Origin of the sequence: Pseudomonas sp. J380, from assembly GCF_009827115.1 — a bacterium.
Taxonomy (GTDB): Bacteria; Pseudomonadota; Gammaproteobacteria; order Pseudomonadales; family Pseudomonadaceae; genus Aquipseudomonas; species Aquipseudomonas paracarnis.
Genome location: NZ_CP043060.1, coordinates 3,084,306 through 3,140,645 on the forward strand (window position 1 = coordinate 3,084,306; position 56,340 = coordinate 3,140,645).

Sequence of the window (56,340 nt, forward strand, 5' to 3'; positions counted from 1 at the left end):
CGGGCTGAAGCGAAGCGCCGTCAGCATCGCGATGACGATTGGGGTCAGAATCAGTGCGGCTCCATCATTGGCGAACAGTGCCGAAACGGCTGCACCGAGCAGGATCATCAGCGCAAACAGACGTCCGCCTTTGCCCCGACCCCAGCGAGCGACATGAAGCGCCGCCCATTTGAAGAATCCCGCTTCATCGAGCAACAAACTGATGATGATCACAGCAATGAAGGTCGCGGTAGCGTTCCAGACGATGTGCCACACAACCGGCACATCCCCTAGACTTACGGCGCCAGTCAGTAGTGCCAGAACGGCACCCGCTGCCGCGCTCCAGCCGACACCTAACCCCTTGGGTTGCCAGATAACAAAGACGAGCGTAACTACGAAAATCGATGCTGCGATGAGCATGAGTATGTTCCAGATCAGGATGTCAGCAGCAGGAGGCTTGGCGCACGGGTCTGTCTTCCATGGAAGCCAGCCGTCCTTGATGGTCGTTAACCCAGGACTGGTGTGCCTGCGTAGTGACGTTCAGAACATCCAGTGCCCACTGTTCAAGCTCGGGATGCAGCCGGTAGTAAACCCACTGACCCTGCCTCCGATCTGCGAGTAACCCGCAAGCACGCAGTTGGGCAAGATGCCTGGAGACCTTCGACTGGTTATCGTCCAGTGCCCAGATTAACTCGCACACGCACAACTCACCCTCAGCCGAAAGCATGAGCATGATCCGGGCGCGAGTTTCATCACCCAAGCACTTGAAGAATGTGTGTGGTGTAAGGCTCATAAGCAATCGCTCTGCATATGTGGATAATCGAATATGCAGATTTAACCACGTTCAGCCTGCTTGCACAAATGCCTGTGGCGGGAGTTAACGATGGGGATCAATGCTCACCGGTCGACCACAGGGTAACGACCAGGAGGGATTAACAATCGCCTCAGCACGCGGACGGAGATTTGATGTTCGAATGGATGTTCGCTGAACGCGATTTTGGATTCATTACTCTAGGCGTAATGGCAGGATAGCTGGTCAGGTCGAATGCAATTGAGTGGTCAGCGTGAATGCAAATGAATGCTCAGCGTGAATGGAAATGGGTGATCAGATACTAGGTAATTTTCCACCTCGGTCGCATCATCTTTGTATAGCCTATAAATACCTATAGACGTAGTTTTCTATTTCCTACTGCGCAGCTGGTACCAGCCTGTCACCGTTCCCCTATCATTACAGGGGGCCTCTCGGCACATGATCAGGCACGTCACCACGCTCTCGCTTCTAGCGTTAATCGCCAGTTGCACGACCCAAACGGCGCAGACACCCAAGCCCGCTTTCGACAGCAGTCGCAATCCGGACATGTTGACGCCAGACCTCTATCCTGGCGGCGCCGTTCCTGAAAAAGAACCAGTAGTGCGCTATGGCCGCTACACCCTCGTCAGCACGCTGCCAGATTCTGGCCAACGTGACCTGATGGCTCAGATTATCGACATCAGCATTCCAGCCAACATGCACCCAAATGTGCATGAGGCCATGCAGTACGTGGTGGACCGTTCAGGTTATACGCTTTGCTCGGCAGACTCTGGCCACGTCAACATCCTTTACACCCGACCACTCCCAGCAGCCCAATATAAACTTGGCCCTATGACCCTGCGTAACACCCTGCAGGTGCTCGCAGGTCCGGCCTGGCAGGTGAAGGTCGACGAGGTCAACCGTCAGGTGTGCTACGTCCTGCGCCCTGGCTACCAGCTCCCGGACTCTCCACGTCCTGCATCAACTCAGATTGCTCAACTCAACACATCGACAGCTGCACAGCCTATCGCAGCGAAGAGCAATAACAATGATGCGGGCAGCCAAGTAGTAGTCGCCGCCGTTCCCCAAACAGCGCCTTTCACAACAACGGCATCAGCCGCTACCCCTGTGGCGAACGCTGCACCAGCCAAAACCGTGGCCCCTCCTACGGTGATTACCAAGGATGGCTCTACAAAACAAACGTCTGCCTTGCCGACTCAGAGTCCGGCCTCGACTTCGTCCAGCAACCCAGATGCCAAGGCCGCTTCAACTCCGAAACTGGTCACCGCGCCGGCCGCAGTTTCTGCAGCGCCAAAGCCGGTTGCGACGGACATTGCAGCGCCGAAGCCGCTGGCCCAGACATGGACGGCTTCAACTGGCTCAACCCTTCGTCAAACCGTCGAAGGCTGGGCTGAAAAAGCGGGCTGGAAACTGATGTGGCAGGTCGATGATTTGGATTACTCAATTGACGCTCCACTTCGATTTGAGGGCAGTTTCCAAGAAGCCATTGGGTCGATTTTCCCACTCTACGACTCGGCTCCACGGTCCTTTCTGGTCGATGTGGTCGACAGTAACTCCTCACAGCGGCTGATTTTTATTACAGAGAGGAACAAATGATGACTGCTCGTCTCTGGATCAAAAGCACAGCCTTGTCACTTATCGTCGCACTGGTGAGTTCCTGTTCGCTGCAGCGTGTGAATGAATCGGCCAGCCGAGCTGAAAATGACGCTGCGACAGCCTCTCAATACAGCCGATTTCTGAGAAATCAGCAGCAAGAGTCCGCGCGCGCTACGGTGGTGTTCAGCGACAAACCATGGGTATCCAAAAAACCGCTGGTCGCCAAGCGTGGTTTACCGCTGACCATGGATTGCGACATCACCTATCGCCCCTCATATAACGTTGGGATCGCTGAGATCGCGCAGTACATCACTAGTGAATGTGGTGTACCGGTCATCGTAGCCCCTGACGCAATCGACCCAAGTGTCCTTTCCAGTTCGACGCAGGGCAACTCAGGACCTGCAGTTCCACCTGGTTTGGGCTCTGCCGACAACCTGACCAACTTCATGCCCGCCGGCGTCATCGGCAATGTTCCGAGCAACGCCCGCTCAATGAATTCGATTGGGCTGACTGCGCCCAACACATTCCCCATTAAGTACAGCGGCAAGCTGTCAGGGTTGTTGAATCAAGCGACCTCCCAGTTAGGCTTAGCGTGGAATTATTCCTCCGATGATCGAAGCGTGCATGTCACTTACTTCGACACCAAGACGTTCGACGTCTGGGCATTTGGTGATGACCAGGTCATTGAAAGCACAGTGAAGTCGGGCTTGCTGACTGCTACAGGCAGCGGGAGCAGTTCCGGTGGTGGTGGCGGCGGATCTTCGTCGACAGGTGCATCGGGTGAATCAGGCAGCAACCAGAGCACCACCGTTACCATCAAGACCTCGCTGATCGGAGACATTGAAAAAAACGTCAAGGCGATGCTGAGCCAACAGCCCCAAGGTCGGATGTTCCTCTCGCGTTCCACTGGCACCCTGACGGTAAGTGATCGACCAGAAGTACTCTCAAACGTTGCTAAATACCTGAATTCGATCAACAGCAGTATCACCCGTCAGGTGTTGTTCAACGTCAAAGTTTTCGAGGTAACTCTCACCGACACAGACCAGACCGGCCTGGACTGGACGGCTGTCTATACGTCCTTGAGCAACAAATGGGGCTTTTCGCTGAAGAATGCCACCACCGGCATAAGCACGGGCGCGGTGTCGGGCTCGTTGAGTATTTTGGACACGTCGAAGTCTCCTTGGGCTGGCTCCAACTTAATCATCAAAGCACTTTCCGAACAGGGCCGAATCTCGAACGTTCGCTCGCCGTCGGTCACCACGCTGAATCTGCAGCCGGCACCCATCCAGATCGGCAACGTAAAGAGCTATGTCGCATCAAGCTCGACAACCACCACGGCTTCCGTTGGATCGTCTACTTCGCTCACCCCCGCGACTATCACCAGCGGCTTCAACATGATGTTGCTCCCTCGAATCATCGACCAGGACAACATGTTGCTGATGATCACCCTGAGCATGAGTAGCAAACCGACCTTCACCACTTTTACGAGCAACGGCTCCAGTGTCCAGACAGCGGATTACGACACCAAGAACCTGTCGCCCAAGGTCAAATTGCGCAGCGGTCAAACCCTCGTACTGACTGGTTTTGAGGAGAACAGCGAAAACGCAACCAAGTCTGGCGTAGGTGATCCTGGATTCTTCGGTTTGGGCGGCAGCCGTATCCGCACCACAGGGCACAGCGTACTCGTAGTGCTGATTACTCCTGTTGTTGATAGCGAAACAGGCAGCCCCAGCGCGGTGATTTCACCTGCTGCCAACGAGCCTTGGGGCTCTTGCCATACCCCACTGCTGCATTGCACAGGTTCCAAGGGGTAAGCCATGGTTGCGGAAACCTCAAAAAATGCACGCTCTGCTCGAGTCCAGGTACTCCAGTATCGTGGAAAATCATTTGTCACCGGTCTGCGCTGGCATCCGCTGGGCAGTGTCACCGGGCACATGAAGGAAGCGCGCCAGTACGGTCGTGAGCACCACCTCGACATTGTCGCCATTAGAAGAACACCAGCCATTATTCAGGCAGGTTTTGTAGCGCGCAGCGAGGAGGTCACCAAAGGGATGTACTCGCTCGCGGCCACCCTGGCTGGACAGCTGGGGGACTCATGGATCGCGGCCTGGAAAACTGAGAGCGAGATTGACCAATATGCCCTCGTTGCTGTGTATCAAGGTGGCGTGATCTCTGGCTGCGACATGATCGGCACTGGTGCTGAGGTCCGCCGCCGAGTCGCGCAACAACGCAGTCGTGGGATCAACTTCGACAACGAGTACCTGCCCCCAGAGTTCGATATGGGCGGTCAACCACTGGACGTGGCAGAGCTACTTCAGCCGTCGCATCTAAAACGCGAGTACCGGCTACGGCCACTCGTCTTTGGGCTATCCAAACCAGAACTTGTGCAGCTGGCGGTTCTTGGCGCGCTGATCGCTGCCGGCATCATCGGGTGGGCTCAATGGCAGAGCCATCAGGACCAAATAGCCAAAGAGGCGGCTTTCCAGGCTGAACAGCAACGCCTGGCAGAGTTGGCCAGACTGCAAAAAGAATCCGGTATGGAACAGACGCCCCAAGCGCTTGAACACCCTTGGGCCAAACGTCCATCTGTTGCAGATTTCCTGGAGGGTTGCAGCAACGTCATTTATCAGTTGCCTCTGTCCATTCAGGGATGGCAGTTCACGAGTGCCGTCTGCGACGGCGCACAGGTTTTGTCCTCCTATAAGCGCTCGGGCAATAGCACGGCCGACAAACTGATACAGGCGACGCAGGGCCACTTTTCTGATCGGCCGGCCTTCTTTGACGAGGGCAACTCGGCCACGTTGAAATTCGACATCTCTCTACCCGCAGCCGGTGATGAGCCTCTAAAAGACGCCATCGTGATGTTGGCGAACCTGTCGTCTTGGCTGCACAGCTTCACTCAAACCCCAGTGCTGAAAGAAGTGCCGGTCGTTGTGCCCATTCAACCAGCGATACCGGGCCAACCTGCGCCACCGCCGCCCCCACCGCCTCAATGGAAGCAATTCGAGCTGAGCTATGCCACTGGCATTACGCCGCTGGACTCATTATCCGGCGCACCCAGTCAGGGCTTACGGCTGCGCGAAATCACAACCAAATATGAGACCGGCCACCTTGTCTGGTCAGTAATAGGTGACCTATATGCGAAATAAAGCGCTGTGCTTTTTGTGCTCCATCCTTGCGTTAGGGGCACCATCGAGCTGGGCAGATGAGAACACCCTATCTGGGGTGAACGTCGGCGAGCTGGCCCAGATTCAAAGCCAGACGATCTTGTTGAATGCCAAAGCCGAGAAGGCCAAGGCCGAAAGATCGATCAAGGGCGAAGACCAAAGTGCGACGACGCAGCCGTCAACTGTGTTTTTTTCTCAAGGAAACCTCACACAGCCGGCTGCAGCCTCGGCGCACAGCAGTGATACACAGTCTGACTTGCCTGTCGTGAAAGCGGTATTCGGCTCAGCAAAACGGCTGCGTGCGACTCTGCTCTACAGCAGCGGATTTGAAGTAGACGCAGATGCCTCATCTCGGGAGTTACCCGGTGGCTATCGCATGGCCATCCTCTCCGTCGAAAACGTGACCCTCGAGCGTGGCGGTAAGCGCTACCCCCTCGGCTTTTCCAGTACGCCCCCGGCCAGCTTGAGCAACGTTAACAATTCAGCCCCCAGCATTACCCCATCAGCACCTATGCCGCCTGGGCTGATCCCTGGCCAACGTTGATTGAGAAGTTCGATGACGATCCTGACTGAAAAACCAGATGTCATAGAGCCTGACAGTGATGAGTCTGCTGCAGTCCTACTGACGTCGCACCAAACACTGCTGACGGCCCCTGGTGGACCGTTTGAGCTGAAACCCGAGCTGCGTCAACTATGTGCGTTGACCAGCGATGGGATTTTGTATGTGTCAGCCCAACACCAAACGGATGCCTATGTCATGGCATTCGAGGACCAGCTGGAACACGAAAATCACCACTTTGAGGTCAAGGTCTGCTCGATGAGCACAATCAAGGCACTCTACCGCGCCAATGATGATGCAAATGGTAAAGCACTATCGGCGACTGAGACGAAGCGCCAGGCCCAGGTGGTGCAGCTTTTAGGAGAAGCCCACCGGCGCAATGCCAGCGACGTCCACTTTGTCGTAGGTCACGATATCACTCGAATCTTCTTTCGCATCCACGGGCTCTTGTGGGAGGCAGAGCAGCACCAGAGCCAGGTGGGCATGGAGCTCTGCTCGTCCCTCTACAACAGCATGTGCGATGTCGCGAAAGACCACTACCAGCCGCAGGTGAGCCAGGACGCCAGGGTAAAACGCGCCTATGTCGACCAACTCGGTTTGTTCGGTGCCCGAGTCGCCACTCGGCCGCTCGTAGATGGCCCTCTGATGGTTTTGCGTCTGCTGTATGACGACAAAACCAAAATGACGCTTAGTGATCTCGGTTTCCTGACGCAGCAAATTGATGCATTCAGCCGCATCCGCAGCTTGCCTTATGGGGTGAACCTGATCACTGGACCCACCGGTTCCGGCAAATCGAAGTCGCTGCAGGTAAACCTGAACCTCTTGCACGAAGAGTGCGGTGGAACAAAACACATTCTGACGATGGAAGATCCACCTGAATATCCACTTCTCGCCAATCAGTCACCGCTGGGCGCCGGTGAAACCTGGAATGACGGTATCACCAATTCCATGCGACTCGACCCTGACATTCTCATGTATGGGGAGATCCGGGACCTTGCATCAGCACAAGCGGCTTTCCGCGGCGGTATGACTGGTCACCTGGTGCTGACGACACTGCACACCAACAACGCTGTAGCAGCTCTTCAACGACTGATCGACATGGGTGTAGACCGACACCTGGTTACTGATCCTGCACTGATGACAAGCGTGGTCAATCAATCCCTTTTGCCCGTGCTGTGTTCCCACTGCCGCGTCCCCGCACGCGAGCATCTCGGGCAGCTCAACAGTGCGCTGGTGCAGCGCTTGCGCGATTTGGAAGCGATTGATGAGACCTACCTCAAAGGACCGGGATGCCCGCATTGCAAAGGCTTGGGCATCACCGGTCGCACGGTGGTTGCGGAAACTTTGCTCACCGACCTTGAGTTCATGCGCGTTTTCAATGGGCAGGGTGCAAGTGCGGCACGTCGCCACTGGGTCAAGGAAATGGGCGGTATTACCAAGACCGCACACACGATCATCAAACTGAAACAAGGATTAGTAGACCCCCGCCACGCCGAAATGACGGTGGGGCCGTTGGACTTTGACCGGCAAATCCTGGAGCTCGCTCATGCTGAGTGACGTCAGAGCGATGCTGAATCGTTGGGCAGAGACCTTCTATGCCAAGCAGTTTGGCAAAAACGAAAGAATCCAGTTCTACGAGAGCCTGATGGGCATCCTTGAGGATGGTGTGTCGCTTGAGGACGCACTGCACACGGTGGCCAGAGCATTCAGCGATAACGGGCAGAAGCTCCATCCAGTGTCCCTTGCCTGCAGGGATATCGCGCAATCGGTAAAAGGTGGGAAATCGCTGAGCATTTCCTGCGAAGGCTGGGTTCCCTATGACGAGAACTCTTTGATCGCTTCCGGGGAAGACACCGGCAACCTGGTGCAGGCATTTCGGGACTGCGTGAGGATCATCGAAGTACGTCAGCGGATCAGCAAACTCGTAGCGTCCGCCACCGTTTTCCCCTCCGTGGTGTGGAGCGTCATGGCGGCGTTGCTGTATGTGATTGCAGTGTGGATGGTGCCCTCCATGACACGACGCTCCAACCCCGAGGCGTGGACCGGCGTGCCGGCCTTCCTCTATGCCCTATCGAATTTCGTGACCCACTACGGGCTAGTGACGCTGATAGCTGTAATCGTCTTCATCCTCATATCGATCATCACTCTACCCGTGTTTTGCGGCCTTCAGATTACGGCCGCCAGCCCTTCGTGGAAGCTGCAGTTGAACAAGCTGCTCCAGGTCCTGCGAGTCCGAGCAGAGAGGCTCCCGCCTTGGTCAGTCTACAAGGCGCTCCACGGATCGATCTTTCTGCTCAACATGGCTGTGATGCTGCGCTCCGGCATCAACCAACTAGATGCGCTGACCTCTCTTCAACGCAATGCCTCTCCATGGTTGAAAGAGCGCCTGAGCGCCATTCATTACGGAGTGAGCGCCGGCAAAAACTTCGGTACCGCATTGAAGCTTGCGGGTCATCAATTCCCAGACCCCATGGCGATGCATTTTCTGGAAGTGCTCGCCACCCGCAAAGGCTTCGCTGAGTCGATGGAACGGTTTTCCAACCGGTGGCTGGAGCAAACGCTTCAGCGCGTCGAAGCCATCGCCAAATCTCTTATCGGCATGTCCTCCATGGCCATGGGGGTCATGATGATTCTGGTAGTGATCGGGATCTTCCAGTTGGCCGGCAATGTGACTGCAACGCTTTAAATCAAACCTAAATGAGGTACTGGAAATGCCAACAAACACTCCAAACAACCAACGCGGATTTCTCTCCCTAGACGGGATGTTCTGGTTGATGCTGATCGCGGTGGCACTTGGTTTCATCGTGTTCATGGGCTACAGAACGTTCGGCAGCTCGGACGTCACTATTGAACAGAGCAATCTCGGCACGTTGCTGAGCAATACCAAACGACTGAAAAGCACCACGGGTTACGCCACGGCAGGCACCAACTTAGCGCCTTCTTTGATCAACCTCGAGGCAACTGGCGGCATGAGCATCAACGGTAATGCCCTGTCCAACCGCTGGAACGGCGCAGTGACCGTGATGAGCAACGGCATGACCTTCACCATCACAGAATCCAACCTTCCGAAAAATGCCTGCATCACCCTTGCCTCGAACATGGCCAAGGACAAACAGACAACTACGGCGATCAACGGCGGCACTGCAATTGCCGGCGAAATCACTGCGGTGGCAGCTGCGACCAGCTGCTCCTCGGACGCCAATACCATCGCTTGGACTTCGTACTAAGGAATTCAGTGTGAGCGTGATCTCTGATGCTGAATTCGTCGACCTGTACCTCGGCGATGGATTTGCCGACGCCAAAGGTCTCCCTGGGCAGGCACGAAGGGTTGAAGCGCCCGCCGAATGGCGGGCAGACCTTGAGCGCTTACGGGCGCAGTGCGAGGAAAAGCACAAGGCAACCCAGGATCCAGAGTTCGCCCTAATTGAAGATGGCGTCGTCCTTCGTGTAACCCAGTTGCTGGATTTGAATGGCAAACCTGTGTGTGTCGTAAGCAAATCCTCAGTCCAGATCCGTCCATTGGACATGCTGGGTCTGCCCGACTATCTGCAGGACGCGCTGATGAGTGACACGGTTCGCGGCCTGATATTCATTTGTGGGGAAATGGGCACAGGGAAAACCTCCAGTGCTGCATCACTGGTGAAAGCTCGCCTTGAGGCCTGGGGAGGCATTTGTGTGGCTGTCGAGGATCCTCCAGAACCGTTTTTGAATGGTCGGCATGGCAGTGGGCGCTGCATTCAAGTTCCGGTCTCTCGCCGGATGGGGGGATACGAGGAAGCGTTGATTCTAGCGCTGCGCACAAGAGCCGATTTCCTGTTCGTGGGAGAAATTCGCGACAGCTCGACAGCAGCACAAGTAATTCAAGCCTCGATCAATGGCCATCTCATCATCAGCACAGGCCATGCAGGCAGCGTTACTCAAGGCATTGAGCGTATATCAGCCCTGGCTCAGCCGTTACTCAATAACGCCCGAGAGCTGCTCTCCAAGGGGCTAGTGGCCGTTCTTCACCAGTCCTTATCAAGCGGCAACGAAGGGAGTCGTCGATTAACCCTGCAGAGTCTGCTGTTCACGGGCGATGACGGACCGGGCATCCGAGAGAAAGTCCATGCAGGAAAGATCACGATGCTCGATCACGACATCGCTCACCAATCATCAAGGAGTCTCTGGAATGACCAGTAGGAACAAGCAGCGGGGCTTCTTGAGCTTGGACATGGCGATCGGATTGGCCGTTTTCTCCGTTGTCGTCACTTTGGCGATCGCATGGCAAATCAAGCAGATGGATTCTCAGGACTATCGAATTGCGGCTGATCAACAGAGAACCATTTCAGAGGCATTGGCCAAATATCTGAAGGATAACTACAGCGTGGTGCTGGCCAACGCGGCAGCAACCGTACCGGTGCAAATAACCGTTCCGATGCTCGTCAACACCAACTACCTTCCTGCGGGTTTCAGTCCCACTAACGCCTTTGGGCAGACCATTGTCGGCCTCGCCCGGAAACCCAACGCCAATCAACTGGAAGTGATTGTGGTTACTACAGGTGGGCAGACGATTCCTGAAATGGGTATTCGAACCATCGCTGAAAATCTCGGAGGACCTGGTGGGTTCATCTCTTCTGCCAATCCGAACATCGTCCAGGGCGTGCGGGGTGGATGGCAGGTAGCACTAAGTAACTATGCTATAGCTCCTGGCCCAGGACATACAGCTAGCGCACTTTTTCTTATGGATGGAGCGTTGGCTAATGACTATCTATATCGAAACGCTGTGCCCAATCATCCAGAATTCAACACGATGAATACTGATATCACGATGGGCAACCACAATATTAACAACGCAGGAAATATCACAGCGTCAGGCAACATAACAGCTAACGCCGACATTACAGCTCGAAACGTTATCGCCACAGCCAATGTTAATGCCGCTACTGCAACCATTAACGGTGATACCAGCACAGGTGGTTGGTTCAGAACACGTGGTGACACAGGCTGGTACAGCGAAAAATGGGGAGGCGGGATTTATCAAAATAGCCCCAACTGGGTCCAAGTTTATAACGACAAAAACTTTTCAACCGGAGGTGAACTATGGGGTGGAAAGATAACCTCGACGGGCAAGATAACGGCCTATGATCGCATTCAGACAAATGAATATTTGTCCCTGGGAGGCATAGCTACCGAGGGGCAACAGTGCAGTGACCGAACCCTTCTTGCAAAAAGCGCCGCGGGAATAACGTTGTCCTGCGAACAAGGCTTATGGAAAAGACCAGGTGGGTGGGAATTCCAGCTGATCCAGGGCACCTGCCAGGCGCCTGCCAGAGGAAGTGTGACCTGCTCCCTTGGCGACACTACATGGAAGTCGTGCTCTTTAACTGGCGCTTTTGGCATTGGGGATAGTGAGACTGGGTACATCTTCAGAAATGCAAGTGGATGGTTTCTCTCCACATCTCGACTTTCCTGGCCAGGTCTTTTCTATTGGAGCTGCTTCAAATAAAGCATCCATTTATAAATTCCAAAACGTTTTATAGTATGTCTATGGGGATTATTGCAGTGCAGACGCTTGAGAATAACGTTGAGTATAGTGCTGGAGAATTACAGACCTGGCTAAGCACCCGAAGCAGGATATGCTCAACTGTGCTATGGCGTCGCGCACTAGAAGGAAAAGAGGCATTCGAGGTCGGCGAGTTCACTTACAAGTTACAACCAACGGCCTCTGGTCGTTATTTAGTAAAAAAGATCGCCACTATGGAATTAATCAATCCACAACGCAAACCAATGAGCATCAAGCGAGCCGCAAAGTGGACTGTCATTGCGCTTGGCTTAGTAGGAATTTGCTTAACATTGATTATCCTCACGAAATAGTTTTGTTATTGACGCGTAGGTGGTAACAACCACCGTTCTGTGGATGGAGCTCATATCATGACAATGCAATGGCTCGTTTTGATGATTGTGCTCATTGCCTCCAGCATTTTCATGGAGAACCAACATCAGGACCAACGTACATCCGACTACGCTACCCTCGACTCGCTGGGTCGCGGCTTTCTGGTGTACCGATCTGCCGCTACCGAATATGCCCAGGCCAACCCGGGCTTCAGCGGGGTACCGAGCGATTCTGCGCTCAACCTACCTGGGTGGTTTGTGAAACCTGTGGGCGTAGGTTCTTACATCTCATCAGGAACGGCCTATACTTATTTTGATGGGGTTGCACCGTCAGGCTTGCCTTCTGTGCTGGTAGACCTGACAAAGACAACGACCGTTGGTTTTAAGCGTTCAGGAATGCTGATTTCACAGATAACTGGGGCGACCGGTATAGCAATTCCGTCCCCTGTTCCCGAAGGTGCGGTCGTCGCCGTCAATTAGTCTGAGTCGACCGACTTTGAAAGGCGCCGGGTTGCATAAGCTCCGGCCTATCAACATAATGATCACAACAACGTTTCCACCCCGTTGGCTACTGGCGGTCATCAGTAGCGCCCGGTGATGCGGCTTGCCTCATCACCAACCCCAAAGCACGCATAGCTCCGGGAAGGGCGTGCGGACCTGGTTCAGAGCTCTCCCTGTGTCTCCCTGTTCAAGCCAGACACGCAGCCGTCTAACTCGTGAATTGCGAGTTCAAAGGCACATAGGGCTCTGTTGAGGTTCGAAGCACCGTAGTCTAAGGGCCACACTGGTGTTGTGGCCCACACTTTTTAAAGCTCACACAATAGGTAGCCTGATCATCTTGCAAAGGATGATCAGGCTACCTATTGGTAGCTGCTTTTCCTTGCCGGTGGCCCGCCGGCGAAACGCAGGGCTCCCTTTGTGCGCGGATGCGTGCCTTATGCTAGCTGGCCTCAGCCACGATAATCGGCCAGGTGTTGGAAGTAAGACGTTCAGATCACAGCCCAGGGATCAACAACGCCTTCATCCCGCACAGGTGGTATTTTTTTCTGAAAGACGCTACTTACTACATCCGAGAGTGACTGTTGACCCAGCTACTCTCGGTAGCTTCTCCTGTCGACCTGAACCTTCTTTGCCCTCCGCGAAATATCCCTCTCCGCTTGACACATCACCATCCCCCCTTCGATGATATGGACGTGCTTTGCTGACGTCGTCAGCATCATGCCCAGGCAGTCAGGATCTTGAAGACTGCGACACGATGTTCGTGTCAGATCCGCCCAAGACCGCTGAGCTTCTGGTAGCGCGGTCGGTCGACAATCGTCGATGGAAGCACCTTATGCAACTCACCTCGCGGGGAATCACTTCCCCAACGGGGTCAGTGGGTTCTCCGCATTCAACCTGCAGGAGAATCACCATGTCCAAACTTGCTTATGGCTTCGGTTTCGCGCTTGGCACCATCACGCGACAGTTTCTGCGTGCGGTAAAGAAAACCAGCGCTGCGCCCACAGCTATCCATACCAAAGCAGCTCCGTTGCTTCCACCGCCCTGCGTACCTGAGCGTCTCGTACGTGAGATGGATCATGTACCGGCAATAACTCGTAAAGGTGTCGACCTGAACCTTTGGTACGCGGCTAACACTCGAGTGGTCGAAAAGCCCGCTCGGAAACCGCGTAAGAAGCCAGCTGCACGCTCGTTGGTGCCAGCAACTTGCTAAGTCTGCGTCCTTCGCCTCTGTAGGGAGCCTTCCCAAAGGGAAGGTTTCCTCAGAGATTTCACGGTAGGGGCTTGACAAGCGACAATCGTATTTCCATGATCTGCACATGTATCGCTGACGTCGTCAGCAACATGCCCAAGTAGTCTGGATCCGCAAGACTACGATGCGGTTTTCCGCATTGATCCACTCCCAAGATCGCCATAGCTTCCGGTAGCGCGATCAGTCGACTTAGTCGATGGAAGCACCTTTCCCACCCATGACGGGCCTACCCCGTCAGGGCAGGCCTCTCACTTTTGGAGGTCTGATGAAAACTGAACTGGCTCTCTACCAGGCGTTGATTTCGATTAACGTCCCGGAACAGAAGGCAAATGCTGTTATTGAAGCTTTGGAGACCGACATGCTTTCACGTTTGGCTACCAAGGCAGATTTAACTGCTCTTGCTGCAGAGTTCAAATCTGAGATTTCACAGCTTGAAGTCAAGCTCACCATTCGCATGGGCGTCATGTTGTCTGCAGCTGTCGGTGTAATGATTGCTGCAATGAAGCTGATGCATTAAACAACCTTAAGCTCCACCCACCCTCGCGGGGAATACTTTCCCCCCAGGGCGAAGTGTTTCTCCGCTTTCTGTTATTTCGAAACTGGAGAATCACCATGAGCACTAATCAATCCAACGAAGCAAAATTCTTCGACCTTCACACCACTGGTATCGGTTATCTCAACCGTATCCGTGAAGTGAAACCTCGCGGCAAAGGTAAGCCATTCATGGCAGTTACCGTTGCGGCACTACGCGGCTCGATGGATGATGCCGAGTATTCCTATATCGACTGCAACGTGGTCGGCGCTGAAGCTGAAAAGCTGATTCGTCGCAGCCAAGCAGCCGTTGAAGCCGGAAAGAAGGTCCTTGTGAGCTTCCGAATCGGTGATATCTGGACCGACGCATTTACCTACGAAAAAGGCGATAAAAAAGGTCAACCTGGAGCAAGCCTCAAGGGCCGCCTGTTGTTTATCGGCTGGATCAAGGTGGATGGGGTAACTGTCTATGAAGCCAAACCGAAAGACTCTGCTGAGCCCCTTCCTGCCCAGGATGGTGCTGCTGGAGATGATTCGGATGACGCCCAAGGACAACCTGAACCTGAACAACGTCAATCTGCATGATTGAAATCATGGCGCCCCCTGGGCGCCTTTCAATATTCGTATCGAAGGGAACGCCTCCCTTCGGGATTGGTAGTTTCCGAAGACTGGAGATTCGCCATGATCATAAACCCTCAACGACTGCCGCTGGTGATTGAGATCGGTCTAATAGCGGCTCAGGCTCGTGTTCACAGTGCCTTAGACAAACAACGTCCAATTAATGTGGCAATTGACCCTCATGATGACCCGCACTACTTCCTCTCATCGGACCTATGGTTCGATGCTCTGGATGGGGTTATTAAGTTGGCCGAAATGGACCACAAAGATGATTTCAACCCAGACATCAGCCCGACCTTATCGGCGTTCGGACTTCTCCAAGAGTATTGGCAGGCCCGCGATCGTTTAGATCCGCAACCTGAAAGTGACGCTGCATGAAGTCAAGCGCCCTCTGGGTGACTTCAATTTACATATCGAAGGGAACGCCACCCTTCGGGATTGGTGATTTCCGAGCAATGGAGATGAGCCATGATGATGAACCCACAACGACTGCCGCTGCTGACCGAGATCGGTCTTTTAGCAGCACAAGCTAGTGTTTACAGCGAGCTGGATAAAATACTTCCGAGCAACCCGGCACTCGATCCCGATGATGACCCGCGCTACACCCGTACTTCTGATCTTTGGTTAGAAGTTCTGGATGGGGTTATCACATTGGCAAAGATGGACCATCGAGATGAATTCAATCCCGAAAACAGCCCACTGTTGTCGGAGTACGGACTTCTCAAGGAATATCGAAGGGCTCGCTGGGAGTTGGAAGATAAGCTTATCCACCCCGAATACTACTAACTCGCCACGTAGCATAGGCTGACTCTCACGCTGATTCCAAATCAGCATAAAGACCCATCGGGAAACCATCTCCCGACCGGGCCAGGTGGTTTTCGCACCTGGAGATAAACATGCAAACCACCACTAACCTCGTATCGTCTGACCTGCTCAAACTCCCGGTCGTTTTAACACCCCGGGCCTGGCAGGAAGCGGTGCATATTGAAAACCCACAGGATGCAAGTGTTGTCAGTGAGCGACTGGGCGATGTTGTCCTGGAGGCCTATCGAGAACTGCATTTGCAACCTGACAGCACACAGATCCATTTCGGCCTCTATCGTTTATTGCCTGCCGGCAATAACACCGATCGAGTCTGGCTGGACCTAAAACTTGACCGCATAGAATCACCGCCAGGCGTTTTCTATCTGTACATCTCACTCAAGGAAGAAACTCATACTTCTTGCCCATAATCCTTCGACATTCACAGCACTACCCAAAGCCCGACATCTGTCGGGCTTTTTTCATTCGTAGCAGTGTGGAGCTGCCCATGATCAACATCCCCGGCCAACTGGCCATCCGTACCATCAGTGGCCGCAATGGCGAATTCAACGTCGGACGGCTCTCGACCTCTATCGGTGAGTTCGTGATCAAAGACGCACTCCTTGATCAGTACGATGAAGGAAAATACCGAGGCGACTTTCTGATAACGGAGATCCGTCCTTCGTATTACTCCACAGCAGGTCGCCTGGTCGTTGAGATCCGTGCAAAGCTGGAAAGCATGAGCCTCGACGACGTGGACAATCTGACACCGGAAGACGCCGCCAGGCTCTCGCCAAACGAGCCTGACCCTATGGATGAAGAGTCTTCCTCCAACCTCTCCAAGCCAGTGCAGCGGAATAATCCACCCGCAGTACCGGCCTCTAATAAACAGGTATCAAAAGAGGATGCCCCGTTTGGGATGACCCCGACCGGCGGAACCAACGACCTCGAGGCAGATGCTGAGTTGTTCGGCACAATCTGGCCTCTAAGCGATACAGTCAGGCTGGACACAACTGTTGATCGTCAGCAACTACGCCAACAGTGCAGTCGGCTCTCTGAGCTCGGCTATGTACACAACTTCAAACTGCAGGTATGGAATATCTCCAATACCTGACGAAGCCCGCGATACGCCAAGCCAATCGGCACAACCCATGAGGGGCTCCCTCCTGGGCGCTCCTCGACTTAGCAGGAGCAGCACATGAATCCAATCTTCAATAACCTGACCCAAGAAATCCTCGAAAACATCGAAGATCAGCTCGCCAATAACGAGGTGTCGACGAATGAGGAGCTTTGGGACTTCTTGGTAGAGGAGCTCGAAATGACGGCAGAACAAGCCGATGCCGCCGTTGCCCTTCGCCCCAAATACCTGGGGCAAATTTTTCTCACTGGGCACAGCCCTCTATTTCAAGACGAGACGGTCTCGTTTGACCCGAACGATAAAACGTTCAAATCGGACAACCTGCTGTTTCCCAAGCAATAACACTTACTGCTAACACCCCCGAGGGGCTCACCGCCCCTCCGGGCGGGTTCCCCCTCCATTATGGAGGTTCCCATGCCCAGCCCTACCCCGCTCTTCCCAATCGAGGAGTGCAATGATCTTTTCGTCGACGCTTGCGCGTGTGACGAACAACGCAACCTGGTGTTCCTTTCTGCATGGGGTCGAGACACGGCGCTGCAGGAGTTCCTGGCCAGGCTGACCCTCGGCACGACAGAAGATGGTCTAAGCCGGTTTCACATCGTTGTAGATGGCCGAAGTCTTCCTGTTTTCCCCAACATCGATCTGTTGGAGAAGCGCACCACGCGACAAATGCGCGGTACGTTATTCGGCAGCTTGATTCACCTCTGGTTGTTTGACCGACGCTGCGTACAGCCGGATCGGGCCAACCACTTCGCCTACGCCCTTCTTGAGAACGGGCAGTCACCTCATCAACGGCTTTGGCCTTTGATACAGGACACCTGTCCATTACCGCTACTGCCTCATTGGCAGGAGCAGGTAATGGGGTTGCTCACCCAACACGACATGCTGCAGCTGTTACCTGGAACGTCCGGTGCTGTTGCGGCATGGCGTTTGTCGTTGCAACTCGACGTTCTCGAAACAGCCCTAGGCGAGCTCATTCGCCAGGGGCAGCTCTCAACCCACGCTCAGTTTGAGCATTGATCCAGGAGCCTCACCATGGCTTTGATGTTCCCACGATTGGCGCGCAACTTCGCTCGCAATGGCTACTACCCCACTGACGAAACGACGCTGGAACTCACCCTACAAGCGTTGGCACCATCCCCAAGCGGGAAGATGCGGATCTTCGATCCCTGTGCAGGCGAAGGCGTTGCCTTAGCTGAAGCTGCTCATGCACTCGGGCGTGACCGCGTTGAGACCTACGCAGTCGAGTATGACCAGGAGCGTGCCAAACACAGCAAGACACTGCTGGATTGCGTGCTGCACAGCGACTTGATGGACACCATGATCAGCCGCCAGGCCTTCGGCTTGCTCTGGCTCAACCCGCCCTACGGTAACCTGGTCGCTGACCATGCAGGTGCATCTCAGTACCAAGGTAACGGCCGTCGGCGCCTGGAGAAGATGTTCTATCAACGGACGCTACCACTGCTGCAGTACGGGGGAGTCTTGGTGCTGATTGTTCCGCACTACGTGCTGGACGATGAGCTGTGTGGTTGGCTATGCAATCACTTTACTGAACTGCGGATCTACAAAGCCGCTGATCCAACCTTTAAACAGGTAGTGATCTTCGGTATACGAATCCGCCGGCAGGACCTCGCTCGACCGCAAGAAGTCAAAAACGTACGCGCACGCCTTCAGGCGATCGGTACCGGCACATTGAGCGCGGAAGCGTTACCAACCAGTTGGCCATGGGAGCCCTACAGGGTTCTCTCGGCATCCAACGAGCTGGAACACTTCTACCGTATCAGCCTTGAACCTGAACAGCTCAGCGAAGAAATCAAAAGACTTCGTGGCATGTGGCCTGACTTCACACTGCACTTTGGTCAAAGCGGCGCTCAGCCACGACCTCCCGTGAGGGAGCTGTCGCGCTGGCACTTGGCGTTGGCATTGGCTGCCGGTGCGATTTCCGGCGTAGTGAAATCCAAAACCGGCCGAGTATTGGTACTCAAAGGCGATACCTACAAAGATAAGGTCCGCAAGACCGAGTTCACCGAAGACCAGGACGGCAACGTGTCCGAGGTAAGGATCCTGACTGATCGTTTCGTGCCCATCATTCGGGCATGGGACATGACGCCAGGCTCTGCCAACCAAGGCCGCGTGATCACCATCAGTTCATCGGCGGATACGCCGCATGAGGCTGATGAGGTGGTGACACAGCCAACACTGACCCCACCACCACGAGTGACATTTGAACCTGGCCGCTTAGTGCTGACCCAGTCAGTGCACCACCTGATTGAGCGTGGACATCTCGATCCAAGCACTTACTTGCGACGGCATTTCTCCGGTGACTGGGGGGAACTGCCCAAAGAAGACTGGAGCAGTAACCAACGGGCTTTGACCTACGGGGATCGATTGTTCTCCTGTTATGACATATGCGCCGGCGATGAGACCCGGCTCTGGATCATCACCGAAGCTGACCGCAGTGCAACAACCGTGTTGCTGCCATCGGACTACTGACCCACCACGCCAACCTGGCCATCCGTTAACCAACCCGCAGGGTATTCACCATACCCGTCGGGGTGTCGTGCATGCCCTGTTTCGTTCCTATTGGAGAAACACTCATGAACGACCTATCCCAAGTCTCTGTATCGCCCTTGGCCATCGGCCTGACTGAGTTCATCGACGAATTCGGTGATGAATTATTGGACTCCCTCAATCGCTCTAACCCACCGGTTTATTCCGGCAGCATCAACGAAGCCTATCAACGGGTTATGAGCGAACTCAAACGCCAGCCGTTCCCTGCTCAAGCTGATGTAGTGCAGGCCGTTGCAGCTTTATTGCTAGACCGCAACGAGCAGGCAGCCGTTATCAATGCAGAAATGGGCACTGGGAAAACCATGATGGCCATCGCTGTAGCCGCTGTCATGCACAGTGCGGGCTACCGCCGCACTTTGGTGGTTTCGCCTCCACACCTGGTCTACAAATGGCGACGGGAGATACTCGAAACCATCCCAGACGCACGCGTGTGGGTTCTCAATGGACCCGATACGCTGGTTAAGCTGATCAAGCTACGTGACCAACTGGGGGATCCTTACGATGGCCGTAAAGAGTTCTTCATTCTCGGACGCGTGCGAATGCGCATGGGGTATCACTGGCGTACGGTATGTTGGCCACGTCGCGCCAGCGGCGGATACAACTTCGCAGGATGCCCCGACTGCGGACGCCTTCTGTTGGACTTAGAAGGCAACCGTGTGACTGTCGAAGAGTTTCACCGAGAGGAACGCCGTCGCAGCTGCCCTTATTGCCAAGGACAACTCTGGACGCTGATGCGCCCGGGCAAAGCCGACAACGGAACTCGTCGTGCGACCATACTAAAATCGATGTGTCGGATTCCGACTATCGGTCCAGTACGTGCGGACAGATTGCTGAATGACTTCGGGGAGGACTTCCTCGCTTCGATGCTGATCGACAACGTCAGCGAATTCATCAACCTGATGGACGCTCAGGGCAATTTCATCTTCAGCGACCGCCAAGCCAAACGCATGGAGCGCGCCATGGCCAACATTGAGTTTGGCTTTGGCGAGGGCGGTTTCCAACCCACCGAGTTCATCAAACGCTACCTACCAGACGGATATTTCGACCTGCTGGTGGTGGATGAAGGACATGAATACAAAAACAGTGGCTCGGCCCAGGGTCAAGCCATGGGTGTATTGGCAGCGAAAGCACGGAAAACCGTGCTGCTGACAGGCACCCTCATGGGTGGCTATGCCGATGATCTGTTCTACCTCCTGTTCCGAATACTTACCCGGCGAATGATCGAGGACGGTTACAAACCAAACGCGCGCGGAAGTATGGCTCCGGCCGCGATGTCATTCATGCGCGACCACGGCGTATTGAAGGACATTTACACCGAGCGGGACAACGTGTCACACAAAACAGCCAAGGGAAAAAAACTCTCGGTGCGAACGGTGAAAGCCCCAGGCTTCGGCCCTAAAGGCATTCACCGTTTTGTGTTGCCGTTCACCGTGTTTCTGAAACTTAAAGATATCGGTGGCAACGTGTTGCCGGCGTACCAGGAGGAATTTGTCGATATCAGCATGTCTGCAGAACAAGCGTCGGCCTATCAGCAATTGGCAGGAAAACTGACGCAGGAACTTCGCCAAGCATTGGCCCGTCGAGACACTACCTTGCTAGGGGTAGTACTCAACGTGCTGCTGGCTTGGCCTGACTGCTGCTTTCGACCGGAGATCGTTAAGCACCCTCGTAGCAAAGATACCTTGGCGTTCGTCCCCTCGATCTTTGCAGATGAGCAAATAATGCCGAAGGAGAAAGCACTGCTCGACCTCTGCCTCACGGAAAAAGCCAAAGGCCGGAAGGTTCTGGCCTATACCGTGTACAGCGGCACGCGAGACACCACCTCTCGCCTGAAACGACTGCTGGAGCAATCTGGTTTAAAAGTAGCGGTCCTGAGGGCGTCAGTGGATACCGCCAGGCGCGAGGATTGGATCCTCGACCAGGTAGACAGAGGTGTCGACGTACTGATCACTAACCCGGAGCTGGTCAAGACCGGGTTGGATTTGCTCGATTTTCCGACCATTGCGTTCCTGCAGACGGGGTACAACGTGTACACCTTGCAACAGGCAGCTCGACGGTCATGGCGGATTGGGCAAAAGCAGCCGGTGCGGGTGGTTTTTTTTGGCTATGCCGGCAGCTCTCAGATTACTTGCCTGCAGTTGATGGCCAAGAAAATCGCCGTGGCTCAAAGCACGTCGGGAGATGTGCCAGATTCTGGTCTCGACTCGCTGAACCAAGATGGTGATTCAGTTGAAATGACACTTGCAAGGCAGCTCATTGCTTCATAGTTTGACGGCCACCTTCGGGTGGCCATTTTTTTATAACGATCCCAATTTACCAGCGGCCAACTCGACACTTCAAAAACCATGCGTCCTGGAAAACCTATTTCCTGATGCACCTAAGAGACCGGTTTGAGAGGGTGTATTCGCTTTTTCGCGAGGACGCCCATGAACCTACCACGCCCTACTCGAACCACAGCGATACTCAGTCTGTGCCTTGCATTATTGGCAGGCATTCTGGGTTATGAGCATCATCAACTCTCCCAACTCAGCAACAGCTTGGCTGCGACTGCAGACAAAGAGTCGCTCGATGCGTTGTTGACGCGGCTGGGCAAAGTCGATGAGCGACTGGACACGGTAGCCGGCAACCACCTGGTGACCAATGAGGACTTCCGAGCCGGGCAGCAGGCTTTATCGAATCGAATTGATGCCGCACAAGCGTATGCAAAGCAAGCGACGGAGTCTGCGCAAGAAATCTCTCAAAATGCTGCGTCTGCTGGTGAATTGGTAGTCCTCAAAGCCAGCGTCGAAACACTCGATAGCCGTCTTCAAGAACTCAGTCAGTCACGCATCAAACAAACCACTGCTGTTCCCCTCAAGCCCAAGCCTAAGCCCGTTGCCCGCCAACCAAAGCGGCCAACACCGCCCGCTACCACCACTGTCACACCGCAAACACCCCCTTTTACCGTTGTCGGTATCGAGTATCGCGGCGGTGAACGCTTTTTGTCCGTAGCACCGCCTGGCAGCACGCAGTTGAATCAAATTTACCTTATCCGACCTGGTGACGCTGTGGCGGGCACCGCCTGGCGCCTCAACGCGCTGGACGGAAGATCCGCACGCTTTGACGTGGCCGGAACACCTCAAACCGTAACCGTCGCGCAATAGGACCTCCTTTATGCACTCCCCTACCACTTCCTCGAAAACAAAGAAGCCCAGGAACATTGCTCTTTACGTTTTGGGTTTCATTGCAGGCTTGGCCACCTTCGCGTTTGCATATGTCTGTCATGCGGCTTCGGGGCAATCAACGTCGATCTCGAACACTCAGAACAGTGAAGTTCACAACTCTTCTCAAGGAGCCAGTCAGACAGAACTCGCCCGCGAGTGGGGATTAACCCCCCAAGAATGGTCCCGCTTTCAAACTGTGATGGAGGGTCCTCGCGGAATCTATTCGCCAGGCCTGGATCCTCTGACAGCACTTGGCATCGAAGCGAAGTCGGAGGAGGAGCGCCGACGCTATGCAGAGCTGCAGGTGCGAGCCGAGCGACAGCGTATCGATAAGGAACTGGCGTACCAAAGGGCCTATGACCAAGCCTTCGCACGTCTTTACCCCAATGAAAAAGTCATCCAACTATCGTCCAACCCTGCATCTGCTCCAGGCTCGGGAGCGGTAACTGCTGTGAAAGGCACTGGACGACTAGCCGTTTTTGTTCAAGACAGTTGCAACGCATGTATTGACCGCGTCAAAGACTTACAAAACCAGAAACAGTCCTTTGATCTGTACTTCGTTGGTAGTCAAGGTGATGACGAAATAATTCGCCGCTGGGCCATCTTGGCTGGAGTCGAACCGGCCAGCGTGAGAAGCCGACAGATCACATTGAATCACGATGCCGGTCGATGGCTTGGCCTTGGACTCGGCGGTGAGCTGCCGGCCGTGGTACGCGAGGTGAATGGACAATGGCAGCGTCTGTAATTCGCGCGGCTTTAACGGGGGGGCTACTGCTCACCGCGGCATTTGCTAACGGTGCCGAGGTTCCGCCACCGGCCTATCAGTTGATTGCCCTGCCTGCCGGCGTTCCGTCCGAGGTGCTGTACTCCGTTGCACTGCAAGAGAGTGGCACCCGACTTCGCGGCCAGATCGTCCCCTGGCCCTGGACGTTGAATGTCGCCGGCGCCGGATATCGCTTTGCGACACGCAGCGATGCTTGCAGAGCGTTGATGATCGCCCTTCAGACCGCAGGCCCAAATAGAGTCGACGTCGGGCTTGGACAAACCAACATCGGTGCCAACGGCCACCGTTATAGCTATCCCTGCGAAGGGCTGGATCCGTACAAAAACCTCTCGGTTACGGCCCAGATCCTGGCTGAGCAAAAAGCCAAAGGAGGCGACTGGATCACCGCTGCTGGTCGGTACCACCGCCCTGCCGGAGGCGAACCCGCTGCCCGATACCGACGAGCTTTTGCCAAACACCTCAGCCGGGTCACCGGTATCAACCTGATGGCGAATAATCCATGAATAGATTGCTGCATCTGCCTGTTTTGCTGTCTTTGGCCTCCCCCATGGCAGTGCATGCCACCTCGCTGATTGTTGTTGAAGACCGAGGGGGTGTTTCCGCTCTGCCCTACTACCAGTACTTGGCTCCAGAACCTACTGAGCAGTCAGCACAGTCAGAGAATATTGGTGTGCGTGGGCAAGGCTCGTTTCCAGTGCGCTCTGACCAACTGACACCCGGGCAGGTACAGGGCCGGGTAATCAATGCACCTGGCCTGCAACCATTGTTTCTTGTAGGCGACGATGAAAGCTCCAGAAAGTGGTTATCACAGCGCCGCGATCAGTTACAGCAACTGCAGGCAGTGGGCCTTGTGGTTAACGTGGCCAGCGCCGAGCGGTTTGCCGAAATCCAACGATGGGCAGGAAATCTACAGTTGGTCCCGGCTCCATCAAATGATCTGGCACAGCGCTTGGGAGTCCAGCATTACCCGCTGTTGATCACTGCCACAACGATCCAGCAGTAACCAGGGTATGGCCTCTCTTACGCACATCACCTTGGTCATCAAGCAACCAGATGACCCACGAGCAGGCCAACTGCTTTTTGAACAGGTCACCTATGTCGCCAAGCTCTATGGCGGCACCGTCATCGCCCGCGTACCTGGTGACGAGGTGGAGCTATGTCAGCGGCTAAAAGAACGACTGCCCGAGGCAGTTGAGCAAGCGAGGCAAGAGTTGGCCAATTCATCATCACGCATGAAAGGAGGATCCCGGCCCCATGAAGCTGACCAAGAAGCAACGCTGCGAGCTTCACGCTAAATTCGCGGGCCATTGCGCATACTGCGGTGTGCTGTTGGGTGACCGGTGGCATGCGGACCACATGGAAGCAGTATGGCGAGAACCAGAGAGGGTGGACGGCAAGTACTCCGGTGCCATCATTTTGGGGCGGCCAGAGAGCCACGCCATCAGCAACATGATGCCCGCGTGCGTGCCGTGTAATTTGAGCAAGGCAGCGATGCCACTAGAAGTCTGGCGAGAGCGCATTGCTGGACACGTCAACTCCCTTAACAGCTACCACCCCATATACCGCCTGGCCAAGTCCTATGGGCTGATCGCTGAGACAGGCAAGCCAGTCGTTTTCCATTTCGAAACAGTGGGGCCATTGTCCCCTTTCACTCATAGGAAGTGATCCATGACCACCTCCTACACCATTGAGTCGTTACTACGCCCTGCTGTTGAGCTGTACACAGTTTGCGTATGTGCCGCTGCGGCGTTGCTCTGTATTTTCGCGCCCTGGGCGGTTGCTCTGACGCCTTTATTCGGCATGGTTGCCGGTACAGGCTTTCTGGGTCTAGGGTTCGTCCGCCTCAAACAAGCGTTGGTAGTGCTGCGTTACCGGCGCAATATTCGGCGCCTACCCCACTACACCATGACCAGCAAAGACATGCCGGTCAGCAATGAGCGGCTATTCATCGGTAAAGGCTTTCGCTGGACCCAAAAACATACTCAGCGGTTGATGGAGACTTACCTCCCAAAGTACGCCGAGTATGTCGAGCCCACGTCTATCTATACCTTTGCTCGCAGAATTGAGGAGCGTCTGGAGTTCGCACCCTTTCCACTCAAATTGCTGTCAAAGGCTACCTCGTGGGATGTGCCATTTAACCCGGCGCGTCCACTTCCTCCAGTCGGGGGGCTACCGCGCTTACACGGTATAGAGCCGAACGAAGCGGATGTCAGCCTGCCACTGGGTGAGCGGGTTGGACACTCCCTTGTATTGGGGACTACTCGTGTTGGAAAAACCCGCTTGGCAGAGTTGTTTATCACCCAAGACATCAGGCGTACCCGCCGTAGCCCCCGGCGCCGCGTTCATATGGGGCGCCGCGTGCAACCCGTTCATCGAAGCCAGCGCAATGTAGAAATGGACCTGGACCGCGAAGTGGTGATTGTCTTCGATCCTAAAGGCGACGCAGACCTCCTGAAGCGCATGTACATCGAATGCAAGCGCGCAAACCGACTGGAGGAATTCTACGTGTTCCACCTAGGCTGGCCCGATCACTCCGCTCGCTACAACGCCGTCGGCCGGTTTGGTCGGATCTCGGAGGTTGCCACCCGCATTGCCGGCCAACTTTCGGGGGAAGGCAATTCCGCGGCATTCCGGGAATTCGCCTGGCGTTTCGTCAACATCATCGCGCGCGCCCTCGTGGCACTGGGACGTCGGCCGGACTATGAACAGATCCTCAAGCATGTGACAAACATTGACGCGCTGTTTATTGAGTATGCGCAGAAGCACTTTGCTGAAAATGATCCCAAAGCCTGGCAAACCATCGTTGAGCTGGAAGGAAAGATCGATCGTAAGAACCTCAGTTTCGCCATGAAGGATCGACCGCTACGCGTGGTGGCCCTGGACATGTACCTCACTCAGCAACGCATCTCCGACCCAGTGATGGAGGGTCTGCGATCAGCCGTACGCTATGACAAAACCTATTTCGACAAGATCGTGGCCAGCCTTCTGCCATTGCTGGAAAAACTGACCACAGGCCGGATTGCAGAGCTGCTATCTCCCGACTACATGGATCTTGAGGACCCACGACCAATCTTTGACTGGATGCAGATCATCCGCAAACGGGCAGTGGTCTATGTCGGCCTGGACGCTTTATCTGATACAGAGGTAGCTGCAGCGGTGGGCAACTCGATGTTCAGCGACCTGGTGTCAGTTGCGGGTCACATCTATAAGTTTGGCATCGATGATGGCTTGCCCGGGGCCACCGGCGGCAAGGTAGCAATTAACGTACATGCGGACGAATTCAACGAACTGATGGGCGATGAATTCATACCGATGATCAACAAAGGCGGTGGTGCCGGCATGCAGGTCACGGCCTATACCCAAACCATGAGCGATATTGAGGCAAAAATCGGTAACCGGGCTAAAGCTGGCCAAGTCATCGGTAACTTCAACAACCTGTTCATGTTACGTGTACGTGAGACTGCAACCGCCGAGCTGCTGACCAACCAGTTGCCAAAGGTCCAGGTGTTTACCAGTACACCAGCAAGCAGTGCAAACGACGCTATTAACGGCAACACCGCTTTCACCTCTAACACTCACGATCAGATCCAAAGTGTCAGCGTACCGATGATCGAACCGGCGCATGTGGTTGCCCTACCCAAGGGGCAATGCTTTGCCCTGATAGAGGGCGGGAATTTGTGGAAGATTCGTATGCCGTTGCCGGCAAGCGATCCCGATGAAGTGATGCCCAAGGATCTTCAGGCCTTGGTTGAGGGCATGCGTAAAGGATCCGGAACCAGCAGCGACTGGTGGCAAGCACCGGGATATGACGCACTAAGTGAGTCGCTTCCTGATGACTTGGTAGACGACTTCCGCCAGATGGCCAATAACGGAAAAGCCGCATAGGCTTGAAGGAACAGAGCCATGGCCGATATCGCGGAAAAAGCCCAGCAACAGCAGGAAGGTCAAAAAAACTTCCTGGGCATGCTGTTCTCTACCCCTTTTCATTTCTTGGGGGTGATGTTCGGCTCCTTGCTCGGCGCCATCGTCGTTGAATGGCTTTGCATGTACACGTTCTGGCCGGATGCCGGCTGGAAACATGCTCAGCAGATGTTCCAACATGAACTGGGCTGGCTGTCCCAGGATCTGCTGCACAGCGTTGTCATCAAAGAACCGGGGCGTACGGCAACCTGGCTGGCACAAACGGTCTATGACTGGCTGATGGTGAAAACCGGCATGCAGGACAATATAAATGCACTGACACAGTACGCTCGCTCAACATCACCACAACAAACGGGAACCTTGAACCTTCGCTACGAACTCGGTCGGGCGATGATCAAATTCCAGGACTATGGCTTAGCCGCGTTATACACAGTCCTGACCTTCTGTGTGCGAATGGTCATTCTGACGTTGACGATTCCGCTGTTCGCACTGGCGGCGTTCACTGGCTTGGTCGATGGCCTGGTGCGGCGTGATCTACGAAAATTCGGCTCCGGCCGCGAGTCAAGTTACCTGTATCACAAAGCCCGGGGGACGATCATTCCGCTGACCATCGTGCCCTGGACGGTCTACCTGGCCATCCCCATCAGCATCAGCCCCCTTTTGATTCTGTTGCCCTGCGCCGTGCTGTTGGGTGTGTCCGTTTACATCACCGTTTCAAGCTTCAAAAAATACCTTTAGGAGCTGCCCATGCAGTGGACACAAGAACAGCAGCCCATCATCCATTCCACGGCTGACAAGCTACTGGTTCAGGCTTTTGCCGGTACCGGCAAAACCACCACACTGGTGGGCTACGCCACACAACACGCCTCGGTGAAAATGCTCTACCTCTGCTACAACAAATCCGTCGAGCTCGCTGCCAGGGGCCGCTTTCCACGCAGAAACGTGGTGTGTAAGACGGCGCATGGCCTCGCATATGCAGTCTATGGCAGTCAGTACGCCACCAAGCAGACCAATAACTTACGCCTGACGGACATCGCAAGGGCCATCAACACCCAGGACTGGGAGCTCGTGCGGGATGTCCTCAGCACGCTTAACAACTTCATGGCCAGCGCCGATGACGAGTTGGGCCGTGTGCATTTTCCCAGATTCCAGGGGCAACGAATGCTCACAAGTGCCCAGGAACGTTTCCTGAACAATGCTTTAAACGTGGCTAAAACCATCTGGAACCGGATGATCGATCTGCAGGACACAGCAATGTCGATCACCCATGACGCTTACTTGAAGCTGTATCAGCTAAGCAAGCCCGACCTGAGCGAACGATTTAACGCCATTCTGCTCGACGAAGGTCAAGACGTGAACCCAGTTATTGCCGACATAGTAAAAATACAACGGGTCCGCAAGGTGGCAGTCGGCGATCCCCACCAGCAGATCTATCGCTTCCGCGGCGCAGAAGATGCGCTCAACAGCGACTGGATGGCCGACGCCGAACGTCACTACCTGACCCAAAGCTTTCGCTTCGGCCCTGCCGTCGCGCATGTGGCCAACATCATTCTTTTTTACAAGGGTGAGACACGAAAGCTGCAGGGGTTAGGTTGCAATACCCTGGTTAAACGGGCTCTGCCTGAAGAGCTACCGCATCGCACGTTTATCCATCGTACCGTGACCGGCGTCATCGAGAACGCCCTGCAGCTGGTCGCAAGCAACCCCAAGATTTTCTGGGTCGGCGGTATCGACAGCTACTCGCTACGCGATCTGGAAGATTTATACCTATTCAGCCGCAACCGTAACCATGAGGTGCAGAACCGCAGGCTGTTGAGAGATTACCGGGACTTTTCACAGTACGTGGAAATAGCCGAGGTAAGCCAGGATACGGAGATGTTGCGATCGATCAAGATCATTACAGCCTATCCGGACCTGCCCCAGCGGATCCAAACCCTACGTTCCCGCTCTGTAGATAACGAGCTCGACGCCACCGTGACACTCACGACTGGGCACAAGGCCAAGGGGCTGGAGTGGGACTTTGTCAGCCTGTATGACGACTTTAGCGCTGATCCGCTTTCACCCGATATCGATCAAGGTCGTAAAGATGACGAGTTGAATTTGCTGTACGTGGCGGTGACGCGAGGGATGAAGATCCTAGCGTTGAACTCAATGGTGCTTTCTATCATGCAGCGCTATGTCGATGCTCGGACCTCTGCACTCCAACCTCAGAAATCACGCGCTTAGCAACAAACTATTTCAGATTGCTGGCACGCGCTTATTATTGAAACCCTGGTAGCTCTGCACATTGAGGACGTCGCCATGGGCCGTCAGAAATTTGAATACCACACTGAGTTCTCTCCCTTTCAGTACGTTGTCAGAACCAAAAAGCTCTTCATGTTCAAGTCCGAAGAGCCCACCACTGAACCCGACACCCAGGGTTTTCTGGAAGATTCTGAACGTCAAAACCGCCTTGCTCAATTAGGCAGCGAAGGCTGGGAGCTGGTCAGCGTGCAGCCCGTGGTCAAAGGAGAAGTCAAGGTTGGCAATCAAAACGCCCAAGGCTGGGCTTACGGATTCGCCTTGCCCATCGGGTATCTGCTGTTCTTCAAACGCCCTATCCACTGTGATTGATGGTGTCAGTACCGTCAGAAGAAATCCTTACAGTCCTGAATATGGTTTTCTTGCGGCGACCATAGCTTGATCACGGCAAGCTGACGGCATCAGGAATGACTAGAGCCCAGCCGTGATCCAGTACCCGCGTCTCACTGCACTCACTTGCCGACTTGCCTTGCCAGGCCTCATCGCACTTTTTGGATGCGGCCTGCCTGTCTCTCATGCGACCGCTGCTTCAGCCTCCGAACAGGCCAACCTGGACGTGATGATCCGCCAGTTGAATGCCTTAGAGGACACCGCACGTCATAGCGCTCAAGTGGCCGACGAACCTGGCAAGCGTTACTTCTTCGATTACCAGCGTCTAGCAGGTGATATCGCTCGAATTCGTCATGGGTTGGAGGGCTATCTAACCCCAACCCGAGCCCAGCCTCGTGATCCTGTTGAGCTGTCAGGCCAATACACGACCGAAGGACGCAAGCCATGAGCATGAGCGGCGCTCAGGCTGCTGCGTTTCAAGCGGCAGGAGGATTTCCTGCCTCGACGAGCTACCTGTTTTTCGTCGGCGTCGCTGTAGCCATCATCTTTATGTGGGGCGCCTGGGCTATCTGGAGCTGCTACCGAGGATGGGCCACTGGCAACCTTGATCGAACGATTGCCTCGACCTCGCTCGTCCGCATCCTACTGCTTTGCATGATCCTCACCACATTTGTTCTTAGTTGACCCTATGGGAGATACACCATGACTTCATTCTTAAAACCGGGCCGCATGCTGATCGGGTTGCTTGCTCTCCCCCAACTGGCCATGGCGGCTCTTCCGCAGTCTCAGCCTCCTACCCGGGGGGAAGGCTCTAACCTGATGCAAACCATGCAGAACTACGCCTTTGACGGTTTTACTTTGCTTGGCCTCATCATCTGCGCAGTCATTTTCAGTGGCGTTGCTTGGCATGCCTTCGGCACCTACCACGAAATTCAACTTGGCAAGAAAAAATGGGGAGATCTGGGGGCGACAGCCGCCGTTGGCGTCGCCATCCTCGGTGTCGCCATTTTTCTGGTCACCAAGGCTTCAAATATTCTTTAAAAGAGCCGTGGCCATGACAGAACTCTCAGACGATGGGACCCTGATTTTCCTCCCTGTGCGATTGAACAATCAGCCAGTCATCATGGGCGGCCTTACCGCTGACGAAATGTGGGCCACCTTGGCGTTGAGCACCGGCGCAGGGCTGGTTATCGGTATTCCGGCCGCGATATTGACCCAGATTTGGGCACTTATCATCGGCGCCGCCATGCTCTGTGCTGTCCTAGGGCTGTTTCTTGCCAGTCGTTTCTTGCGTCGGTGGAAACGCGGCCGACCTGATACATGGCTATACCGCCAGATGCAATTGAACATCGCGCGGTTCTTTCCTACCTGGAATAAAGCCCTGCTGATTACTCGTACAGGTGCGTGGACCTGTCATCGAACGGAGGTTCAATGACTTACCGTAAAAAAGTAGACGCCCAACTGGCCCACATTAACAGCCTGCGCATGGTCATTGGTTTTCTCATTGCCCTGGGTCTGTACATGGCTTATGGCTGGCAGAGCGCACCGCGTGACCTAACTGTTCATGTACCTCCAGATCTACGTTCAGGTAGCACCCGTAAGTGGTGGGATATTCCACCGGAGTCGGTATACGCCTTCGGTCTGTACATTTTTCAGCAGATGAACCGTTGGCCCGTTGACGGTGAAACCGACTACGAGGACAACATTACCCGCTTGGAAAGCTACCTGACTCCCAGCTGCAAAGCCTACTTGCAGAAAGATTTCGAGCTACGCCGCAATAGCGGGGAACTGCGCAAACGTGAGCGGGGTGTATTTGAAATTCCAGGCAGAGGCATCGACGATAAGTCTGAGCAACATATTGAACAGCACAGCATCAATGACTGGACCGTCAACCTGGACATCACCGCTGACGAGCACTACGGCGGGGAGCGCGTAAAGCGGGCATTTGCTCGCTATCCGTTAAGAATTATCCGATTCGACGTCGATCCCGAAAAAAACCCATTCGGCTTGGCCTGGGACTGTTATAGCAGTAATCCACAACGCATCGAAGTCTCCGCAGAAACGACCAGAGCAGGAGGCAAATGATGACACGCCGCCTACTGATCATCGGGCTCGTAGCCCTTCACTTCTGCGGGTTGGCCAACGCCGTCGAAATCCTGCGCTGGGATCGTATCCCTATAGCACTGCCCTTGATCGTGGGTCAGGAGCGTATTGTCTTTGTGGACCAAAACGTACGGGTGGGTCTGCCTCGTAACCTCGTCGACAAACTGCGCGTGCAGAGCACCGGTGGTGCCCTCTACCTGTTGGCGAAAGAGCCGATTGAACCGACTCGCTTACAGCTGCAGAACATGAACTCCGGTGAGATCATGCTCGTGGATATCATCGCAACGGTAGGGAAACCAAATCAGGTCGCATCCGAGCCGGCTAAAATTGTAGCCGGGGACAGTCCCGCCCCGCGTTACGGCCAAGTCAACGCCAAACCTACAAGCAACCATTCAACTTCTTCCACGGCCCAAGCCAGCGCTCAAGCCGAGGAGGATGAGGACGCGCCGAAACCGCGTCGTGAGACCCCTCTTCCGGTGGTCATGACGCGCTATGCCGCACAGATGCTTTACGCGCCCCTACGCACCGTTGAGCCCGTGGAGGGGATTGCTCAGATCAATCTGAAGCGCGGTTTGGACCTCACCACCCTAATGCCGATATTGCCGGTCGAAGCCTCTGCGTTGGGGTCGTGGCGGTTAGACGAGTATTGGGTCACGGCGGTGAAGCTACGTAACACAAGCGCCCAAAACCTCACATTGGATCCGCGTGACCTGATGGGTGACTTTGTCACCGCGACTTTTCAGCATCCCTACCTTGGCGCCAAAGGTGATTCCAGCGACACCTCGACGGTCTACTTGGTGACCCGTGGTCATGGTCTAGCCGAATCGTTATTGCCGGCCGCCATCAGCCAGATCGATCCGAAGGGAGGCCGTCGTGAAGAGTAATCCACTTGTTAAATACCTGGTCATACCGTTCGCGATCCTGGCGATATACGTAGTGGTCAAATTATTCAATCGCGAAAGTGCCGACCAACAGGTTCATGCGCCGGAAACGGTTGTACTTAGTACGAAGGAGGCTAAAAAGCTTGGGGTTGACGGAGATACACCCAGCGACACATTGCGCACCATTGTCGTGGAAAGCAGACAACTCAAGGACCAAGTCTCCAATGCTTTGAAGAACAATGACGAACTAAAGCAACAGAACATCGAGCTGCAAAAACGCCTGCAGAACATCGACCTCAACGTCGATAACAAACTGCAGAACGTTCAGCAAACGATGAAGCAGGAGGCGCAACAACAGAGCCAAACCCTCTTGGACACACTGCAGCAGCAGTACAATACCCTGAGCAGCAAATCGGGCAGTGGCAATGAGTCTGGATCTGATTTGCCGATCGGCTTCGGCGTTCAGCCAGGTGACGGTCAAGGCTTCAAAGGCGGACCTGGCGCGGACGTTGTTTGGATAGAGCCGCAGGACGCAACGCCGGTCGATGTCAACGGCAAGCCCATCGCTGCAGGGACAAATCAAACGGCAAGCGGCTTCAACTTCCCGACCTCTTTTGGCGAGTCCGTGGACCGAGGACAAAATGCACTGCGCACGGGCGCTCAAAGTGTTGCGAATGAAATCTCGCCACAGGAGGCCCGCAAACAGGTGCGCAAGGTCTACACCTTGCCGCAGAACTCGACATTGATGGGTTCGGTGGCCATGTCCGCGCTGATCGGCCGGGTGCCCATTGACGGCACTGTCAACGACCCCTACCCGTTCAAGGTATTGATCGGGCCGGACAATCTCACGGCCAACGGCATCGACTTGCCCGACGTCGCCGGCGCGGTGGCCAGCGGAACGGCTTCCGGCGATTGGACCCTGTCTTGCGTACGCGGTCAGATCAAAAGCCTGACGTTCGTCTTCAATGACGGCACTGTGCGCACGCTGCCACAACCTCAGGAAGAAACGAATAGCAGTCAAAATAGTAACAATCAGAACAATGGCAACCAAACCACCATTCAGGGTGGCCTGGGCTGGATAAGCGATGCCTATGGCATTCCTTGTATCAGTGGCGACCGCAAAAGCAACGCCTCGCAATACATTGGCTCGCAGGTACTGATTACCGCCGCCGGCGCAGGTGCTGCCTCCCTCATCAAGTCAGATGGAAACAGCGGCTCTTTTATAAACCCTCAGTCCGGGACCATCGGTTCTGTCGGCGGCTCGGGCAGTGAAGCCATGGGCAAAATTATTGGCCAGGGCGTCAATGACGTCTCCAGCTGGGTCAACAAACTCTACGGGCAAGCCTTCGCAGCGGTGTATGTACAACCCGGGGCAAAGATAGCTGTGCACCTGGACCAGCAACTGACCATCGATTACGAACTCAATGGCCGCAAGGTCAACTATCGCTCAGGAGCCCGTCATGTTTCGACTGCGCTTGACTAATCATGGCTTAAAACTAGGTGCATACCTGGCCATCGCCCTACTCGCCTCGGCCTGTTCCACCAACAAAGACGAATTGCTCCCCCATGGGGACCGCACAATGATGGACGTTTGGGATCAAGGCTCCAGCGGCTCAAGCAGCTCGAGCAGCCGCCAATTGCTCGATGCACGCCAAGATCTTCGTCGGCCTCTGGAGACGAGGGAAACAGACAACACCATGTTCACACGTACCGCACAAAACGAGATCTACAGCCAATTTAAACGCCTACCCAATCCCGACCTGGTGATGTACGTCTTTCCTCATTTAGCGGGTTCAGACCCGGCACCGATCCCAGGCTACACCACGGTGTTTCCGCTGTATCAGCGGGTGCAATACGCCATGCCTGGCGAACGCACGGAGGCATATTGATGGGTTTTTTTGAACGATTCAAAACGCGACGGGCGACAGAGCGTGTGGAACCTGGCGTAACACCAGGTTCGCCGTTATCTGACGATGTGCAGGGACCAGCAACCGAGACGTTTGAGGCTGCTACAGAGCGTTACTACGAACGCCTTGCTGCCATGGGTATTCCCTCGCCGAGCGATTGGCGTAACCCAAAGAAAAAGCCAGCCACAACCGCTGATGCTGACCGTCTATACCACGTCAACCCCTCCTTCGTAGACCTACTGCCGTGGGTAGATTACCTGCCTGCAGAAAAAGCCATGCTATTGGAAGACGGCGTGTCTCGTGCTGCCTTTTTTGAGCTGACACCGATTGGTACTGAAGGTCGGGATCCCGAATGGTTACGCAAGGCCCGCGACGCCCTGGAAAACGCCCTCCAGGACTCCTTCGACGAGCTTGAAACCTCACCCTGGGTGGTTCAGCTCTATGCCCAGGACGAAACCAGCTGGGACGATTACCTTCAGCAACTGCATGACTACGTTCAACCACGCGCACAAGGCAGTGCATTCACCGAGCTTTATTTGAAGCTGATGAAGCAACACCTGGAATCCATCTCCAAACCAGGCGGGCTGTTTGAAGACACCAAGGTCAGCCAACTGCCCTGGAGGGGCCAACAGCGCCGCGTCCGTGTTGTTGTCTACCGCCGTACCCAAGGCGCGCAAGCGGATGTGCGAGGCCAGGCACCAGGTCCTTACCTGAAAATCATCTGCGATCGCTTGGTGGGCGGCTTGGCGAACGCCGGCATTAAAACCCATCGCATGGATGGCCACGCCATTCGCCATTGGCTGATTCATTGGTTCAATCCACGTCCCGATCATCTTGGCCCTGCCGATGCAGATATTCGCCGCTTCTACGAATTGGTGTGCAAGCAAGCACCTGGTGCTGCAGAGGGCGAGCTGCCGCTCGCCAGCGGCACTGACTTCTCGCAAAACCTGTTTTATCGCGAACCACTGTCAGATATAGAGAAAGGTCTGTGGTATTTCGACGGCCTTCCCCATCAGGTGGTGATGCTTGACCGCTTGAGGGATGCTCCCAAGACCGGGCACTTAACCGGTGAAACCCGAAAGGGCGGTGATGCGCTCAACGCACTGTTCGACAAAATGCCAGAGGACACCATTCTCTGTATCACTCTCGTGATCACCCCGCAGGACATTCTCGAAGGGCATCTGGAACAGCTTTCACGCAAGGCAGTTGGAGACACTCAGGCCTCGATCCTGACACGCGAAGACGTCGCCACCGCCCGTCAGTTGCTCGGGCGCAAGCACAAGCTGTACAGAGGTAGCGTAGCGTTTTACCTGCGGGGTAAAGATGATGCCCAGCTGCACGAACGCAGTTTGCAACTCAGCAGCGCATTGCTGGGTGCGGGCATGGAGCCGGTGGAACCTCGGGATGAAGTGGCACCGCTGAACTCCTACCTTAGATGGCTACCCGGCAACTTCGACCCCAATGCGCGCAAAGCACTGGAGTGGTACGCACAACTGATGTTCGCCCAACACATTGCGAACCTGGCCCCCGTCTGGGGTAGGTCGACCGGAACCGGGCACCCGGGTATTACCCTGTTTAACCGTGGGGGAGCGCCGATAACCTTCGACCCGCTGAACAAGCTGGACCGGCAGATGAACGCGCATTTGTTCATTTTCGGGCCTACGGGTTCAGGTAAATCGGCCAGCGCGACAAACATCCTTAGCCAAATCATCGCCATCTATCGGCCACGTCTATTCATTGTGGAGGCTGGCAACAGCTTCGGCTTACTCGGTGATTTCGCCAAAAAGTTGGGTTTGACGGTAAACCGGGTTCGACTTGCACCTGGATCGGGTGTCAGCCTCGCGCCATTCGCTGATGCCGTGAAGCTCATCGAACCCAGCCAAAACGTGAAGATTATCCAAGCTGATGATCTTGAGGCGTCGGACGAACATCTGACTAGCCAGACCGAGGATGAACAACGCGACATCCTGGGCGAGATGGAAATTGCGGCCAGGCTGATGATCACCGGTGGTGAAGAAAAAGAGGATGCCCGTCTTACTCGTGCCGACCGTAGCGCCATCCGCCAATGCATACTGAATGCAGCGAAAAAATGCGTGACGGAGCAACGTATCGTTCTGCCGGAAGATATCCGTGAAGCGCTGCGAGAAATGGGACTCGAGCCCGGTATTCCAGACGCCCGAAGCTCACGATTCTTGGAGATGGCGGAAGCCTTGTCCATGTTCTGTATGGGCACCGAAGGCGACATGTTCAACCGTCCTGGCACCCCATGGCCAGAAGCGGACATTACCATTGTCGACCTTGCCACCTATGCGCGAGAAGGCTATAGCGCACAGATGGCCATCGCTTATATTTCCCTGCTCAACACGGTCAACAACATTGCCGAGCGTGACCAGTTTAAAGGCCGTCCGCTGATCTGCTTCACCGACGAAGGCCACATCCAGTTGAAGGTCCCACTCCTATCCCCCTACTCCGTCAAGATTACCAAAATGTGGCGAAAGCTCGGCGCCTGGTTCTGGATGGCCACCCAGAACGTTGACGACGTGCCGCCAGAGGCCTCAGCCCTGCTCAACATGATCGAGTGGTGGATGTGCTTAAACATGCCGCCTGATGAGGTGGAGAAGATCGCGCGGTTTCGTGAACTGACTCCTGCACAGAAGTCGATGATGCTGTCAGCGCGTAAAGAAAGCGGCAAATTCACCGAGGGCGTCGTGTTGTCCAAAAGCATGGAAATGTTATTCCGGGCGGTACCACCGAGTTTGTATCTGGCCCTGGCCATGACCGAGCCGGAAGAGAAAAAGCAACGCTTCGACATCATGCAAGCCAAAGGCTGCAGCGAGCTGGATGCGGCCATTGAAGTTGCTGCAACGCTTGACCGCTATCGCGGTATCGAACCTCACATCATTACTTTCCCCGAGCAAGTCACGGCCTTGGAGCGCCAAGCATGAGAGCATTGAATTCCCTGACCCAGAACCTTATAGAAAGTCTGACCCAGCTGCTTGAACAACCGGGTGAAGACGCCCTTCAAACCCTTGAGGTGTGTGCCCCCGTTTTGATAGAGCAACTGCAACAGGTTTTGGTTCGTGCGGTGGATCGTCGTGACATCGAGTCCCAACTTCACGCGGTGTTAGCCAATTGGCTGCTACAGCACCCACAACCCGAGAATGCTGAGAACGCTCTTCTTGAGGCCCTTCGTAAACAAGCGCTGCTTTCATCGAAGCCAGCAGAGGCTCGGGCATGATAGGCCTTCGCAAATATTGGTTGATGCTGGGGTGCGTTTTGGCAGGCACATCGATGGCCTGCTTAGCCCTCACTCGAAGTGAGATACCATCCCCGCACAACACAGGCCCGTGGTTGTTTGGTCCTTCCAAAGCACGCTGGACTGTGACTGAGTTCGCGGATCTGGAGTGCCCCTACTGCAAGACGTACACACCTGCGTTGAAAACCTGGATACAGCAGCAGAAGGATGTAAACCTGCAGTGGCATCATCTGCCACTGGATGTGCACGGTCCGACCGCATTACACGAAGCCAAGCTCGCTGAATGTGCGGGGGCGCTTGGTGGCGCACCTGCCTTCTGGCAAGCCATTGACCAGATTTTTGACCGGACCCGTAGCAACGGTGAGGGTTTCAATGGGCATCTGAACGTCGTTGATGTTACTTACCAGGACTTATTGTCCTGTGCAGCTACCGACAAAGTGATCGCCCGGCATGTTGGCCAACAGGTCGAGGAGGCCCTCAAAGCGGGCATTACGGCAACTCCTACTGTGATAATTAAAGACAACACGACTGGCAGCTCCGTAAAGCTTGAGGGACCAGCTGACGGGGTATTGTTATTATCAGCTCGTGATTGGCTGGCTCAAAAAAAGAGCTGCGACGCTCTGCAAAAGTCGAACGTTAAATCACTTAGCCATTGTCATTAAATGAGCTTGCATTCCATTCATACATTTTCATGCCCGGCATGTCCTACGCGTGGGCCGAAAGAGACAGCGCAAATACGGTGTTTGCAACTGCAATCAGGGTCAGTTTCATACGACTTTTTCTTGAGGATTGATGGGCTCAACTGAGAGGTGCCGGCGACGCATCAGTCGATAGGCTGCCGGAATGACAAACAGCGACAGCAAGGGCGCGGTAATCATGCCTCCAACCATGGGTGCCGCAATTCGGCTCATCACCTCGCTGCCGGTCCCGCTGCCCAGCAAAATGGGTAACAAGCCAGCAATGATGACAGCCACAGTCATGGCTTTGGGCCGAACGCGCTGGACAGCGCCTTCACGAATCGCGGCCATCAGCCCGTGCTCGGTCCTATCGCCGAGGTCTTCACGCTCAGCCCAGGCGTTCTTCAGATAAAGCAGCATAATTACGCCAAATTCGGCAGAAACACCGGCCAAAGCGATAAAGCCGACACCAGTGGCGACCGACAGGTTGAATCCCAATAGATAGAGAAACCATACCCCACCAGTCAGTGCGAATGGCAGAGTGGCCATGATCAGCAAGGCCTCATCGAAGCGAGCAAAGGTTAAATAAAGCAGCACGAAGATGATCAACAGCGTGGCAGGCACCACCAGCTTGAGTCGTGCGTTGGCCCTTTCGAGAAATTCGAACTGTCCTGCGTAGCTCAGGCTCATACCAGGCTGCAACTTAACCTGCTCGCTGACGACCCGTCGTAGATCGGCGACTACCGAAGCAATATCCCGTCCCCGCACGTCGATATACACCCAGCCTGAAGGTCGGGCGTTCTCACTCTTAAGCATCGGCGGACCATCGCTGACCTTGATCTTCGCAACGGTGCCAAGAGTGATCTGGCTGCCTAGAGGGGTATAGATAGGTAACTGCTCCAGAGCGCCGAGTGAATCCCGCCACTCACGAGGGTAACGTACGTTAATTGGGAAACGAGCCAACCCTTCAATCGTCTCCCCGACGTTTTCACCGCCGATTGCGCCGGCCACGATCGATTGCACATCGGCAATATTTAACCCATAGCGGGCCGCAGCTTTACGATCGATATCCACATCAATATAGCGGCCACCGGTCAGTCGTTCGGCCAACGCTGAACTCACACCTGAGACATCCTTGGCAACACGTTCGATGGCTTGGGTGACGGCATCGATCTCCGTCAGGTTGGTACCGGCAACCTTCACACCAATAGGGCTTTTTATGCCAGTGGCCAGCATGTCGATGCGGTTACGAATCGGCGGTATCCAGATGTTGGTCAATCCTGGGACACGCACCGCTTGGTCTAGCTCCTCAACGAGCTTTTCCTGGGTCATGCCTGGGCGCCACTGTTCGTGTGGTTTGAATTGGATGGTGGTTTCGAACATTTCCAAAGGTGCTGGGTCAGTCGCGGTTTCAGCGCGGCCGGCTTTGCCGAAAACGTGTTCGACCTCTGGAACTGTCTTTATCAGACGGTCAGTCTGTTGAAGCAGTTGCGCGGCCTTCTGCGCCGATAATCCAGGCAGAGCTGATGGCATATAGAGCAGGTCCCCTTCGTCCAGCGGGGGAAGAAACTCACCACCCAGACGAGAGATCGGCCACAACGCGCTGACAAAGACTAGCAACGCAACCAGCAGCGTTATTTTAGGTCGATGTAATACGGCGTCCAGAGCGGGTTCGTAGATCCGGATCAACCAGCGATTTAGCGGATTCTGCTGCTCATTGGGAATTCGTCCACGAATCCAATACCCCATCAACACCGGTACGAGAGTTACCGACAGTCCAGCCGCTGCGGCCATAGCGTAGGTTTTGGTGAACGCCAATGGACCGAATAGACGTCCTTCCTGAGCCTCCAGCGTGAACACCGGAATGAACGACAGGGTGATGATCAGCAGACAGAAGAACAATGCAGGTCCTACCTCGGCAGCCGCTTCAGTCATCACGTGCCAATGACGTTCACCTTTCAGTTCCTCCCCAGGATTGGCCACGTGCCAAGCCTCGACCTTCTTGTGGGCATTTTCAATCATCACCACGGCAGCGTCGACCATAGCGCCGATGGCGATGGCAATCCCGCCAAGGGACATGATGTTGGCGTTGATACCCTGATAGCGCATCACGATGAAGGCGATCAGCACCCCAACCGGCAGGGAAATGATTGCCACCAGAGATGAACGCAGGTGCCAGAGAAAGATTCCGCAGACCAACGCGACGACGATGAACTCTTCGATCAGCTTGTGGCTGAGGTTTTCCACGGCACGATCAATCAACTTGCTGCGGTCGTAGGTGGTGACGATTTCAACCCCCGCCGGCAGACTGCTTTTCAGCTCGTCGAGTTTGGTTTTGACCGCCGCAATGGTTTCACGAGCATTCTTCCCGCTGCGCAGAATCACCACGCCGCCGACGGTCTCACCTTCACCGTCGAGTTCGGTAATGCCTCGACGCATCTCAGGCCCTAACTGAATCGTGGCAACATCGCCCAACGTGACCGGCACACTGCCCGCGCCCAGTTTGAGCGGGATGGCGCGAAAGTCATTGAGCGTCTTTAGGTAGCCGGAAGCTCGTACGATGAACTCTGTCTCCGCCATTTCCAGCACGGCTCCACCGGTTTCCTGATTGGCTTTGCCGATCGCCTCGGTCACCTCAGACTGCGTGATACCCAAGTTCGCCAACTTTAGCGGATCGAGCTGGACCTGATACTGTTTGACCATGCCACCTACGGTGGCAACTTCCGCAACGTTCGGCAGCGTCTTGAGCTCGAATTTGAGAAACCAGTCCTGTAGGGCTCGCAGTTGCGCCAGATCGTGCCCACCGCTGCGATCAACCAACGCGTACTGGAAAATCCAGCCAACGCCAGTGGCATCAGGTCCTAAGGCTGGCTTAGCACTGGCTGGTAGGCGGCTTTGTATCTGGCTCAGGTATTCCAACACCCGCGAGCGGGCCCAGTACAAGTCAGTTCCGTCTTCGAACAGCACATAAACGAAGCTGTCGCCAAAGAAGGAGTAACCGCGCACAGTCTTGGCCCCAGGTACCGAGAGCATGGTGGTTGCCAGTGGATAGGTCACCTGGTTTTCGACGATCTGTGGGGCTTGGCCTGGGTAAGGTGTACGGATAATTACCTGAACATCCGACAGGTCTGGCAATGCATCGATGGGCGTACTTTGAACCGCCCAGATCCCCCATGCCGTGACGAACAGCGTCGCCAGCAACACAAGAAAGCGGTTGGCCACCGACCAGCGAATAAGGGCCGCAATCATGGCTGGCCCCCAGAGCGTTCCAGACGTTCAACACGCAGACCATCGTCCGTCTGGCTAACAGCGATCCGAACCTTGTCGCCCGTTTTTAGGCCCTTCATCAGAGCAGGAGTGGCGAGAGGGAAAGTCATCGTCATGCCTGGCATACCCAATGTCTTGAAGGGACCGTGGGCGAGCGTGACTTCTTTGTCGTTGATCTCAACGATCTGACCATCGGCCTCATGCAAAGCGCCAACGGGCATAGTAGATGGCGAAACGTCCAATGAGCTTGCGACAACGCCCTTGAGACTGGCCTCCGAGTCGAGCAGGAACTGGCCAGAGGTCACCACTTTCTGCCCCTCTTCCAAGCCTTTCAATATCGCCGTCTTGCCATCGTTATCCTGGCCTAGCTGCACCTCCACCGGGCGATATCGACCAGCGTCTTCAGAGAGCATGACCAACGCACGTCGACCGGTACGAATGACGGCCTCGCTCGGCACCCACAGAACACTTTGCTCCGTTGAACGATTGAGGCTTACCTGTGCGGTCAAACCTGGTCTGAGTCGGCCATCTGGATTGGGTAACTCAACTCGAACGCGAAGTGTGCGACTGTCCGAACTGGTTTCCGGAAGAATCGCACTGACGACGCCCTTGAGCACAACTCCAGGGAATGCGGATAAACGCGCTTCAGCTGCTTGCCCTACTACGATTGACCCAGCTTCCGCCTCTGGTACAGCCACGGCCAGCCAGACACTGCTCAAACCATTAACACGAGCCAACGTCTCGCCTGCGGCCACCGTCATACCTTCACGCACACTCAGCTCTTGAAGCACACCACCAATAGGGCTGGTCAGCGTCAGGTTCGATTGAACTTTGCCAGTGCGCTCAACTTGAGCAATTAACGTAAGTGGCATTCCGGTTAGCCGCAGTCGCTGCCGGGCCGCTGTCAGCAAGCCAGCATCGCCACTACGCTTGAGGGCGAGAAATTCCTCCTGAGCAGCTGCCCACTCCGGCACCAAGATATCTGCCAAGGCGGCATTCGCTTTCAGCACATCACCAGGTGCGTGGGCATACACACGCTCGACAAAACCCGCTGTACGGGCCTGAATGACTGCAACGTCCCGTTCGTTGAAGGCCAGCACACCTACCACGTTCAGTGTCGAGGCAAATACGCCTCGACTGACACTAGCCAGTCGCACACCAAGGTTCTGAGTCAGGCTTGGATCAATTCGAATGGCAGCGCTGTCCCCCTTGGTATCTGCGTATTGAGGGATCATCTGCATGTCCATGAAGGGTGACTTACCCGGTTTATCGAATTTCTGTTGTGGGTACATGGGATCATACCAATACAGAACTTTTCGATCGGCAGAGGCTTTGGGTTCATGATCCGGTACGACACCAGCTACTCCGCTCATTCGCGGTTGGGCTAACCAGTAACCCCCGGCAACACCCAAGGCAATCGAGATGCCGATGATTAAAGTCCCTTTCCATAATTTAAAAATCATTGAGCGGACTCCCCGTAAGAGAAATACAGGCGAGCGCTGGTCAGGGCACGTTGCTCTTCAACGTCAACCTGCTTGAGACGGGCTTCGATGAGTTCGCGTCGGGCGGCAACAACCGAGTTCAAATCACCCTTGCCGGAGCGGTAGCTGGCCATCGTGAGTTCGACCTTTTCTTTAGCCAACGGCAACAAGCTTTCCTGATTACGGCTGACTGCACGATTGAGGCGCTCGTAGTCAGCCAACTCATCCTCCAGTTGCTGGGTATGCTCGCGTGACAGGGCTTCGCGCTCAGCCTCAAGCTGGTTTAGTTCGGCGTGCTTGGCCGCAATCTTGGGGTTTTGCCGAGAGTTAGGGAACAGCGGGAGATCCCATGAAAACTGCACGCTGACCATGTCACCGAATTGTTGGCCTCGGTGCTGATAATCGAATTCCCAGCTCCAGTCAGACTGCTTTTCCGCCTCAGCTTCACGGATCTTGGCTTGTGCTTCACGGGTCATCGGCACAAAAGCCGCTAATTCGGGGTGATGTTGCAGCTTATGGGAGTAACCTGAGGTCTCAATAGGCCAATCAGGCAAACCGCCTACCGGTTTGTCATCGGCGGCAGGGCCAATCCAGCGCTTGAGGGCGGCCCGGGCCTGTGCACGTTGACGAACTAAATCATCCTGCTGCTCAGCCAGTTGAGCAGCTTCCTGTTTAGGTGTCACCGCATCGGCGGGTTGGGCTCGGCCACCCGCAATCTGAGCTCTGACGGTATCGGTCAGAAGACGGTTTTCTTTGTAGAAGTCCTGGAACAACGCATCTTTACGCTCAACCGAGTAGCTTCTGATCCAGGCTAATGCCGTGGACTGTCGGACGTTCAGACGCGCCACTCGACGCTCGGCTGACGCTCGATCAACAGCCGCATCCGCGACCTCGATACGTGCTTTGCGCTTGTCGCTGTTGGGCATCTCCTGCCTAATCCCGACCACTTGCATGGTCATGAAGTCCTGGTCGATGCTCCATCTGTCGGGTCCACCAATGGGGTAGTTCTGCACGCCCAGCAGTAGCTTGGGATCGGGTAGTTCGCCGGCGGGAATGGCCGCGCTAGTGGCTGCTTGAATTTTGGCGTCTTGTGCGGTCAACGATGGTGCATTGTTTTCGGCCAGACGCAGCGCTTCATCGAATGTCAATGCGCTAGCGAAGCTCGGCAATGCAAGTACGCTTGCCGCCAGGCCGGCCAGGAAGGACCAACCTGTGCAACAGCACTTGGAGTTCATGTTCACGATTCCTGTGATGATCCACCGCGCGCTTCATAAGACATGCGCGCAGATATGCCATCCCGCTAACGCGGAATGAGGCTCAGTGTGGTACAGGAATCAAGTACGTGGGGGTCGCCATACCCCTGAAGAGGTTTGTACGAGCGGGAAATGGCTGGAGAATGATAGAATGAGAGGACTGGACAGGGTGATAGGAGGCTTGATGATCGATACTTGCAACATGCCGCCAGTTTTGCATTCCTGACCGGGCTTACAAGGTTTGCCATGCTCGGTGGGACTTTTCATGTCGTGGCAGCAGTCTTGCCCCATACCATCCATCATCGCCATGCCCATGGTTTTCATCGGGCATGGTTCAATCGATGTCTGAACACCCGCCATCCCGCTGAGGGGAAGCGCCAAGCTAATCAGGAAAATTAGGCAAAACCGCAGGTAGCGTTTCATGAGCTGGAGTGTAGACGGTGCAAATGGCCCTTACAATTCACCCTTGAGACTCCTTAGTCGGCCATCACCAACCGCTATGCCGCGCTCATTTCCATGACCGGGCTTAAAGTACCTAACCATGCGACTAGACAAATAATGATGACTGCCATTGAAAATTCGAGCTTCATGCTACGGCGCAAGGCATTGACCGCGACAGCATAGTCTCCATTTCGAACAGAACGTTCCAAGAGCGGGCTTAGGTGAAAACGGTTGAGCGTCGCTAATACGATCATCCCGGCAAAGAGCAGGACCTTCAAAAATAGCAACTCGCCATAAGTGCTGAGCATCACCTCATCGAGATTTGGCCCAACGATAAATAGGTAGTTCGCCACTCCCGTAATGCTGATGATCACTACAATCACCGCGCCGGCCGATTCAAACCCTGTCAGTACCCGAGCAAGAATTCGTGCTTCTCGCTCACCTTTCAGTGATTTCAAACGCAGCAGCAGGGCAAATGCCGCTAGCGCACCCAACCAACCGCCTGCGGCCAAAAGATGGAAGATATCGCTAATAAAGTGCCAGTAGCGACGGCTCCCCTCGTCCATTGCTCCGTGCCCTGTCCATGCCAGCGTCGCTAGCGCAATCGCGCCACAGACAGTGACAATCCAAAGACTCAGTGTTGGAAAGCGCTTGTTCAGGGAAACGCCAATAATGGCCGTCACCAACGCCCCTATTCGGACCATCCAGGTCAAACCGACGTCAGTCCCCATGAGAACCATTTGAAAGATATGGTGATGTAGCTCCATGAAACCCGACACGCCACTCATTGCTTTCGCAAGTAACAACATGGCGGCAAGGGACAGAGCTACACCTACAGCAGAAGTACTGTAAAGAAGCGACTCAAAATTCAAAACTGTTCCCGATATTCTTTCTTTTCCCCTGAGGCTATAAAGACCAAAAATTGCCAGTCCAAATAACAGCATCAGGTCGAAATAAAGAGCAAAGCGAACAACGATATTTAATGAGTCGCTCATGAATCATTTCACTTTGAAAGAAAAGTTGCCGGTAATCGGGTGAGTGTCCGAGGAAACGGCACGCCATTCGACTTTGTAAGTACCCGTGGTCAATGGCGATGCGGGTGTAATAACCATCGTCTTCGGATCACCGCCACCTGCCACGTTAGCTTTTACGCCCATAGGTGAATTCGGCATACCAGGCATATCGGTCATAATCAGCTTTGCACCAGAGAACTGAGTCGTTAGATTCTCAGAAAAGTGCAGTTCGATTTTAGACGGAGCCGCCGCATCCGATCCTTCAGCGGGAGTAGAAGAAACCAGCTTTGGATGCGCCTGAGCAACTGCACTCAGAAGCAAACCCGCAGTCAGCGCAACAGCTACGGTGGTAGTTTTAAGGAATGACATGCAAGACTCCTGACAGCAAAAGCTGTTGGTTCTAGGTTTTTAGGGAATATCTAGTTTTTTACTTTTTGACGCTCGTTAAAACCACTGACGAATACCTAGCAAATTCCGTGTTCTAGGGCCGGCTGGACAGGGAGGAATCACAAGATTTCCAACGTCACAGTGCGAGTACACGATGCCACATGAACGCAAACTGTTCGATTACATTTCAGTCAGCTTGGGGCGGGTTTTTGGCACTGATCTGCCCGGATACGGCGCCAAATACGCGACTTTCTTTGGAACGCTCCAAGAGTTTTCTCTCATCCAAAAACGATCCTATTGAGCTAACCACATGTTGCCTGCATACATATGAACAAGGTGTCTTAGACCTTTCTTGCATCAGCACATGGGAGTTCAATATGAAAGGCTGTTATTCCGTTTAACGACGTACACCATATTTTTCCGTCATGCGCTTCAATGATAGATCGAGTAATCGATAAACCTAGCCCTGCATTACTTGGACTTCCTTCTCTGCGAGCTGGGTCCACGCGATAAAATCGATCAAACAGCTTTTCAAGATGCTCGGACGCAATGGGCTCTCCCGGGTTCTCCACAGAGACTGATATTGAAGTTCCTTTCTGCCGAATATCGACAGTAATACACTTTCCTTCGGGGGTGTACCGGAGCGCATTTGAGAGCAGATTAGAGATGGCCCTGTCGAGCATGAGTACGTCACCTCGGACGCTACCCCTGCCTGTGACCTTCAGGTCGATCCCTCGCTCATCAGCCAGCAAACGGTAGTACTCGAGTAATTTCTCTACTACTGCTACCAGGTCAATCGGTTTGTTTTCATGTGTAATTAGACCGTTATCTGATTTCGCTAGAAAAAGCATGTCATCAATCATACGTCCCATACGTTTCAAGTCATCAAGATTTGAGTACAGATTGTCCTCGTAGTCCTCAATATTTCTTTTTCTAGATAAAATCACTTCAGTGTGAGTCATCAAATTGCTAACGGGTGTCCGTAATTCGTGAGCAATGTCCGCAGAGAAGTTCGATAAACGAACAAACGCATCGTCCAGTCTAGATAACATTGCGTTGAACGAGAGCACCATCTGCTGGAGCTCTTGGGGAACGGGACCTAATGGAATACGCTCTTTGAGCGATTTAGCTGACATCGAAGCTGCTACCTGAGTGACTAGGCGAATAGGTCGTAGTCCACTACGCGCTACCATCCAGCCCAGTGCAGCACTGACCAGCGCGCTTATCACCAGTCCTATCCAAAACCATCGTTCAAGCGTCTCGAAGAAGGCCATATGTTGAGTAACATCAAAGATCAACATCACTGTCAATGGCTTGTCCTGCCCCGTCACTATGGCTTGCGCCGTCACGCCTCGAAATATCTGCTCCTGGTCTCGCCACTCCCAGACATTGCTGTTTGTGACCGTTCGGAAGTCTTCAGGAACTACGATCGGACCTGGGTCAGCAAACAGGAGCTTACCGTCACCATCGATGATAAGAGCTGTCAAATCACGATGAGCACCAAGCAGTGCCTCCAGCTCAGGCTTAACATCACTGAATTGATCAATGCTGTTCAACCCAGTCAAAATTCTTTGCGTCGAGTGAAGCTTTTCGTTCAGCGCCTGCTGATCCAGCATCTTGAAATGATGCCGGCTGAGGTTGTTAAAACTGAGTCCAGCGACGGTGAGCACAGCCGTTACAGCTAGCATGAACATCAGGCTCATGCGCGTAGTCAGGGACATTCGCTTCATTCCGACCCCGTCCCCGAATCCGGCGCATCCAGCATGTACCCCATGCCTCGAGAGGTGTGGATAAGCTTGACCTCAAAATCATCATCAATCTTTGCTCTGAGCCTCCTGACAGCAACCTCGATGACGTTAGTATCGCTGTCAAAGTTCATGTCCCAGACCTGGGAAGCAATAAGCGACTTGGGCAGAACCTCACCTCGACGACGGAGCAGCAATTCGAGCAACGCAAACTCTTTGGCCGTTAGATCTATACGTTTGCCTGCGCGGATAACCCTGCGTTTGAGGAGGTCCACCTCCAAATCAGCCAATTTCATATGGGTTTGGGAGGGGGCAGTGGTACCTCTACGCAGCAGCGTTCTGACGCGAGCCAGCAATTCAGAAAATGCGAAGGGTTTGATCAGGTAATCGTCAGCCCCCAGCTCAAGTCCTTTTACCCGATCCTCAACTCGGTCTCGCGCCGTGAGGAAAAGCACAGGGACATTTTTTCCGGATGCTCTCACTTTCTGAAGTACTTCCCAGCCATCCAGCCCAGGCATCATCACATCGAGAATCAGCAGGTCATACGCCTCGCTCAAGGCGTGCTGAAGCGCGTCTTTGCCATTGGTAAAACGATCAACATTGAACCCCGCCTCGGTGAGTCCTTGCTGCAAATAAATACCTATTTTGGGTTCGTCTTCCGCAACCAGAAGTCTCATGGGGATGGCTCTCGAATAATTGTGAGGCTGAGTCTGCAATGAAATGCCTCTGCCAACCAGCAACTGACAGAAAAGTAATATTGGCTTCAGGTAGATGTCAGCGAGTGCTGTCTAGGGTTCGAGCATGAGTACTTTCTGGTGCTCGACCGACTCTTAACCATGAAAGCTAGAGGAGCCGGAAAACAAATCAAAAAGGAGCTTCCTCATGAACCGTTTAAAAGTCCTATTCTTTGCTAGTTCGATACTCATCTCAGCATCTGCGTTGGCTGAAGGTGGTGCAGATCGGATTATGGAGCGCATGGAAAGCCTGCGCGATAAAGCCGAAGCGACCTTGGTACAAGCTGAAAAAGCTCCTGAAGGGCAGCGCCATGTTCACATGGCCGAGCATATGAAAATACTGGGCGAGATCATGGGCCAGCTTCATCTAGATCATCCAAAAGCATCAATGTCACCTCAGGAACATCTCGCCTGGATGGAAAAACACGACGCCATGGTTGATGACGTTTTGAACCAAATGCAGCGCGAGCACAAACTGATGCTTTCTGAGAACCATCAGTAACCGAATAACTCCTACGGGGCTCTCTGAACCGCCCACTAGACACGGCGTCATCTGGGCGCCGTGTTTTCTCAGGAAAACTGACAGAAATGTAGTGTTCAAGTCAGTTAACGCTCAGCTCTATCCCTTTAGCATAGCTAGTATTTTCCACTGGCTCTCGAGGTCACCATGAAAACTAAGCTCATTACTCCAGTTATTGCGGCAATCACCCTACTCCTCGGCGCTACGGCGATGGCCAGCGTAGGTCATGGGAAAGAGGATATCGGTCAGCCTGGAGTCGCCTCAGAGGTCACTCGCACGGTTGATGTAGAGATGGGTGATATTTTCTTCAAAACTAAAAGCATCGACGTAAAGCCCGGTGAAACGGTTCGCTTTGTACTTCACAACAAAGGGGCGTTGCTGCACGAGTTCAATATCGGCCAAGCCGCTGCTCACGCGGCGCACCAAAAAGAAATGGCGAGCATGTTCCAGAATGGAACGCTTACACCCACCGGAACTGGAAAAATGTGGGGCAACATGGGCCATAGCATGGGAGGCATGAAGATGGTTGGAATGGAACACAACGACCCGAATAGCGTGCTGATCGAGCCAGGGGCAACCAAGGAGTTGATCTGGACCTTCAACAACACAACTGGACTTCAATTTGCCTGCAACGTGCCAGGTCATTACCAGTCGGGGATGGTCGGTCAATTTGACTTGAAGTAAGCCTGAACCGACCGCTAAAACCGCGTCGACGCAAGAGTTCGCTATGCTCTGAGGCAGAGATCAGAGCAACACGCTCACACACGGGGTCTAGATCATGGATAAGCATCAGCATCCGGCTGGAAGCACCTCCCCACCATTTTGGAGGCGCAAAACAGGCGTTGTACTGATCATGCTCATTGCGATCGGTGCCTTTTACGGGGTGCGGGAACATTTCACCCACGTTTATCCGTATTTGCCCTACCTCATCCTGTTGATCTGTCCATTGATGCATTTTTTTGGACATGGACATGGCGGACATGACCATGGCGATCAGGCAGGAACCAACAAGGAAGAGAAATAGCTATGCCCACTCCACCGAGCCACCACGATCACGGTCCCGCCCACGCTGCCTCACCCAATGACGGTGGTCTACGCGACCCGGTGTGCGGTATGGCGGTTATACCTCCAAGTAAATTTGGCGAGTCTTACCAAGGACAGACGTATCAATTTTGTAGCCAGAAATGCCAAGAGAAATTTCGGGCAGATCCAGAACGCTACATTGGTAATCATCCCAGCGCTGAACCCAGCAGCGCCGCTATAGAGCCCACGCTACAGGTAGCCACTGAGTTTACCTGTCCTATGCACCCGGAAATAAGACAGCCAGGGCCCGGCAATTGCCCTAAATGTGGCATGACATTAGAGCCCGTCATGCCCGCGCTTGATGACGATGACAAACCCGAGCTCCTGGATTTCACCCGCCGCTTTTGGTGGTCGCTGCCTTTAACCGTAATGGTGGCCCTTCTAGCCATGGCGGGTCACTCATTACAAATCTTCCATGGTTCGGTTCAAAACTGGATCGAGTTCGCTCTTGCCACTCCGGTCACCTTATGGGCAGGTTGGCCCTTTTTTGTAAGAGGCATAGCATCCGTTAGAAATCGCAGTCCAAACATGTGGACTCTGATTGGTTTAGGTACTGCCGCAGCCTATCTTTACAGCGTCGCGGCAACCCTATTTCCCCAAAGTTTTCCCACCACCTTCATGCAAGATGGACGCATCGGCGTCTACTTCGAAGCCGCTGCGGTCATCATCTCGCTCACCTTGCTTGGGCAGATTCTTGAGCTCAAAGCACGGTCACAAACCTCCGCCGCCATTAAGTCCCTTCTTGGCCTATCTCCCAAGACTGCACGCAGGATCAACGCCGATGGTCAGGAGGAAGACATTCCTCTTACCCATGTTCACTTGGGAGACCATTTGCGGGTCAGACCTGGTGAAAAAGTGCCAGTTGATGGCTCTGTACTCGAGGGAGAAAGTGCGGTGGATGAATCCATGCTCACTGGTGAACCTGTGCCGGTCATGAAAAGAGCAGGGGATAGTCTGATCGGTGCCACGCTTAATACTCATGGAAGCTTGGTGATGGAGGCGCGAAAGGTCGGCGCTGACACCATGCTGTCGCAGATAGTACAAATGGTCGCACTAGCCCAACGCTCCAAAGCGCCCATGCAACGAATGGCCGACTCGATCGCCGGCTACTTTGTGATGGCGGTTATCGCGATTGCGTTGCTGACCCTCATAGGTTGGGGACTGTTCGGCCCGGAACCCAGCTGGGTCTTCGGCCTGATCAACGCTGTCGCCGTGCTTATCATCGCTTGTCCCTGTGCTCTGGGTCTGGCAACGCCCATGTCGATCATGGTTTCGACGGGTAAAGCCGCCAGTATGGGTGTGCTGTTCAGAGATGCCAGTGCCATCGAAAACCTTTGCAAGATCGACACACTGATTGTCGATAAAACGGGAACCCTGACAGAGGGACGGCCGGTATTTCACAGTGTGGAGGCCACACCAGATTTCAACCCACGCGATGTGCTTCAACTGGCCGCTAGCCTTGATCAAGGCAGCGAACATCCTTTGGCACACGCCATCGTCGATCACGCCCGAACTGAAAATATTGCGCTCACCAAGCCTGAATCGTTTGAGTCCGGCTCAGGGATTGGGGTGAGTGGTCTCGTTGATGGCAAGAAAGTACAGCTGGGCAACACTGCACTGATGGAAGCTGCCGGCGTGAGCACAAAGGTCTTACAAGAACGTGCAGAGTTGTTGCGCCTTGAAGGCATCAGCATCATCTATCTAGCAGTTGACGGGGTCTTGGCAGGATTACTAGCGGTCTCAGACCCGATAAAACCGACCTCTAAAGAAGCAGTCACCAAGCTTAAGGCTGATAACGTAAAAATCATCATGGCCACGGGAGACGGGCTCACCACCGCACGTGCTGTCGCCAAGGAGATGGGTATTGAAGAGGTTCATGGTGAAGTGAAACCTCAGGACAAGGAGCGCCTGGTGGCGGACCTCCAGCAATCCGGTCGAAAGGTTGCCATGGCCGGCGACGGTATCAACGACGCACCGGCCTTGGCGCGAGCAGATGTGGGCATTGCCATGGGTACAGGGACTGACGTCGCGATGAATAGCGCGCAGCTCACGCTGGTAAAAGGCGACCTGATGGGGATTTTACGGGCACGGGCACTTTCGGTTGCAACGGTAAAAAACATGCGGCAAAACTTGGGGTTCGCCTTCCTTTACAACTCAATGGGTATTCCCCTCGCCGCAGGCCTGCTCTATCCACTGACGGGGCACCTTCTGTCTCCAATGATTGCTGCGTTAGCCATGAGCGTCAGTTCTGCGTCTGTAGTTTTCAATGCTTTGAGGCTGAGGAATACCCGAATTGAATGAGCGTAACCGATGCTCACAGCCCGCTATACATAACTCTTGACCTTACCGTGGTGTCAACGTTGATCTTGTTGTTGCGGTGAAAATAGACTGCTCAGCACAAGAGGAATAACCATGTTCGTCTTAAACGTATCAGGCATTGGTTGCGGTAGCTGCGTCAGCAAAATCACCAAAGCAATTCAGTCACTGGACAGCGAGGCTATGATTTCCGTGGATCGCGCAGCAGGTAAGGTAAGCGTTGAAAGCAGTGAAAACCCAGAGCAAGTCCGTAAAACTGTCGAAGCACTCGGTTTCCCTTCCCAAATCAGCGCCTGAGGCGCTGATTCCCTCGCTGGGTAAAGTTTATTATTCACCTCGCAGAGCTTTAAGTAGCCCCTTAAATGCTCCATTTAATCTAGTAAAGGCGGTTTCGAAATGAATTTCATTTTCCGTATACTTTGCGACCTCGACCTGTTGATCCACAGTATTTTGATCAATGGAAGGTTGGTTCGGCGTACTGTAAAGCAAAGCACCGCCGTGAATATCACTTACTAATTCGTTTACGGCAATATGTTTTGGGTTTGTTGTTTTTAAAGAGAACGGAGTAGCCAAACCTCCTTTTGTTTGGCTAGCCAGTACAGCAGAAAAGTCCAAGTCCCTGGCCTTAAAGTTAGGAGTGTCGGCATTAGCGATATTATTGCTAAGTACCTCAGCTCGTTGGCTGCGAAAACGTAATGCTCTTTCTGCGGAGCCAAGCGCTTTGTCAAAATTAATACTCACCGGTGGCCACCTTTAGTTACGCTGCCATTTAATTCCCACCTATCGAACACTCAAGTGCTTAACGTAGTGCGTCCGAGCCGATGTATGATTTCAGCGAAAAACTCAAAAAACGCCACGCCATCGTGCAGTGACCGGAAACTTACAACGCCGCACAGGTAAATTTTAGATGGTGGATGGAGGTTATGTGTCGTTGGATAGCTTAGACCTTACGGACTAATCACTCTGCATCTCAAGAGAAATATCGCAACCTGACACAACTGTAATATTGGCCTAAGCTTCCTGACAGGGGATGAGTCTTATAGTCCTATTGAGCCTCAAGCTCACCCCCTAGAGTCAACGACTGATGTGGATTCAGGGGTCACCAATAATCATCCGAGGCCCCCCAAATGAACCCTATCAAAACCTTGTTCGTCATCGCGGCTCTGACCGTCTCTTCTTTGGCTATGGCTGAAGGGGGTGGTGACCGGACTTTCGCACGCATGGAAGTGGCCAGGAATAATTCGATGGAATCGTACCGAGTAGCTCAAACGCAAAATGCCCAACATCCCGTCGCTGAAAGCAAAGCCAAGGCGATGGATCACAAGAATTGCTAAATAGCTAGCCCTCCAAGCTGACAGAAATGTAATCACTGCGGTGGTTTAAATGTGGCAATTTCTGAGCTCGCTTGCCGTAAGAGTTTGTCTTTTGTGACGGTGGGCAAAGCTGATCCGGGCAACTCATGATCGGTTGTTTCGCACGGCTTCCCTTTTGACTGATTGGAAATAAACGGCATGCATTCCAAAACCTCTAGACGGACATTCGTAAAAGGCTTGGCCGCTGGTGGCATTCTCGGCGGCTTTGGCCTTTGGCGCACTCCAGTATGGGCGGTGACAAGTCCAGGTCTGCCGAGCGTACTCACCGGCAATGAATTTGATCTGTTTATTGGTGAAACACCTGTAAACATTACCGGCTCGCCGCGAACAGCCATGACCATCAATGGATCATTGCCAGGACCTTTGCTGCGTTGGCGCGAAGGAGAGACAGTCACCCTGCGTGTAAAAAACCGCCTGGACCAAGACACCTCAATCCATTGGCACGGGATCATTCTGCCGGCCAATATGGACGGTGTACCTGGCTTGAGTTTCCATGGCATCGCACCCGACGGCATGTACGAGTACAAGTTCAAGGTTCATCAGAATGGTACGTACTGGTACCACAGCCACTCGGGCTTACAGGAGCAGGCAGGGGTTTACGGGCCAATCGTTATCGACTCGAAAGAGCCTGAACCTTTTCAATACAACCGCGACTATGTGGTGATGTTGACTGATTGGACCGATGAAGATCCTAGTCGCGTCATGGCCAAGCTTAAGAAACAGTCGGGCTACTACAACCACCATAAACGCACCGTTGGTGATTTTATCGACGATGTCAGTAAGCAAGGTTGGTCAGCTACAGTAGCTGACAGGAAGATGTGGGCTGAAATGAACATGAGCCCAACCGACCTTGGAGACGTCAGCGCAGATACTTACACCTATCTCATGAATGGCCAGGCGCCAAACGGTAACTGGACCGGTATTTTCAAGCCGGGTGAGAAGCTACGACTACGCTTTATCAACGGCTCGGCGATGAGCTATTTCGACGTCCGCATTCCTGGTTTGAAAATGACCGTTGTGGCCGCCGACGGCCAACACGTCAACCCAGTGAGTGTTGACGAATTCCGCATCGCCGTAGCTGAAACGTATGACGTGATCGTAGAGCCTGCCAGTGAAGAGGCTTACACCATCTTCGCCCAGTCTATGGATCGGACGGGTTATGCACGCGGAACCCTCGCTCTTCGTGAAGGGCTAGTTGCTCAGGTACCTGCTATAGATCCACGTCCAATCGTCACTATGGATGACATGGGGATGGGCGGTATGGCTGGTATGGACCATGGCAGCATGGCTGGTATGGGCGGCGCAGAGAAGACACCAGGTGACATGTCCGGCATGGCGGGCATGGCGGGCATGGACCACAGCAAGATGACCGGTATGGACCAAAGTGACATGACCGGGATGACCGGCATGGACAGCGGTGACATGACTAACATGGCGGGCATGGATCACAGCAAGATGGCTGGGATGGGCAATGGTGATATGTCAGGGATGGCTGGCATGGGTGGTATGGGTGGAGAAATGCAGACACACCCTGCCTCTGAAACCAACAATCCCCTGGTTGATATGCAAGCCATGAATCCAACGCCAAAGCTAAGTGATCCGGGCATAGGCTTGCGGAACAATGGTCGTCGAGTGCTCACTTACTCCGACTTGAAAAGCACTTTCCAAGACCCTGACGGCCGCGAGCCAAATCGTACCATCGAGCTTCATTTGACCGGTCACATGGAGAAGTTTTCGTGGTCGTTCAACGGCATCAAATTCTCTGACGCCGAACCGCTGCGCCTGAAGTATGGCGAGCGTCTGCGCATCACCTTGGTGAACGACACCATGATGACACACCCCATCCACCTTCACGGCATGTGGAGTGACCTTGAGGACGAGAACGGCAAGTTCATGGTGCGCAAGCACACGATCGATATGCCACCAGGTACCAAACGCAGCTATCGAGTCACCGCTGATGCCTTAGGCCGTT

At 54.2% G+C, this 56,340-nt stretch carries 61 protein-coding genes (2 of these 61 running past the window's edge); 50 read left to right on the forward strand and 11 right to left on the reverse strand.

Going from position 1 to position 56,340, the window contains the following annotated elements:
• Both FXO12_RS13945 and FXO12_RS13950 read right to left on the reverse strand, forming a co-directional pair.
• On the reverse strand, positions 1-399 hold the 5' end (the start) of the coding sequence (locus FXO12_RS13945) for an arsenic transporter (RefSeq protein WP_008437350.1). 891 nt of this gene lie to the left of the window's left edge; 399 of the gene's 1,290 nt are visible here — the first part of the coding sequence; the start codon lies at positions 397-399; its stop codon lies off the left edge, out of view.
• A 22-nt stretch (positions 400-421) separates the two neighbouring features.
• Positions 422-772, reverse strand: coding sequence for a metalloregulator ArsR/SmtB family transcription factor (locus tag FXO12_RS13950; protein ID WP_008437351.1), 351 nt, complete (start codon positions 770-772; stop codon positions 422-424).
• A 456-nt stretch (positions 773-1,228) separates the two neighbouring features.
• On the opposite strand from FXO12_RS13950, the gene FXO12_RS13955 reads away from it, so the two are divergent.
• The 43 genes from FXO12_RS13955 to FXO12_RS14165 all read left to right on the forward strand — a co-directional run bounded on the left by FXO12_RS13955 (position 1,229) and on the right by FXO12_RS14165 (position 38,740).
• Positions 1,229-2,386 (forward strand): TcpQ domain-containing protein, encoded by a 1,158-nt coding sequence (locus FXO12_RS13955; RefSeq protein ID WP_008437352.1) that lies wholly within the window; start codon positions 1,229-1,231, stop codon positions 2,384-2,386.
• Positions 2,386-4,200, forward strand: a complete 1,815-nt coding sequence (locus tag FXO12_RS13960) for a PilN family type IVB pilus formation outer membrane protein (protein WP_032899626.1) — start codon at positions 2,386-2,388, stop codon at positions 4,198-4,200. Before FXO12_RS13955 ends, FXO12_RS13960 begins: the two co-directional genes overlap by 1 nt.
• 3 nt (positions 4,201-4,203) lie before the next feature.
• Positions 4,204-5,535 carry a type 4b pilus protein PilO2 gene (gene pilO2 / locus FXO12_RS13965; RefSeq protein ID WP_008437354.1) on the forward strand — a complete coding sequence of 444 codons (1,332 nt, stop codon included), beginning with the start codon at positions 4,204-4,206 and terminating at the stop codon, positions 5,533-5,535.
• Positions 5,525-6,097, forward strand: coding sequence for a type IV pilus biogenesis protein PilP (gene pilP / locus FXO12_RS13970; protein ID WP_008437355.1), 573 nt, complete (start codon positions 5,525-5,527; stop codon positions 6,095-6,097). Before pilO2 ends, pilP begins: the two co-directional genes overlap by 11 nt.
• 12 nt (positions 6,098-6,109) lie before the next feature.
• A complete protein-coding gene (locus tag FXO12_RS13975; RefSeq protein ID WP_008437356.1) occupies positions 6,110-7,669 on the forward strand; it encodes a GspE/PulE family protein in 1,560 nt (519 codons plus the stop codon).
• Positions 7,659-8,798 (forward strand): type II secretion system F family protein, encoded by a 1,140-nt coding sequence (locus FXO12_RS13980; RefSeq protein WP_008437357.1) that lies wholly within the window; start codon positions 7,659-7,661, stop codon positions 8,796-8,798. Before FXO12_RS13975 ends, FXO12_RS13980 begins: the two co-directional genes overlap by 11 nt.
• A 25-nt stretch (positions 8,799-8,823) precedes the next feature.
• Positions 8,824-9,339 (forward strand): type 4 pilus major pilin, encoded by a 516-nt coding sequence (locus FXO12_RS13985; RefSeq protein ID WP_173667485.1) that lies wholly within the window; start codon positions 8,824-8,826, stop codon positions 9,337-9,339.
• 10 nt (positions 9,340-9,349) lie between these two features.
• A complete protein-coding gene (locus tag FXO12_RS13990) occupies positions 9,350-10,291 on the forward strand; it encodes an ATPase, T2SS/T4P/T4SS family (RefSeq protein WP_160049704.1) in 942 nt (313 codons plus the stop codon).
• Positions 10,281-11,597 carry a shufflon system plasmid conjugative transfer pilus tip adhesin PilV gene (gene pilV, locus FXO12_RS13995; RefSeq protein ID WP_008437360.1) on the forward strand — a complete coding sequence of 439 codons (1,317 nt, stop codon included), beginning with the start codon at positions 10,281-10,283 and terminating at the stop codon, positions 11,595-11,597. The genes FXO12_RS13990 and pilV overlap by 11 nt, the downstream gene beginning before the upstream one ends.
• Positions 11,579-11,965, forward strand: a complete 387-nt coding sequence (locus FXO12_RS14000; RefSeq protein WP_124361237.1) for a hypothetical protein — start codon at positions 11,579-11,581, stop codon at positions 11,963-11,965. The genes pilV and FXO12_RS14000 overlap by 19 nt, the downstream gene beginning before the upstream one ends.
• Positions 11,966-12,022: 57 nt before the next feature.
• Positions 12,023-12,463 carry a type IV pilus biogenesis protein PilM gene (pilM, locus tag FXO12_RS14005; RefSeq protein ID WP_008437362.1) on the forward strand — a complete coding sequence of 147 codons (441 nt, stop codon included), beginning with the start codon at positions 12,023-12,025 and terminating at the stop codon, positions 12,461-12,463.
• A 931-nt stretch (positions 12,464-13,394) separates the two neighbouring features.
• Positions 13,395-13,694: a hypothetical protein gene (locus FXO12_RS14010; RefSeq protein ID WP_073451708.1), complete on the forward strand. Its 300-nt coding sequence runs from the start codon at positions 13,395-13,397 to the stop codon at positions 13,692-13,694.
• Positions 13,695-13,998: 304 nt separating this feature from the next.
• Complete coding sequence (locus tag FXO12_RS14015) at positions 13,999-14,250, forward strand: hypothetical protein (protein ID WP_008437363.1); 252 nt, start codon at positions 13,999-14,001, stop codon at positions 14,248-14,250.
• Between the two features lie 95 nt (positions 14,251-14,345).
• Positions 14,346-14,849 (forward strand): STY4534 family ICE replication protein, encoded by a 504-nt coding sequence (locus FXO12_RS14020; protein ID WP_008437365.1) that lies wholly within the window; start codon positions 14,346-14,348, stop codon positions 14,847-14,849.
• A 96-nt stretch (positions 14,850-14,945) separates the two neighbouring features.
• Positions 14,946-15,260: a hypothetical protein gene (locus FXO12_RS14025; protein ID WP_008437366.1), complete on the forward strand. Its 315-nt coding sequence runs from the start codon at positions 14,946-14,948 to the stop codon at positions 15,258-15,260.
• A gap of 90 nt (positions 15,261-15,350) precedes the next feature.
• Positions 15,351-15,668 (forward strand): hypothetical protein, encoded by a 318-nt coding sequence (locus tag FXO12_RS14030; protein WP_008437367.1) that lies wholly within the window; start codon positions 15,351-15,353, stop codon positions 15,666-15,668.
• Between the two features lie 110 nt (positions 15,669-15,778).
• Complete coding sequence (locus FXO12_RS14035; RefSeq protein WP_082236564.1) at positions 15,779-16,114, forward strand: hypothetical protein; 336 nt, start codon at positions 15,779-15,781, stop codon at positions 16,112-16,114.
• A 77-nt stretch (positions 16,115-16,191) separates the two neighbouring features.
• Positions 16,192-16,797 (forward strand): DUF3275 family protein, encoded by a 606-nt coding sequence (locus FXO12_RS14040; protein ID WP_008437368.1) that lies wholly within the window; start codon positions 16,192-16,194, stop codon positions 16,795-16,797.
• Positions 16,798-16,881: 84 nt separating this feature from the next.
• Positions 16,882-17,163, forward strand: coding sequence for a hypothetical protein (locus tag FXO12_RS14045; RefSeq protein ID WP_008437369.1), 282 nt, complete (start codon positions 16,882-16,884; stop codon positions 17,161-17,163).
• 72 nt (positions 17,164-17,235) lie between these two features.
• On the forward strand, positions 17,236-17,841 hold the full coding sequence (locus FXO12_RS14050) for a hypothetical protein (RefSeq protein ID WP_008437370.1): 606 nt from the start codon (positions 17,236-17,238) through the stop codon (positions 17,839-17,841).
• A 15-nt stretch (positions 17,842-17,856) separates the two neighbouring features.
• On the forward strand, positions 17,857-19,314 hold the full coding sequence (locus tag FXO12_RS14055; RefSeq protein WP_008437372.1) for a DUF6094 domain-containing protein: 1,458 nt from the start codon (positions 17,857-17,859) through the stop codon (positions 19,312-19,314).
• A gap of 104 nt (positions 19,315-19,418) precedes the next feature.
• Positions 19,419-21,659 (forward strand): DEAD/DEAH box helicase, encoded by a 2,241-nt coding sequence (locus FXO12_RS14060; RefSeq protein ID WP_008437374.1) that lies wholly within the window; start codon positions 19,419-19,421, stop codon positions 21,657-21,659.
• A gap of 159 nt (positions 21,660-21,818) precedes the next feature.
• On the forward strand, positions 21,819-22,535 hold the full coding sequence (locus FXO12_RS14065; protein ID WP_038448855.1) for a hypothetical protein: 717 nt from the start codon (positions 21,819-21,821) through the stop codon (positions 22,533-22,535).
• Positions 22,536-22,545: 10 nt separating this feature from the next.
• On the forward strand, positions 22,546-23,340 hold the full coding sequence (locus tag FXO12_RS14070) for a TIGR03759 family integrating conjugative element protein (protein WP_124361236.1): 795 nt from the start codon (positions 22,546-22,548) through the stop codon (positions 23,338-23,340).
• The gene (locus tag FXO12_RS14075; protein ID WP_008437382.1) at positions 23,325-23,882 is read left to right on the forward strand and encodes a lytic transglycosylase; all 558 of its coding nucleotides are present in this window, start codon (positions 23,325-23,327) and stop codon (positions 23,880-23,882) included. The genes FXO12_RS14070 and FXO12_RS14075 overlap by 16 nt, the downstream gene beginning before the upstream one ends.
• Positions 23,879-24,382, forward strand: a complete 504-nt coding sequence (locus tag FXO12_RS14080; protein ID WP_008437383.1) for an integrating conjugative element protein — start codon at positions 23,879-23,881, stop codon at positions 24,380-24,382. Before FXO12_RS14075 ends, FXO12_RS14080 begins: the two co-directional genes overlap by 4 nt.
• A gap of 7 nt (positions 24,383-24,389) precedes the next feature.
• Positions 24,390-24,674, forward strand: coding sequence for a hypothetical protein (locus FXO12_RS14085; RefSeq protein ID WP_024073354.1), 285 nt, complete (start codon positions 24,390-24,392; stop codon positions 24,672-24,674).
• Positions 24,634-25,044, forward strand: a complete 411-nt coding sequence (locus FXO12_RS14090) for an HNH endonuclease (RefSeq protein ID WP_160049705.1) — start codon at positions 24,634-24,636, stop codon at positions 25,042-25,044. Before FXO12_RS14085 ends, FXO12_RS14090 begins: the two co-directional genes overlap by 41 nt.
• A 3-nt stretch (positions 25,045-25,047) precedes the next feature.
• Entirely contained in the window at positions 25,048-27,264 is a 2,217-nt protein-coding gene (gene traD / locus FXO12_RS14095) for a type IV conjugative transfer system coupling protein TraD (RefSeq protein ID WP_024073353.1), read from the forward strand.
• Positions 27,265-27,282: 18 nt separating this feature from the next.
• Positions 27,283-28,038 (forward strand): TIGR03747 family integrating conjugative element membrane protein, encoded by a 756-nt coding sequence (locus tag FXO12_RS14100; RefSeq protein WP_008437388.1) that lies wholly within the window; start codon positions 27,283-27,285, stop codon positions 28,036-28,038.
• A gap of 9 nt (positions 28,039-28,047) precedes the next feature.
• Entirely contained in the window at positions 28,048-29,526 is a 1,479-nt protein-coding gene (locus tag FXO12_RS14105) for a UvrD-helicase domain-containing protein (protein WP_008437391.1), read from the forward strand.
• Between the two features lie 75 nt (positions 29,527-29,601).
• Positions 29,602-29,913, forward strand: coding sequence for a hypothetical protein (locus tag FXO12_RS14110; protein WP_008437393.1), 312 nt, complete (start codon positions 29,602-29,604; stop codon positions 29,911-29,913).
• A gap of 157 nt (positions 29,914-30,070) precedes the next feature.
• The gene (locus FXO12_RS14115) at positions 30,071-30,379 is read left to right on the forward strand and encodes an RAQPRD family integrative conjugative element protein (RefSeq protein WP_256678961.1); all 309 of its coding nucleotides are present in this window, start codon (positions 30,071-30,073) and stop codon (positions 30,377-30,379) included.
• Complete coding sequence (locus FXO12_RS14120; RefSeq protein WP_008437400.1) at positions 30,376-30,615, forward strand: TIGR03758 family integrating conjugative element protein; 240 nt, start codon at positions 30,376-30,378, stop codon at positions 30,613-30,615. The genes FXO12_RS14115 and FXO12_RS14120 overlap by 4 nt, the downstream gene beginning before the upstream one ends.
• An 18-nt stretch (positions 30,616-30,633) precedes the next feature.
• A complete protein-coding gene (locus FXO12_RS14125; RefSeq protein WP_008437401.1) occupies positions 30,634-30,972 on the forward strand; it encodes a TIGR03745 family integrating conjugative element membrane protein in 339 nt (112 codons plus the stop codon).
• A 13-nt stretch (positions 30,973-30,985) separates the two neighbouring features.
• On the forward strand, positions 30,986-31,366 hold the full coding sequence (locus FXO12_RS14130) for a TIGR03750 family conjugal transfer protein (protein ID WP_008437403.1): 381 nt from the start codon (positions 30,986-30,988) through the stop codon (positions 31,364-31,366).
• Positions 31,363-32,016, forward strand: a complete 654-nt coding sequence (locus FXO12_RS14135) for a PFL_4703 family integrating conjugative element protein (RefSeq protein ID WP_020302977.1) — start codon at positions 31,363-31,365, stop codon at positions 32,014-32,016. Before FXO12_RS14130 ends, FXO12_RS14135 begins: the two co-directional genes overlap by 4 nt.
• Complete coding sequence (locus FXO12_RS14140) at positions 32,016-32,918, forward strand: TIGR03749 family integrating conjugative element protein (protein WP_008437410.1); 903 nt, start codon at positions 32,016-32,018, stop codon at positions 32,916-32,918. The genes FXO12_RS14135 and FXO12_RS14140 overlap by 1 nt, the downstream gene beginning before the upstream one ends.
• Positions 32,908-34,398, forward strand: coding sequence for a TIGR03752 family integrating conjugative element protein (locus FXO12_RS14145; protein WP_024073352.1), 1,491 nt, complete (start codon positions 32,908-32,910; stop codon positions 34,396-34,398). The genes FXO12_RS14140 and FXO12_RS14145 overlap by 11 nt, the downstream gene beginning before the upstream one ends.
• Positions 34,376-34,804, forward strand: coding sequence for a TIGR03751 family conjugal transfer lipoprotein (locus tag FXO12_RS14150; protein WP_008437412.1), 429 nt, complete (start codon positions 34,376-34,378; stop codon positions 34,802-34,804). The genes FXO12_RS14145 and FXO12_RS14150 overlap by 23 nt, the downstream gene beginning before the upstream one ends.
• The gene (locus FXO12_RS14155) at positions 34,804-37,767 is read left to right on the forward strand and encodes a conjugative transfer ATPase (protein WP_024073351.1); all 2,964 of its coding nucleotides are present in this window, start codon (positions 34,804-34,806) and stop codon (positions 37,765-37,767) included. Before FXO12_RS14150 ends, FXO12_RS14155 begins: the two co-directional genes overlap by 1 nt.
• Positions 37,764-38,060 carry a hypothetical protein gene (locus FXO12_RS14160; protein WP_008437414.1) on the forward strand — a complete coding sequence of 99 codons (297 nt, stop codon included), beginning with the start codon at positions 37,764-37,766 and terminating at the stop codon, positions 38,058-38,060. Before FXO12_RS14155 ends, FXO12_RS14160 begins: the two co-directional genes overlap by 4 nt.
• Entirely contained in the window at positions 38,057-38,740 is a 684-nt protein-coding gene (locus FXO12_RS14165; protein ID WP_008437415.1) for a DsbA family protein, read from the forward strand. The genes FXO12_RS14160 and FXO12_RS14165 overlap by 4 nt, the downstream gene beginning before the upstream one ends.
• Before the next feature lie 105 nt (positions 38,741-38,845).
• On the opposite strand, the gene FXO12_RS14170 is transcribed toward FXO12_RS14165, so the two are convergent.
• The 8 genes from FXO12_RS14170 to FXO12_RS14205 all read right to left on the reverse strand — a co-directional run bounded on the left by FXO12_RS14170 (position 38,846) and on the right by FXO12_RS14205 (position 49,019).
• Positions 38,846-42,004: an efflux RND transporter permease subunit gene (locus FXO12_RS14170; RefSeq protein WP_008437418.1), complete on the reverse strand. Its 3,159-nt coding sequence runs from the start codon at positions 42,002-42,004 to the stop codon at positions 38,846-38,848.
• Positions 42,001-43,485 carry an efflux RND transporter periplasmic adaptor subunit gene (locus tag FXO12_RS14175; RefSeq protein WP_008437420.1) on the reverse strand — a complete coding sequence of 495 codons (1,485 nt, stop codon included), beginning with the start codon at positions 43,483-43,485 and terminating at the stop codon, positions 42,001-42,003. Before FXO12_RS14175 ends, FXO12_RS14170 begins: the two co-directional genes overlap by 4 nt.
• Positions 43,482-44,738 carry a TolC family protein gene (locus tag FXO12_RS14180; protein WP_008437421.1) on the reverse strand — a complete coding sequence of 419 codons (1,257 nt, stop codon included), beginning with the start codon at positions 44,736-44,738 and terminating at the stop codon, positions 43,482-43,484. The genes FXO12_RS14175 and FXO12_RS14180 overlap by 4 nt, the downstream gene beginning before the upstream one ends.
• Before the next feature lie 99 nt (positions 44,739-44,837).
• Positions 44,838-45,179 carry a hypothetical protein gene (locus tag FXO12_RS29010; RefSeq protein WP_073844967.1) on the reverse strand — a complete coding sequence of 114 codons (342 nt, stop codon included), beginning with the start codon at positions 45,177-45,179 and terminating at the stop codon, positions 44,838-44,840.
• Between the two features lie 74 nt (positions 45,180-45,253).
• Positions 45,254-46,192: a copper homeostasis membrane protein CopD gene (gene copD / locus FXO12_RS14190; RefSeq protein ID WP_008437423.1), complete on the reverse strand. Its 939-nt coding sequence runs from the start codon at positions 46,190-46,192 to the stop codon at positions 45,254-45,256.
• 3 nt (positions 46,193-46,195) lie between these two features.
• The gene (gene copC / locus FXO12_RS14195) at positions 46,196-46,579 is read right to left on the reverse strand and encodes a copper homeostasis periplasmic binding protein CopC (RefSeq protein ID WP_008437424.1); all 384 of its coding nucleotides are present in this window, start codon (positions 46,577-46,579) and stop codon (positions 46,196-46,198) included.
• Positions 46,580-46,938: 359 nt separating this feature from the next.
• Complete coding sequence (gene copS / locus FXO12_RS14200; protein ID WP_008437425.1) at positions 46,939-48,327, reverse strand: copper resistance membrane spanning protein CopS; 1,389 nt, start codon at positions 48,325-48,327, stop codon at positions 46,939-46,941.
• Entirely contained in the window at positions 48,324-49,019 is a 696-nt protein-coding gene (locus tag FXO12_RS14205; RefSeq protein ID WP_008437429.1) for a heavy metal response regulator transcription factor, read from the reverse strand. The genes copS and FXO12_RS14205 overlap by 4 nt, the downstream gene beginning before the upstream one ends.
• 205 nt (positions 49,020-49,224) lie before the next feature.
• Between FXO12_RS14205 and FXO12_RS14210 the strand changes: the two genes are divergently transcribed.
• The 5 genes from FXO12_RS14210 (at position 49,225) to FXO12_RS14230 (ending at position 53,292) form a co-directional block, all read left to right on the forward strand.
• A complete protein-coding gene (locus FXO12_RS14210; protein ID WP_008437430.1) occupies positions 49,225-49,578 on the forward strand; it encodes a co-regulatory protein PtrA N-terminal domain-containing protein in 354 nt (117 codons plus the stop codon).
• Positions 49,579-49,743: 165 nt separating this feature from the next.
• Positions 49,744-50,280 (forward strand): plastocyanin/azurin family copper-binding protein, encoded by a 537-nt coding sequence (locus FXO12_RS14215; protein ID WP_008437431.1) that lies wholly within the window; start codon positions 49,744-49,746, stop codon positions 50,278-50,280.
• A gap of 94 nt (positions 50,281-50,374) precedes the next feature.
• Complete coding sequence (locus tag FXO12_RS14220) at positions 50,375-50,620, forward strand: DUF2933 domain-containing protein (protein WP_032899631.1); 246 nt, start codon at positions 50,375-50,377, stop codon at positions 50,618-50,620.
• A gap of 2 nt (positions 50,621-50,622) precedes the next feature.
• On the forward strand, positions 50,623-52,980 hold the full coding sequence (locus tag FXO12_RS14225; protein WP_024073349.1) for a heavy metal translocating P-type ATPase: 2,358 nt from the start codon (positions 50,623-50,625) through the stop codon (positions 52,978-52,980).
• Positions 52,981-53,091: 111 nt separating this feature from the next.
• Positions 53,092-53,292, forward strand: coding sequence for a heavy-metal-associated domain-containing protein (locus FXO12_RS14230; protein WP_008437435.1), 201 nt, complete (start codon positions 53,092-53,094; stop codon positions 53,290-53,292).
• A 30-nt stretch (positions 53,293-53,322) separates the two neighbouring features.
• On the opposite strand, the gene flgB is transcribed toward FXO12_RS14230, so the two are convergent.
• A complete protein-coding gene (flgB, locus tag FXO12_RS14235; RefSeq protein WP_008437437.1) occupies positions 53,323-53,736 on the reverse strand; it encodes a flagellar basal body rod protein FlgB in 414 nt (137 codons plus the stop codon).
• A gap of 386 nt (positions 53,737-54,122) precedes the next feature.
• On the opposite strand from flgB, the gene FXO12_RS14240 reads away from it, so the two are divergent.
• Positions 54,123-54,329 (forward strand): co-regulatory protein PtrA N-terminal domain-containing protein, encoded by a 207-nt coding sequence (locus FXO12_RS14240; RefSeq protein WP_019821302.1) that lies wholly within the window; start codon positions 54,123-54,125, stop codon positions 54,327-54,329.
• A 177-nt stretch (positions 54,330-54,506) separates the two neighbouring features.
• Positions 54,507-56,340: the 5' portion of a copper resistance system multicopper oxidase gene (locus FXO12_RS14245; protein ID WP_008437439.1), read on the forward strand. 71 nt of this gene lie beyond the right edge of the window; the window shows 1,834 of its 1,905 coding nt (coding positions 1-1,834); the start codon lies at positions 54,507-54,509; its stop codon lies beyond the right edge, outside the window.

Excerpts from the sequence above, each read along its gene's own strand:
- FXO12_RS13950 (WP_008437351.1), bottom strand. The coding sequence starts at position 772 with ATGAGCCTTACACCACACACATTCTTCAAGTGCTTGGGTGATGAAACT.
- FXO12_RS13955 (WP_008437352.1), top strand. The coding sequence starts at position 1,229 with ATGATCAGGCACGTCACCACGCTCTCGCTTCTAGCGTTAATCGCCAGT.
- FXO12_RS13960 (WP_032899626.1), top strand. The coding sequence starts at position 2,386 with ATGACTGCTCGTCTCTGGATCAAAAGCACAGCCTTGTCACTTATCGTC.
- pilO2 (WP_008437354.1), top strand. The coding sequence starts at position 4,204 with ATGGTTGCGGAAACCTCAAAAAATGCACGCTCTGCTCGAGTCCAGGTA.
- pilP (WP_008437355.1), top strand. The coding sequence starts at position 5,525 with ATGCGAAATAAAGCGCTGTGCTTTTTGTGCTCCATCCTTGCGTTAGGG.
- FXO12_RS13975 (WP_008437356.1), top strand. The coding sequence starts at position 6,110 with ATGACGATCCTGACTGAAAAACCAGATGTCATAGAGCCTGACAGTGAT.
- FXO12_RS13980 (WP_008437357.1), top strand. The coding sequence starts at position 7,659 with ATGCTGAGTGACGTCAGAGCGATGCTGAATCGTTGGGCAGAGACCTTC.
- FXO12_RS13985 (WP_173667485.1), top strand. The coding sequence starts at position 8,824 with ATGCCAACAAACACTCCAAACAACCAACGCGGATTTCTCTCCCTAGAC.
- pilV (WP_008437360.1), top strand. The coding sequence starts at position 10,281 with ATGACCAGTAGGAACAAGCAGCGGGGCTTCTTGAGCTTGGACATGGCG.
- pilM (WP_008437362.1), top strand. The coding sequence starts at position 12,023 with ATGACAATGCAATGGCTCGTTTTGATGATTGTGCTCATTGCCTCCAGC.
- FXO12_RS14010 (WP_073451708.1), top strand. The coding sequence starts at position 13,395 with ATGTCCAAACTTGCTTATGGCTTCGGTTTCGCGCTTGGCACCATCACG.
- FXO12_RS14015 (WP_008437363.1), top strand. The coding sequence starts at position 13,999 with ATGAAAACTGAACTGGCTCTCTACCAGGCGTTGATTTCGATTAACGTC.
- FXO12_RS14020 (WP_008437365.1), top strand. The coding sequence starts at position 14,346 with ATGAGCACTAATCAATCCAACGAAGCAAAATTCTTCGACCTTCACACC.
- FXO12_RS14025 (WP_008437366.1), top strand. The coding sequence starts at position 14,946 with ATGATCATAAACCCTCAACGACTGCCGCTGGTGATTGAGATCGGTCTA.
- FXO12_RS14030 (WP_008437367.1), top strand. The coding sequence starts at position 15,351 with ATGATGATGAACCCACAACGACTGCCGCTGCTGACCGAGATCGGTCTT.
- FXO12_RS14035 (WP_082236564.1), top strand. The coding sequence starts at position 15,779 with ATGCAAACCACCACTAACCTCGTATCGTCTGACCTGCTCAAACTCCCG.
- FXO12_RS14040 (WP_008437368.1), top strand. The coding sequence starts at position 16,192 with ATGATCAACATCCCCGGCCAACTGGCCATCCGTACCATCAGTGGCCGC.
- FXO12_RS14045 (WP_008437369.1), top strand. The coding sequence starts at position 16,882 with ATGAATCCAATCTTCAATAACCTGACCCAAGAAATCCTCGAAAACATC.
- FXO12_RS14050 (WP_008437370.1), top strand. The coding sequence starts at position 17,236 with ATGCCCAGCCCTACCCCGCTCTTCCCAATCGAGGAGTGCAATGATCTT.
- FXO12_RS14055 (WP_008437372.1), top strand. The coding sequence starts at position 17,857 with ATGGCTTTGATGTTCCCACGATTGGCGCGCAACTTCGCTCGCAATGGC.
- FXO12_RS14060 (WP_008437374.1), top strand. The coding sequence starts at position 19,419 with ATGAACGACCTATCCCAAGTCTCTGTATCGCCCTTGGCCATCGGCCTG.
- FXO12_RS14065 (WP_038448855.1), top strand. The coding sequence starts at position 21,819 with ATGAACCTACCACGCCCTACTCGAACCACAGCGATACTCAGTCTGTGC.
- FXO12_RS14070 (WP_124361236.1), top strand. The coding sequence starts at position 22,546 with ATGCACTCCCCTACCACTTCCTCGAAAACAAAGAAGCCCAGGAACATT.
- FXO12_RS14075 (WP_008437382.1), top strand. The coding sequence starts at position 23,325 with ATGGCAGCGTCTGTAATTCGCGCGGCTTTAACGGGGGGGCTACTGCTC.
- FXO12_RS14080 (WP_008437383.1), top strand. The coding sequence starts at position 23,879 with ATGAATAGATTGCTGCATCTGCCTGTTTTGCTGTCTTTGGCCTCCCCC.
- FXO12_RS14085 (WP_024073354.1), top strand. The coding sequence starts at position 24,390 with ATGGCCTCTCTTACGCACATCACCTTGGTCATCAAGCAACCAGATGAC.
- FXO12_RS14090 (WP_160049705.1), top strand. The coding sequence starts at position 24,634 with ATGAAGCTGACCAAGAAGCAACGCTGCGAGCTTCACGCTAAATTCGCG.
- traD (WP_024073353.1), top strand. The coding sequence starts at position 25,048 with ATGACCACCTCCTACACCATTGAGTCGTTACTACGCCCTGCTGTTGAG.
- FXO12_RS14100 (WP_008437388.1), top strand. The coding sequence starts at position 27,283 with ATGGCCGATATCGCGGAAAAAGCCCAGCAACAGCAGGAAGGTCAAAAA.
- FXO12_RS14105 (WP_008437391.1), top strand. The coding sequence starts at position 28,048 with ATGCAGTGGACACAAGAACAGCAGCCCATCATCCATTCCACGGCTGAC.
- FXO12_RS14110 (WP_008437393.1), top strand. The coding sequence starts at position 29,602 with ATGGGCCGTCAGAAATTTGAATACCACACTGAGTTCTCTCCCTTTCAG.
- FXO12_RS14120 (WP_008437400.1), top strand. The coding sequence starts at position 30,376 with ATGAGCATGAGCGGCGCTCAGGCTGCTGCGTTTCAAGCGGCAGGAGGA.
- FXO12_RS14125 (WP_008437401.1), top strand. The coding sequence starts at position 30,634 with ATGACTTCATTCTTAAAACCGGGCCGCATGCTGATCGGGTTGCTTGCT.
- FXO12_RS14130 (WP_008437403.1), top strand. The coding sequence starts at position 30,986 with ATGACAGAACTCTCAGACGATGGGACCCTGATTTTCCTCCCTGTGCGA.
- FXO12_RS14135 (WP_020302977.1), top strand. The coding sequence starts at position 31,363 with ATGACTTACCGTAAAAAAGTAGACGCCCAACTGGCCCACATTAACAGC.
- FXO12_RS14140 (WP_008437410.1), top strand. The coding sequence starts at position 32,016 with ATGACACGCCGCCTACTGATCATCGGGCTCGTAGCCCTTCACTTCTGC.
- FXO12_RS14150 (WP_008437412.1), top strand. The coding sequence starts at position 34,376 with ATGTTTCGACTGCGCTTGACTAATCATGGCTTAAAACTAGGTGCATAC.
- FXO12_RS14155 (WP_024073351.1), top strand. The coding sequence starts at position 34,804 with ATGGGTTTTTTTGAACGATTCAAAACGCGACGGGCGACAGAGCGTGTG.
- FXO12_RS14160 (WP_008437414.1), top strand. The coding sequence starts at position 37,764 with ATGAGAGCATTGAATTCCCTGACCCAGAACCTTATAGAAAGTCTGACC.
- FXO12_RS14165 (WP_008437415.1), top strand. The coding sequence starts at position 38,057 with ATGATAGGCCTTCGCAAATATTGGTTGATGCTGGGGTGCGTTTTGGCA.
- FXO12_RS14170 (WP_008437418.1), bottom strand. The coding sequence starts at position 42,004 with ATGATTGCGGCCCTTATTCGCTGGTCGGTGGCCAACCGCTTTCTTGTG.
- FXO12_RS14175 (WP_008437420.1), bottom strand. The coding sequence starts at position 43,485 with ATGATTTTTAAATTATGGAAAGGGACTTTAATCATCGGCATCTCGATT.
- FXO12_RS14180 (WP_008437421.1), bottom strand. The coding sequence starts at position 44,738 with ATGAACTCCAAGTGCTGTTGCACAGGTTGGTCCTTCCTGGCCGGCCTG.
- FXO12_RS29010 (WP_073844967.1), bottom strand. The coding sequence starts at position 45,179 with ATGAAACGCTACCTGCGGTTTTGCCTAATTTTCCTGATTAGCTTGGCG.
- copD (WP_008437423.1), bottom strand. The coding sequence starts at position 46,192 with ATGAGCGACTCATTAAATATCGTTGTTCGCTTTGCTCTTTATTTCGAC.
- copC (WP_008437424.1), bottom strand. The coding sequence starts at position 46,579 with ATGTCATTCCTTAAAACTACCACCGTAGCTGTTGCGCTGACTGCGGGT.
- copS (WP_008437425.1), bottom strand. The coding sequence starts at position 48,327 with ATGAAGCGAATGTCCCTGACTACGCGCATGAGCCTGATGTTCATGCTA.
- FXO12_RS14205 (WP_008437429.1), bottom strand. The coding sequence starts at position 49,019 with ATGAGACTTCTGGTTGCGGAAGACGAACCCAAAATAGGTATTTATTTG.
- FXO12_RS14210 (WP_008437430.1), top strand. The coding sequence starts at position 49,225 with ATGAACCGTTTAAAAGTCCTATTCTTTGCTAGTTCGATACTCATCTCA.
- FXO12_RS14215 (WP_008437431.1), top strand. The coding sequence starts at position 49,744 with ATGAAAACTAAGCTCATTACTCCAGTTATTGCGGCAATCACCCTACTC.
- FXO12_RS14220 (WP_032899631.1), top strand. The coding sequence starts at position 50,375 with ATGGATAAGCATCAGCATCCGGCTGGAAGCACCTCCCCACCATTTTGG.
- FXO12_RS14225 (WP_024073349.1), top strand. The coding sequence starts at position 50,623 with ATGCCCACTCCACCGAGCCACCACGATCACGGTCCCGCCCACGCTGCC.
- FXO12_RS14230 (WP_008437435.1), top strand. The coding sequence starts at position 53,092 with ATGTTCGTCTTAAACGTATCAGGCATTGGTTGCGGTAGCTGCGTCAGC.
- FXO12_RS14240 (WP_019821302.1), top strand. The coding sequence starts at position 54,123 with ATGAACCCTATCAAAACCTTGTTCGTCATCGCGGCTCTGACCGTCTCT.